Raw genomic sequence first — 57,671 nt, 5'->3', positions numbered from 1 at the left:
ATAAGGGTTGAATCTCAGCAGGTTTAAGATAAAACGCTCGACTTATATGCTTCGTGTGTATAGATCTGTGAGGTGACGAATGTGTTCATCTTCAAGTCTTCTACGCAGTAAAGATATGATTCACCTAACGCATAGACAGTGGCAAAAACGCATACATTTGATGCAATTTTGCGCAGCATCATCTTTCAAGAAAAGTTTAAAAGTATTGAAGAGTGTAAAGATTGAACTAAATAGGTCTGATTGAGGCGGAATACGGGCTTAAAGCAAAATTTGCTCTATAGTTGCCTCCTCTAAATTAACTTCTTGAGCTAATCTTTATATAATCATGCGATTCATCTCAAACAAGACTTTCTATGACACCTGCATGCAAACTATTAAAAGCCAATAAAATTGAATACAGCATTCATGAATATGAACATGATGCCAATGCCAAAAGTTTCGGGCTAGAAGCTGCTGAGAAATTGGGGCTTTCGGTGGAAGAAGTCTTTAAAACTTTATTAGTCACGGATGAAAAACAGTATTTTGTTGCCATCTTACCGGTACATCATCAACTCAATCTGAAAAAAGTAGCGCAGGCCGTAGGATGCAAAAAACTTCAGATGGCAGATCCTAAACATGCAGAACGCTTGACCGGTTATCTGGTCGGCGGAATCAGTCCCATTGGTCAAAAGAAACGATTAAAAACGGTGATTGATGCCAGCGCAGAACAGTTGAATACGATCTATGTCAGTGGCGGTAAAAGAGGCTTGGATATCGGAATAAAACCAGCTGATCTTGCCAATGTGCTCAATGCACAGTTTGTCGATGTACTGGATACATAAGATCGAAGTACGATGATCACCTAAATTCATAGAACCTGAAGTGATAGATTTAAAATGGCTGCATATTTTTTGGTCGGAAATAACAGTAAATCATTTTATACGTTTGTATATTAGATAAGTTAAAACACAGCCTGACTGTGTACACAACAAGGAATGAAAACAAAAATATAAATTATGATGCGGAGCATAATGGATGAAAATTCAAAATAAAAAATGGCCACGGTTCTGTCTGACATTATCTGCGATGGCGATGCTATCTGCGTTGCCAAGTGTACAGGCCGCTTCTGCGCCTTCAGCTGTACCTGCCAATTCACAGCAGGTTTTCTTTGTCGGAAATAATTGGGATGGCACGGTAACCGTGATTCGTCCATCGGGTGATTTTGGCAAAATTGGCGTCATTAACATGATTCCTGATCGTAAAGAGCGCCTTAAAGAAATTCACCTGAATCCAATCAAACTGATTGCTTATACTTATATTCAGGCCACAGCCGGTGAAGGCAATGACCAGCTGGTGGATGATATGTACTCGACACCAGATGGACAGTCAGTCGTTGCATCACGCCCAAGTTTCGCCGATGTGGTATCAATTAATATCAAAACCGGCAAGATTAACTGGCGGACGCCTGTAGAAGGCTTCCGTGCTGACCATATGGCGGTATCACCAGATGGGCAACGAGTCGCCGTATCTGCATCTTCAGGAAATGTGGTGCATGTACTGGATATCCATACCGGTAAGGAATTAGGCCGTTTCAGCACTGGCGATAAACCGCATGAAAACATTTACTTCGATGGCGGCAACAAGATCCTGAACTCTGCCATCGGCAATGTTGAAACCTCGATGGATGCACAGTGGCAAGACTTTACTAAAGGTAAGCGTTTTATCACTATCGCAGATGCCAATACGCATCAGGTGATAAGAAAAATCGATTTCAGGCCTGCATTGGATGCATTTGGTCGAAAAGATTTGTCCAACTCAGTACGACCAATGGTATTTAGTAAGGATGAAACCAAACTGTATGCCCAGGTTTCATTTTTTAATGGGCTGATTGAGTACGATCTGAATCAGAACAAGATTAGCCGGATCGGACAGCTGCCTGGCAGTGACAGTATTCCGAAAGACCGGACAAAATGGGTGAATGATTCGCGTCATCATGGCCTATCAATCAGTGCTGATGGTGAAAAGCTCTGTGTCGCCGGTACCATGGATAACTACGCTACGATTGTAGATCGCAAAACACTGACAGCCGGGAAACTGATTTCTGCAGGTAAACCTTATTGGGCAACGCGAAGCCCGGATGGTCGTAGCTGTGTAATTTCAGAAAGTGAAACAGATGTAGTCACAGTGATTGATTTTGCCACAGGCAATAAAGTGCTGAGTGTGCCGGTAGGAAATCATCCACAACGCGTCCGGATTGGATATGCACCAGCAGACTGGTCAACGCCGTAGTCAATCGTCGATGAGCGAAAAAGACAGCTTTTTGATAAAGGCTGTCTTCTTTAGCTGAGGACATAAAAATGAATGATAAAACAATTCTGTTCTATGTAATGCTCGGATTGCTATTGTTTGGGACTTTAGTCGGTATTGGCTATCAGGTACGACAAGAAATCTATCGGACGAATTTTACTGATCAGACCCATTCTGATCCGGTCCTGCCAGCTGAAAAATCGGCAAGCTATATATCTGTTAACTCTCCTGAGAATAGTCAAACTACGAATAAGGAACAGAATGATACGGTTGCAAAGCAAAGCGAATTATCAAAGCAACAAGAACAGTTATATCTGGACTTTACTCAGATCATTAACGCTTTAAGTGAGGGACAACGACCAGATCCTCACCAAGTCAGTTTGTTGATCACTCAGCAGCAAAAACTGGTAGAGGCCCAACTGGTGAGCAAGGCCGAAGCGAAAGCACAAATTGAGTTTCTGATTAAAGTTCTGCCTGAAATGGATCATGAATTGCATCGGGCGTTGCGAGTATTAGAACAAACTCGAACTTGACGAATTAGATCCAGCTGTATCTTTCATTATTCTCAGTCTGAAAATTGCTCTCATAAAAAAAAGCCCAAAAAATGATCTGGGCCTTTAAATACACACTATAGAAAGCTAAGTATCTTTATAAACAATTTGCAGGCTTGGGTACACCAGCCAAACGGCTTAAGTGACGGGCCACCAGACCAGTATTAAACTTTTCTTGAAGCATGGCATTATTGATATCGGCACTGACAGTTTTCATTAAAAATTTAATCAGTGGTCGTGTTGCTGGTGAATGACCAAACTGCTGATAGAACTGACGTACCGCTTGCAGAATTTCAAAATGCCAAGGAGTTAAGCTCAGTTCCAAACTATCGGCCAGCACTTGAGCGACTTCTTCATTCCAGATGGTATAGTCAACCAGATGGCCATCTTGATCCAATTCAAAATTCATATCTAACTCATTTATTATTTCATTGAAATGCAGCGATTAAACTCGAGGCAAAGATCTGCAAAATCCGCATAATTCAAAAGCTTTATCTGATCAGGCAAAGGCTGTACTAATAACTCCGCATCATTTTTCAGTATGTGAATTTTCGGCAAGCTTTGAAGAAATGAATGCTCTAGCAGCAAAACCGCTTCACCCATCAGCACGACCTGATCACCCATTGTATAAGTTTGAGCCAGTTGCTCTAGGATCTGCGCTGTTGCCGAATAGCTGGATTGGATCAGATAAAGTGTGTGATTTGACATTTTTATATCCTTGTTCCTTACCAATACATCACATGATCAAAGCTTTGAATAAATTCAGAATTAAGCTCAATAAATTCGATTTCTTGTTCGCTCTGTGCCACAAATGAGGAATGCTGGTTTTTTTTCTCAATCAGAATCGGAGTGAGATTATAAAACTCGAAACTGTCGACCATATTTGATGCCAGTTTGAATGCATGATGCACCTGGTCAAATTGCAGGTCTGAATGCAGCAAACTGAGGGCAGCACTTTGTAGCAGGACTTTAACTTCTGCGCCAAAAGTTGCCAGGACCATCGTAGCCGATAGGCTTTCATGCACCTGCAGACTGGTCAGATTGGCTTGGGTTAATATAACAAGTACAGATTTCACACAAGATTCCTTGGAAAAGCAACACATTCTAAAAAATGAAACATCTAGAATTGAATGAGACGTTGTGAGGATTGAACAGCATCGGCAAGTTCACCTAAACCGACCAATTCAAAGGCATCTGCCAGATTATGCTGCTGAATATTGTGACGTTGAGCATTGTCCGGATCTGTAATGCCACGCGCCAATGCTGCACTTACACAGACTGGAAGGCGAATCTGTAGCGCTTGCCATGCGTGTGTAAGATGACGTTGATCGTCGGGTACCCATTGCAGTGCATTTGCGACCGATACGCCGTCCTGATAGAAGAATACACGGAATGTTTCCTGTTTATCTTGCAAGGCCTGAGCCAAACCCAGGGCATGCCAGGCATAAATGGAAGTCGGTGCGGAGGTAACAAGAATTAAGGTGCTCATCGAAATTCACTACAGGCTTGATCAATAGCAACAGATTGATCTTGGCTTCATCAGAAAGTAGGTAGTATAAATGATTTTAGTGACGGGTGGATTAGGCTTTTTAGGCTCACATATTGCTTTAAGTCTGTTAGCACAAGGACTAGAGGTCATTGTGGTCGATAATTTGGCCAATGCTAACTTACAGACTCTGGAGCGCCTCGAATTTATTTCTGGTATGTATGTACCTTTTATCAAAATTGATATTCGCAATACGCCAGCATTGAACAAAGTCTTTGAGCAGCATTCGATTCAGGCTGTGGTACATACCGCAAGTTTTAAGTCACTGGAAGAATCAGTATTAAAACCACTTGAATATTATAATGATAATGTCAGCTGTATTATGAGTCTCATGCGTGCCATGCAACGTACCGGAGTGCGTCATCTGGTACATTTATCCAGTCTGGCGGTATATGGACAATCTGGCACAGATTTAAGCGAAGATCTGCCTTTTAACTATATCTATCCGAATCCCTATATCAAATCGCAACAGATGGTTGAGGAAATTATTCGCGATACTGCCAAAACTGACAATGAATGGCGGATTGCAATCCTACGTCTTTCCAATATCGCAGGTGCCTTTGAACACGGTGTACTGGGGGAAGCAGTGCCACCTTTGCCAAAAAATATTTTGCCTTTGGCGATGCAGGTCGCTGCACAGCAACGTGAATATCTGGAATTACGCCGTCAGGCCCATACTGCGGATGGCACAGTAGAACGCAGTTTTCTGCATGTCGCAGACTGTTGTGATGCCGTGATCAAGTCCTTGCAATGGCTGTCACAACAGCAGGAATTAAAATGTGAAGCCTTTAATATTGCTGGTGAATTGATTTCCATACAGGATTTGCTAGATCAACTGGCTGAAGTGACTCAATCTGCAATCAAAACCATGGATGCTTTACCATATCCCCATGCGGAAATGGATCAATTGGGGGCGAACATTGAAAAGGCGCGAAATATTCTACATTGGCAACCTCAGCGATCACTCAGAAAGATGCTTGAGGATGAATGGTTGTTTTATCAGAATATGCTCAGAGGGCAGTAATTAAAAGTATTTAGCTATATTTGATAATAATTATCATTTACATGATTGCTGTGATCGATTACTTTAAATCAATAGATTAAATCATTCATATTGAAATTCCTAAGATTAGTAACAGGCAAGAAGAATTGAGGTTGAACATGCAAACACGTATTGAACATGACACGATGGGAGAAGTGACTGTACCGAGCGAGGCTTTATGGGGCGCTCAGACTCAGCGTAGCTTGCAAAATTTCAAAATTGGAAATGAGCGTTTGCCACGGCCAATGATTCGTGCCATGGGACTCGTCAAAAAAGCTGCGGCCTTAACCAATGCCGAGCTGAACCAGATTTCCCAAGAACTGTCACGCTACATTGTAGATGCGGCAGATGAAGTCATCAGCGGGAAATGGGACAGTCAATTTCCACTGGTGGTCTGGCAAACCGGTTCAGGTACGCAAAGCAATATGAACTGTAATGAGGTGATTGCCAATATTGCCAACCAGAAACTGGGCAATCATTTAGGAGCACAAAAACCGGTTCATCCGAATGATCATGTCAATCGTGCCCAATCTACCAATGATTCATTTCCGACGGCGATTCATGTGGCTGCGAGCTTGCAGATCAATGAACTGTTAATTCCGGCAGTCACACGCTTGCGCAATACTTTATATGCCAAATCTCAGGATTTTGCCGATATTGTAAAAATTGGCCGGACACACCTACAAGATGCTACGCCTTTAACCTTGGGGCAGGAATTCAGCGGTTATGTCTCTCAACTTGATCATGGACTTCTTCGTCTAGAACAGGCCTTAGTTGGCTTATATGAATTGCCATTAGGCGGTACAGCGGTTGGTACCGGTCTAAATGCTCATCCTGATTATGCTGTTCAGTCTGCTAAAGTTCTGGGACAGTCAACTGGATTGCCATTTGTGACTGCGCCAAACAAATTTGAAGCGTTGGCAGGCCGTGATGCTGCGGTATTCGCGTCTGGTGCATTAAAGACTTTAGCGGTTAGTCTGAATAAGATTGCCAATGATATTCGTTGGCTGGCCAGCGGGCCACGTTGTGGTTTTGGTGAATTGCGTATACCTGAAAATGAACCGGGTTCTAGCATCATGCCGGGTAAGGTGAACCCGACGCAAAGTGAAGCGATGACCATGGTCGTGGCGCAAGTTCTCGGCAATGACACCACCATTAACGTGGCAGGTGCATCAGGGAATTTTGAGCTGAATGTGTTTATGCCGGTCATTGCCTATAACCTGCTGCAATCCATCCAGCTTTTAGGCGATGCGTGTAACAGTTTTAATGATCATTGCGCCGTAGGCATTGAGCCGAATCATGAGAAAATTGAACATTTCCTGCATGATTCTTTAATGCTGGTCACAGCATTGAATCCGGTGATTGGTTATGAGAATGCAGCCAAGGTTGCCAAAACAGCCTATAAGGAAGGAAAAACCTTAAAACAGGTGGCTGTTGAACTGGGTTTAGTCACTGCTGAACAGTTTGATGAAGTAGTGCGTCCTGAACAGATGGTCTCACCGAATGCCAAATAAGGGCTGCAGCGCTTTTATTTTCAATCTTTCCGCCTGTTTTATCATGGAATAGTCAGCAGTGGTTTTTATCTCAGGCAGAGTTGCGTACAATAGTGCTAGATGAGATTAACCACTGATGATTGTTTTATGCTTGATATTTATTTAACAGATGTTCAAAGAAAGGTGCAATTCAAGGATTATCCAGGTGAGCATCCTGTTAAATTTATTTTGAATTTCAAAAAGATTTTCCCGAGTGTGATGGAACTTCTTTTACCTGTACTCCCGGATAATGAAAATCTGGAAGAAATGTCTTGGGAATCGACCAGCGAAGATTTTGAGACCTTCCAGATGTTCTTAACCGGATGGGGTATTATCGAACTGCGTTTGAAAGCGATTACCCAGTTTAAAGATAAAGCATTTGCGGATCGTCTGGTTAAACAAGCCCAACAGAAACGCAAAGACTATCAAAAGCAGCAGACTAAACTGACTACAGTTGAACTGGATTATCTGTTTATGCATGAGATGCATGCTCTGATTGATGCAGAACTGGTGGAACTCGGTGAGAAATTCTATTTACCGATTTTACGTGAGCTCTGGAAGACTAAAGTATCTGCTCAGGTGCTGAACGCGAAGTTTTAAATCGGTTTTTTAGCTTTTAATTATAAAATTAATCCTCCAATTTTGGGGGATTAATTTTTATCTGCAAGATGAGGTTTATTTCATGATGTGCTCTCTCTTAGAATAGCCTAAGCAAGATTAAATTTGGTGATTGAAGGTCTTTATTCTTAAAATTTTGATCAATAATAGCGCATGTTGAACCATTGTTTAGCGTCAGGCACTCGCATAGGGCAGTAGTTTTAACGATTGTTCAAAAAATAGATGAAAATGATCATTTTTAGCTAAAAAATATATAAAAATATCAATTAAATAGCCTAGTAATTGAGTCCATTATTTTTTAAGGTATATAGGCTTTATCTCACGTTAAAGCAAAAGCTCCATTGATTAGCTATCCTTCATAAAAATAACTGAAGGTTCAAATTTTCCCGAAGATATATCCCAGGATTTTCAAAAATGTCGAATCAGTTTTTAGATTTAATTACTAAACGCCGTACTATTTATGCCATTGCCAAGAATGTTGAACAATCTCCTGAACATCTAACTGATTTGATTCAGACTGCAATTAAGCAGAGCCCATCTTCTTTCAATTCTCAGTCTTCACGCGCCGTCATTTTATTCAATTCGGAACATGAAAAGTTCTGGGGCTTCGTCGCAGATAAATTAAAAAGCTATGCCAAAGATGAAGAAAGCGCTGCAAGAACCACAGCAAAAATGGCAAGTTTTGCGGCAGGGTTAGGCACTGTTTTATTTTTTGAAGATCAAACAGTTATAGAAGGCTTACAGGAACAATTCCCATCTTATGCTGATAACTTTCCAATCTGGGCAGAGCATTCGACTGCGATCGCGCAATTTGCAACGTGGACAGCATTGCATACAGAAGGTCTGGGCGCATCATTGCAGCACTACAATCCGATCGTGGATGAACAGGTACATGCGGAATGGGACATTCCATCGAACTGGAAGTTGCGTGCACAGTTGGTCTTTGGTTCGATAGAAGGCGAGCCACGTGCCAAAGATTATCTGGCGGATGAAGAGCGCTTTAAAGTCTTCCAATAAGCTGAGATCCATATCTGCGCTTAACACGGTTTAAGGGCAGATATTTTTTAGATCTCGACGAAATCCCAATCAGCTTCATTAAAATTAAGTTAAAATAGCGCGCTAATGAATGATGAGTAAGACCGAATGTCGAAAAACACGCAAAACCTGTCACCGTTACAAGAACTGATCGCAGAGCAAAAGCTACTTTGTGAAGAAGTAGGCTCGGCTTATGTTGAAGTCACGGGGGATGATGTTGTTGCGGTGGCCGTACATACCTTAAAACAGGATCCGATTGTCGGCATCCGTAAAAAGCCTGAAACAGATGAAAATATCAGCTGGTACATTTATGGCGGAGAGCCTTCAAGTGAAGAGGCTTTTGAAACCATGACAGTACGTGAATTACAGGACATCGCACCAGAAGTTTTACCGTATCTGGCTCTGGAAACAGGTTTTCGTTTCATGATTGATGCCGATGATTATGAAGATGTCTGGAAAGAAGAAATCTAAATGCTAAAAAAATCATCTTTCATTTGTGCTGGATTATTATTTGGACTGAATAGCATGGTCTTCGCAGAGCCGCTTTCACAAAGTGCCTATGATGAGTTTATTTCAGCACAGACTAAAATAGTGAATGAAACCAAGCATATTTTAGATGAAGATGATCAAAAGGCAGATGTCCAAACTCAACGCCAGGCTTTCTGTAATCGATTGAAAGCCTATCAGGATATTCAAAAGGTGTCCGAAGAAAATAGTAGTCTGAAGATGGCGCCTACGATGGCCATGATCGCCAAAAGTTTTCTTGAGCGGCAGGATCAAAGTTTGACTCAATCTGGAATGACTACAAACGTATTTTGTAAAAATAGGGATGTAGAATAAATTATAAAATACTTTTCATTCTCGAACGTTTTTCGCAGTAGACTAAAAATAAATAAGTCTGTTTTACAATCAAATTTTATAGATATTAAAACCTGAAAGACCATCTCCCGAATATCATTTAATAAAGAAAATGTTAAGTTAATTTAAATTTATTTTGATGTGAATACCTCATATCCCGGGGATATATCAGCGGTAGTCAAATATATTGATAAGAATAAATGAATAATCTGGATTTTTATAATTTTCTGAAAATGTCTTATATACGTGATGTAATTTCTTGAACAGGATAATTTAAGTAGGATAGCGTGATTGCACGTTTATATTTAAGCTAATAACTTGAACATCCTAAGATATTAAAATAGCCTAAGCAATACATAATTTTAACAACTTTATCAAGAAAGGGAGAGAGGGGAAATTTATAATGTTGATGTTTACTACCTGTAACTCATTTGGACTTAAGACGTATTATTCTAAACAGAATCAAGTGGATTAATAAGCTACTTATGAATAGTCATTTTTTGATAAATAATAAGCAATGAATAATTAAAAACAATATTTTCAAAATTACCTCAGTCTATTTGGGTAATAACAGCGAGTTAGTTTAAGAAACACTCTGACCTAAAAGTGGTTTACATGTTATTAAATCCCAGTTTTAAGATTTTCATTAATTTTATTTAGTCTGCACCACAACTCAACCATCTTCTTTCATATTTATAGATAGCCAAATATCCATCCAGATCTAAAATCGTAATTTTAAATACTTACAAATCGATTATGAATTATTTAGCCTAAGCAAAATATATCCCCATAAAATAGCCTAAGTAAAATTTATATTTAAAAATTTCGCAATTGATTAATTCCCAATATAAATCCATTATAAACACTTAAATAAAGAAAGAAATCACGGAATTCTCAAATGATCCTAAATTATCAACTCCAACACCACGAAACGTCAGTACTATCTCCAATGATTTTTATTCATGGTTTATTCGGTAGTTTAAGTAATTTAGGAATACTAGCTCGATATTTTTCTGAGCAAAGAACCGTGCTTCAAATTGATGTACGCAATCATGGTCTTTCTGGTCATAGTTCAGACTTAAATTATCAGTTCATGGCGGAAGATGTCCTAGAAACTTTATCAAGTTTAAATATTCAAAAGTTTATAGTAATAGGGCATTCTATGGGCGGAAAAATTGCTATGAAATTGGCTGATTTAGCCCGAGTACAAACTGAAAAGTTGGTCGTTCTTGATATTACACCAATCCAATATCATGAGAGTCATCATACTGAGATTTTTAAAGCCTTATTTGCTGTGCAGCAAGCAAATGTTGCTTCACGACTTGAGGCAGCAAAAATTATGCGTGAATACATTCATGAAGAAATGGTAATTCAGTTTTTATTAAAATCCTTTAATAAAGGGCAATGGCTCTTTAATGTTCAAGCTTTATTTGATCATTATCCAGATATTATGGCTTGGGAAAAGGTCGAAAAAGTTAATCAGCCAGCTTTATTTCTTCGTGGCGGTAATTCTTTTTATATCTCAAAACCTGAACATTTTGCGGCAATCAATGAACAATTTTCTCAGGCGAAAATTGAATGCATTGAAAATACAGGACATTGGCTGCATGGTGAAAAGCCAGATGAAGTCATTAAACATATGCAGACTTTTCTAAATTAATTTACGATTTCGCACTCAAGGCTGAAATGTTTGAGTCTGTAATTGTCCTTCATGAATGAGTTGATGCGCCATTTCAGCTGTTTTCTTTAAACCGGGCATACGATATTCAGTATGTCCAAAATCTTTAATGGATTTCCAGCGACCGCCCCAGGTTAAACCCACCGATTCTGCAATCTGGCCAAACAGTTTATAACCACGCATGGCCCATGGATCACGTTCACTAATCACCACCTTGCCATTCCGCTTAAAGGCAATATCCGCGGCCAGACCAAACTGATGATAACTTTGAAAGCCTTTGGCCTTGGTAATATTACTGTTGGTCGCCAAAGAGTTTTGCCTTTCCGGACTTCGATAACCTTCGAGTAAAACCAGCTCATAACCATGCTGTTCGCGCATAATTTTAAAAACCATCAGTAAGCGCTGTTTAAATCGCGGATTCATCTTATGCCATTTACGGTCTGCTGTGCTGATATTTGGATTTATATGAATGTCTTCAATATTCAGATTAAGGCTTTGCGCTGAAATTATAGAATGATTTGCTAAAGATTCTTCTTGTAAGGCTTCGATAATAAGCTGTTCATCAACTTCAGTTGGAGCTGTTAATATTTGCCCATCTAATAATGCATAAATCTGTGGATCAACTTTCCTTAAATATTCAGCTTCAAACCTACTTGCAGTAAGTGGCTGAGTGAAAGCGAACATTAAAATACTGGCAAATAAGCTAAATCCTGAAATCAAAATCCACCATTGCTGCAAATACCATTCAGACTGAAGATGCTCAGGCGATGCCGCCTGATGAAATTTCTGAACAAACTGTTTTGCTTGAGAAAATTGTTGTTTGCTTTGTGAAATCAAATCAAGAAAAAAATCCTGTATTCTTAATCGAAACTCGTAAGACAGCAAGGCTAACATAGCTAAGCTTAATAGAATAAAGCTGCTCAATATAATCAAAATCATCAGTTGAATGATTGATCTAATAATAATTCAAAATTTTTTTTTTATTCATCGATATAAATTTTCCAACGGCGTCATTTTTTAAGTCTTTATTTTTATAAGTGTCGATCATATTTATTTGAAAATTGAGTTAGGGTAAATGAATCGTAATATAGGCTTGTTCAGCAGGCGCGCTAATCAAATTTTGATATTGAGAAAAAACAGCAGCTTGTTCTGTTGACAAGGCATATTTAAAAACCACAAAGCTGATCACGGCAAATAATAATAAAAATATCAGAATCCAGAAAAATGGTAATTCACGATGGATAATATGTCGGATTTGATCTGGAATTGCTGAAAAAGGAGAAAAAGCAACTTTTTTACCCTTGAGATAATCAATCTGATCTCCGATACGAGCAATCAGACTATTTAAATGCTCAATAGATTCAATTCGATATTTTCCATGGAAGCCCAATAAAAGGCAATAATGATATACCTCTAATACTGCCAGACGTTGCTTATCTTTATGGCGTATTTCTTCCAGATTTTCAAAGAAGTGAAAACCTGCAAGTTGTGAGCCAAACAGGATTAACTGTAAAGGACTGATCATCCAAGCATTTTGAAGATCAAAAAATCGCTCATCCTGTTGCGTGACAATTGTTTCATCTACTAAAGCGCAATAGGCATATTTTGCATCTTGAATATCTTCAGCTGAAAATTGCATCTGACGTGCCTGATGTTCAAAACTTTTCAACATCTCCAGAATTTTTTCACGAAAGGCTTCAATATCTGTAGGGAGATAATGATTTTTTAACAGGAAAACAATATAGAAGCCGTCATGCAGTAAATCTACCAGACTATTCGTATAGGTAGGGTAGCTTTCTACAGGTTGCATGGCTGTATAACCGGCCCCGATTTGATCATCATCAAAAAGTGAAGAAAAAAGTGAAGAAGGAGAATTAGCGATTGTATTCATTTTTATTTTATCCATTCATGACAGCAATCAGTTCAACCGTAATATCCTTAAAACCGTTCGGGATATAAACACAAATTGATTCTGAATCCAGCATGCGCTGATACAGTTCATTATTTGGTTCGATCTCGAAATAATGCACACCGGAACGTACTGGAATTGCAGTAGGAACCTGCATGAGGTGCTGGACGGGTACAGCAGGCAAAGCTGCAACCACACGTTGTTCTACATCTATGCTACTGCCGACTTTAAAACGGATCGGAACATAGGCAATCAGATCATGTGCAGGCATAATGCTACTCGATACAGCAAGATATAGCCGGGTATTGCGACTGATCTTGTCAGTCTCCAGACTACCGAGCCAATAGGACGGGCGCGTTTCTTTTAAGCTGATGCTGATATATCGATTCGAAATAATTGTATCGAGTAAATCTCTGAGAATAATATCCAGCTGATTGAAGCTGTCGTATAGATGATGATGCTGATACTGCGGCAATTGATCAATGTCATAGGCTGTTGAAAAGGTAAGTAGGGAACCACTGAGTCTTAAAAGTTCCGCATATAGCCGTTCCGGATGAATTTGTGGATACTGCAAAATATGATTTAAGGTTGCATAAGCAGTATTTAAGGCATTCACCAGCCAGAAAGAGACAATATCCCCAGAACGAAATTCAATCAGTTTCTGTTCGTTTTCACGGTTATTGGATTGAATCGTTTTAATCTTGGCCCGGATGATATTCAAAGTTCGCTTTAAATTGTCTAGCAGATATTCACAGGCCTGAATATGTAAAATTGGAGGAATGAATTTATGATCAAAAATAAAATTTCCAGAACTTTGTCGTTTGATTTGAGCAACCGGAAGATATAAATAACCATCCAGAGGCTGCTGAGGTTCTTGGCCAACTTCAAAAAGTTTAAATTCTGCCCGACGGCGTAACAGGGTGATCTCTGCAGTAGTGGCATCGGTGAATAAATCATGGGTCGAGATTAAATGTGAGTGATAACGACTAGATTGAGTGTTTTCGACATGACTTACATTTTGCTTGTTCGGCTGTAGCATTGGCAAAGCCAAATAAATTTGCATTTCACCACGCAGGTTTAAGGTATCCAGTTGTACAGGTTCTGGTAATAAATCCTGTGCAGGCGCCTGATAAATTTCACCATCTTGCCAGATCATTTCAATTTTACTTAATGCCAATATATGCATATTGAATTGAGCTTCATCAAATTGAATGGACTGGATCCCGTGAGCAAAAGGAAATGTCGCCCGAATCATATGACTCAAGCGTTGCTCATGATAGGCATCCTGTAATTGAAAATGTTGCGGTCTTAAAAATAGACCTTCGCCCCACAGTACTTTTTCTGCTTTAAACATTTTAATATTTACCACTCATTCTTGGATTCATCATTGGCATATATACCCAGTAATTCATGTACGTTTTCGATCGGATTCTCGTTCTTGATTACTTGAGCCAGCCATTCATGTAATGGCATCTGACTCCATTTAATCGTCTTTTGCAGCATGTAGCTCACTGGACTATGCGGTTCATGAGATTGAAAATATCGAGCGATGTCTTGTAATAACTGCATGGCCTGTTGACGGTTGGCCAGATGGTTTTGGGCTTGAGGTCGAAATTCTTGTATATTTTCAGGCGAGGTATTCATCACTATTATTTCAGGTATTTTGAGAGTGCCGAATTGCGGTGTATTTATTTGATCCTGAGATATTGAAGAAATATCAGTTTTATAAATGCGCTTAATACTGGAGAAGATCGATTCAAGTTGAGAATCTATGCTCGCGTAACTCGGTGCATTTAGACCCAGTAAATGATCCAGTGTATTTTTAAGATACAGCCATTGGGTCTGAATCTCGAGAAGAAAACCTTCATTCTGGCTTAAAACTGTTTGAGAAGTTTTCAGCAACGATTGCTCAAAATGCTCCAAATCCTGAACAGTATTATTTTCAGAGTAGTCATCTTGCTGTTGTTTGAGTTTAATATTGCGTTGATGTAAGAATGCCTCATAATCACCTAAATTATAAAAAGGCGCAGAGCTGACCAAAGGCACCTGTTTCATCAGCATTGGCAGTTGCGTAATCAAACCTTGTAATAATCCAAAACGTTGATCAAGATCATCCTCTTCGATTTGAGGATGTAACGTGAACCAGTATCGCTCAAGGCTTTGCTGGGTCAACTCTAATCCTCGAGCAATTCCTTCAAAACCATAGAGATGACTCCAAGCTTCTATAAGCCAGGTATATAGACGGATATCCTTGGTTTTTTCAGTTAATAATTCAATCGTTTTATCATGTACAAGTTGCCAATCGGCCTGTTTCGGTTCCGAGACCCAGTCACCTTGCTCCAATAAAGGATCATCACGAGTTCTGGCCTTGTTAATCACATGAAAATCATTTGAAAATGAATAGTCCACACCGCACGGCTGATCGACTGAAATGTCTTGCAATAAATATTCAAATTCCAGGCTCATCTTTATTCCAATTATTATATTTTATTTGTTTTTATTTTTAGGTTACTTCAACTAGGCAGCATCTGCTTTATTGCTTTTAGAACGTACTTTTTGCGCTATTTTAACTTTCGGATCTACGCTATAAAAAATTTCATCATTCTTGATCTCAATGTGAATCAGTTTAGGAATCTTTCCCTCACTCATGGTTCTCAATATTTCTGTAGCCAAAGCAGGCAATACTGAAGCATTTAAAATATGATCAATATTGCGCGCACCACTATCAACCTCGGTACATCGGCTGAGCAGAAGTTCGAGCAAGTCCCCACTATAAGTGACCTGGGTGACATATTGCTGCTGAATGCGTCGGGTAATTTTCCCCAGTTTATGCTGAATAATCTGGATCAATAGCTCATCGTGTAAAGGATAATAAGGCACAATCTGCATACGCCCTAAAAATGCCGGTTTAAATTGCTGATATAAACTTGGTTTGAGCAGTTCAATTAATCTATTTGCATCCGGCCAGTTTTCGACGGGTTGATTTAAACAGGCCTGCATAATGGCACTAGAACCGACATTTGAAGTTAATAAAATTGTCGTATTTTTAAAATCAATCAGCCGACCTTCGCTATCTTCCAGCATGCCTTTATCAAAGACCTGATAAAATAATTCCTGCACATCAGAATGAGCTTTTTCGATTTCATCCAGTAAAATCACACTATAAGGATTACGACGCACTGCTTCAGTCAACACACCACCTTGACCATAACCGACATAACCTGGAGGAGCACCTTTTAACGAAGACACGGTATGTGCTTCCTGATATTCCGATATATTGATCGTGATCAGATGCGACTCACCTCCATACAATTCTTGAGCCAAGGCCAGGGCAGTTTCAGTTTTTCCCACACCGCTTGGACCAAGCAATAAAAATACACCTTGTGGTTTGTTCGGATCATCCAGTTTTGCTTTAGATGTTTTAATACCTTGGACCAGTTGATGCAAAGCAAAGTCCTGACCCATCACACGCTGCGATAATTTATCTTGGAGTTTTAAGACCTGTCGGATTTCATCATTCATCATTTTACCGACTGGAATTCCGGTCCAGTCAGAAATGATCTGATGAATCATAGGGACTGTTACACGCTCGAACACAAGTGGGTGATCAGCCTGAATCTGGGTCAAACGCTGCTGTAATACTTTAATTTTATTTTTATTTTCAATTTTTTTGGATTGAACCTGTAATAATTTTATTTCCTGAACCAGTTGAAGTTCTTGCTGCCATTGCAGGCTTATCTGAGAAATTTCTTGTTCCAAATTTGAAATATTTTCTGATAATTCAATTAAACGTGTCTGATGACACGGAAAATTTTGATGCTCCTGATTTAAAATCTCATGTTCAAGCCGAAGATTATGCAGCTGTGCCTGTAACTGGTCTAACTTTGCAGGTTGTGCATTTTGGCTCAAAGCAACTCGTGCCGCGGCTGTATCTAATACACTAATGGCCTTATCCGGTAATTTCCGTCCACTGATATAACGATGCGAGTTACGTACCGCAGCAGCAATTGCTGCATCATCAATCTGCAACTGAAAATGCTGAGTCATGACCGGAATCATGGCACGCAACATATCGATGGCGACTTCCTCAGTAGGTTCTTCTACCTTCACTACCTGAAAACGGCGGCTAAGCGCAGCATCTTTTTCAAAGTATTGTTTGTACTCCGCCCAAGTAGTAGCGGCGATAGTACGCAGTTCTCCTCGTGCCAAAGCTGGTTTTAACAGATTGGCGGCATCATTCTGACCAGCCTGACCACCTGCACCAATCAGCGTATGGGCTTCATCAATAAACAGGATAATAGGATAACTGCAGGACTGAACTTCTTGAATGATTTGCTTCAGGCGATTCTCAAACTCGCCTTTTACACTGGCACCTGCTTGTAATAAGCCCAGATCCAATACATGAAGTTCTACATTTTTGAGTACATCAGGTACCTGATCATTCACAATTTTCAGGGCCAATCCTTCTACTACAGCAGTCTTACCGACTCCCGGATCGCCGGTAAGTATGGGATTGTTCTGATGACGGCGCATCAGAATATCCAGCATCAAACGGATTTCAAACTCACGACCGATCACCGGGTCGATTTGGCCTTGGCGTGCTTTTTCAGTCAGATTAATGGTGTATTGATCGAGTGCCAGTGTTTTATTTAATTTTAGCTGTGCGTTAGGTGAATCTTCTTTTACCTTAGTAAGCTGAGCATAGCTCGGGTTTTCAATACTCTGCTCGCAGAGCTCCAAAAAATGATGTTTGAGATGATCAATTGGAAATAGCTCAAATAAAGTAGAAGCACGAATCGTCATTTGATATAGATCAGGTGCAGTGAGCAGGGCAACCAGTAAATGTCCGCTGCGGATCATCGGATTCTGTTCTGCTGAAGCCAAAAGCCAGGCATGTTCTAATGCACGAATAATGGATTTGGCAAAGATAGGCGTACGAGAATTGCCTTTAGTCATTTGCTGAATGCTCTGATTCAGATCATGGGTGAGATCATCTTCGGAAATTTTATACTTTTTGAGCAATAATTTGAGATCGTTCAGGTCTGGCTGCTGTAGCAATTCTAAGAGAAAATGCTCAATTTCGATTTCATGATTTCGCTGTTTGATGCAGAAATTCGCTGATTTCTCAAGGCATAGGCGTGCATGCTCAGATAATTTTGTAATCAAAATTTTTAAATTACTCATATTTTTCTCTCTTAGAATATACAGCCTGATGTTTTTGGAATTTATAGCTATATATTTGTTATTATTAGGTTTATTTTTATTTATTTAAGTTTTTCTATGAGCAATCAAGATATATTGGCTCAAGATTTTTGGCATATTCTACTCAAGTCTATCCAAATGTCTGCATTCATTGGTCGGAATCTTACCATTTTAAAAATTACATAAAATAATTTAACAAAAACGCATTTATGTATTGACTTCCTGTGATAATTTTTTGTTAAATCCGCAACTAGATTTTTGAATTATAAAAATAGAAAAATAAATTTTGATTATAAAAATATAAAACAATAACCAAAAATTGAGGCTTATTTTGAAAAATAATCTAGGTTTTATTGTATTGCTCATCTCAGGGATGGCGCAGCTATGTTTTGCTCAAACCCATGCAGCAGAATTAAAAAAATCATGTATCAAGAGCTATCCACAAGCAAAAAATGATACTGATTCAACTATCATTGATTTATACCAGCAGTTATGCGACAAGACAGCAAGAAAAAATATGCATCTGCAGCAGCAATTGTCTACCCAAATTGCCAAACGCTATGTTGAAGTCGGTGATCATCTGAAAGCGCTCAATTTAATCGAGCAATTACATCAGCAAAATTACATTCATCAGAATTTAACTGATCTGAAATTCCTGGCAGGGATCGGGATCTCTTCCCAAAGCCTAGAACAGATGCGTAGTACAGAAGTCCGTGCCTTAAATGACTTTACCTACCCACAGGCCAAATCGCTGACTGAACATATTTATCTGGCACAGCCTGTAGCAAAATTTTCTGAATCTGCATCAACGACGGCGCGGAATTCAAAAGTAAAAAATACTAAAAATAAACCAAATAACCCAGTAAAACAAAGCCTAAGTCAAAACAAAAATAAAGTATCGAAAAGCAATCTAAAAAATAATACGGCTGCTATCAGTAATAAAAAAACAGAAAGTATCAGTACACGAACCCACACTCCTAGTACTAATCCATTTGGATCATTAAATAATAATTAATAAGGAAAATCATGATGGCTAAACGTGAAAGTGTACAAAAAAAATTACAGCGTATTCGACCACCACGGGTGCAATTGACCTACGATGTTGAGGTAGGTGATGGCCGTGAAGTCAAAGAGTTACCTTTTGTAGTGGGAGTTTTGGGAGATTTTTCAGCAGCGTCTGAACTTGAAAAAACCAAGCTCAAAGATAAAAAATTTATCAATGTAGACTTGGAAAATATTGATGAGGTGATGCAGTCTCTGGCGCCTCGTGCCAGTTTTCAGGTGGAAAATAGTTTGACTGAAGAGAGTGGTAAAATATCAGTAGATTTGGTTTTTAATGCAATGGATGATTTTCGGCCAGAACAGGTAGTCCAACAAGTCGAACCTTTGCGAAAACTGGTAGAAGCACGAGAACGTTTAACTGATTTACGCAATAAAATATCCAATAATGAACGTCTAGAAGATTTACTGGATGATATTTTAAAAAATACCGACCAAATCCGTAAAATGAGTATGGAGGCAGACAATGAATCACTCTAATGATGCAACTACCACGAATGTTGCTATTGAAGAATACTCAATTCTGGACTCTATTGTTGAACGTAGTCGAATTGCGCGTAATGAAGAAGAACATGATCGGGCCAAAAGTTTGATTGGTGAGTTGGCCAAGGAAGTCATGGCCGGTACCGTTATAGTTTCAGACAATATGACCTTGGCTTTAGATAAACGCATTGCAGAAATTGATGCGCTTATTTCTACCCAGCTGAGCAAGATCATGCATCACGAGCAGTTTCAAAAAGTTGAGTCCACCTGGCGAGGGCTGTATTACTTTTGTCAGGAAACGCCATCACACTCTTTAATTAAAATTCGTATGTTGAATACGACCAAAAAAGAATTGATTAAAGATTTTCAAAGTGCCAGCGACTTTGATCAAAGTACTCTATTTAAAAAAATCTATGAAGAAGAATATGGTTCATTTGGCGGTGCGCCTTATGCGACCCTCATTGGTGACTTTGAGTTTGATCGCACACCTTCAGACCTGTATTTGCTCGAGCAGATTTCACATGTAGCATCAGCGGCACATGCACCGTTTCTCTCAGCTGCAAGTCCTTCCATGTTCGGATTGGAAACTTTTACTGATATTGATCGCCCACGCGATGTTTCTAAAATTTTTGAAACAGCTGAATATGTGCAATGGCGTTCATTCCGGGAAAGTGATGATGCTCGTTATCTGGCATTGACTATTCCACGAGTATTAGGCCGTTTACCTTATCATCCTAAAGATGGCAATACGACAGCAGGCTTTAACTATGTAGAAGAAGTTTCAGGTGAAAATCATAATGAATACCTGTGGATGAATGCTGCTTATGCTTTGGGGACGCGTTTAACCAATGCCTTTGATATGCATGGCTGGTGTGCTGCGATTCGTGGGGTTGAGGGTGGCGGTTTGGTCGAAGGTCTGCCAGTGCATACCTTTAAAACCAATGATGGAGAAATCATATTTAAGTGCCCGACTGAAATTGCGATTACGGACCGTCGTGAAAAAGAACTCAGTGATCTTGGCTTTATTCCATTAGTACATTGTAAAAATACCGATTATGCCGCGTTCTTCGGTGCCCAATCTATCCAAAAACCAAAGAAATATGATAACGATATTGCCAATGCCAATTCCGCATTATCCAGTCAGATACAGTACATTATGGCAGTCTCGCGAATCGCTCATTATTTAAAAGCAATGATGCGAGATAAGGTGGGAAGTTTTACATCTGCAGGAAATGTCGAAGCATTTCTAAACGACTGGCTGTCTCAATATGTACTTTTGGATGATGGCGCTTCACAGGAAGCCAAAGCACAGTATCCACTGCGTGAAGCTTCGATAAAAGTTGTAGAAAATCCGGCTGAACCTGGACATTACAAATCTGTGGTCTTTTTGAGACCGCATTTTCAGTTAGACGAGTTGTCTGTATCTTTACGACTGGTCACTGAGTTACCGCAGTCGAGTCATTAAGACCGCTGCTAAAATTATAAGAATATTTATAACAACAGGAAAATTATTAAAATGAAAGACATTTACATCCAGTTTCGTGGCAAATATAAAGTTGATGGTGAATCTCGTGATTCAGAACATAAAAGCTGGCTAGAAGCAAATTCCTGGTCGCACAACATTCGTCAGCCAAAATCTGCCACATCTTCCAGTGTAGGCGGTCATACCGCAGAACGAGTTGAACATTCCGACATGATTTTTATGAAAGATCTGGATGCAACCAGCCCAAAACTTTGGGAAGCTTGTTCGGCAGGTTATACCTTCGATGAGGTACAAATCGATTTTTATCGTGCTAATGGTGATAAACGCGTTAAATACCTGCAAATTAAATTAAAACATGTGCTGGTTTCTCAGGTCACTCCGACAGTAAATCAAGAAGGCGTTCCAACAGAAGCTTTTGGTTTGAAATATGCAGCAGTTGAGTGGACGTATAATCAGCAAGATATTAATGGTACACAAAAGGGTGCCGTGACCAAGAAATGGTCATTATCAAATAATACTGCTTCTTATGCAGCGTAATTTGACCTTTTTTAGAGGCTGGTCTTGATCAGCCTCTCTGATATTTATAAAAATAAATAAAATTAGACTATAACAATATGAATTTGGATCAGCTTTACCCTTACGGATTTAGAACAACATTATTTGACCGTCTATTACCTCAGGACATTCAATGTTCTCAAGGGCTTTCATTGCAGGCTTTAAGAGAGTCTGTAGCAGATGATCTGGAAGATCTGTTGAATACTCGTTTAGTTAACTTGGATGTAGATGACAGTTATGACCAGGTCAAACGTTCAATTCTTCAATTTGGCATCATTGATTTTGTAAGTCTTTCAACGGCGAATCCAATGGACCGGGATAAAATCTGCCGCTCGATTGAACAGTCTATTCACGCGCACGAACCTCGTTTAAAGCAGGTTAAAGTCGAGATGCTGATGGATGAGCATAACAGGGGAAGTCTGTGTCTCAGTATTCATGCATTCTTAAATATTTATCCCCTATATGAACCGGTAATTTTTGACGCATTCCTCAAGCCTACTACGCAACAATACGTAATTTTGTCTAAAACATCAGCAGGTGTGCTGTGATCGAAGAATTATTACCTTATTACGAAAAGCAATTACAGGAATTTGGGCAACAATCACGAGAGTTTGCCAATAAATACCCAAAAATTGCCCAACGCCTTTCGTTGAATCAAGAGCAGATTGATGATCCGCATATCGAAAGACTGATTCAGGCATTTTCCCTGATTTCTGCCCGGATCGATAAGAAACTTCACGATAGTTATGAAGTATTTACACGTGCTATTTTTGAGGTGATGTTTCCACAGTACCTTAAACCTTTTCCAGCATGTTCAGTGGTCAGTTTTGACGATGCCATTAAAATCCGACAGCTTAAAAGTAGCCAGCAGATTCCCAAGCAAACTGTATTAAAATCAAAAAGTATCCGTGGGGTACAGTGTGAGTATCGTACGACAAACCAGGTTAATTTATTACCAATCGCCTTAAAATCTGTTAATTTTAAAACGCATGCTTCGACTCATGTTCATTTAAATCGAAATGCAACCTTGAGCTTTGGTATTGAAATTTTTAACCAGCAGCAGCGACTGTTGGAACAACAAAAATTACCTATTTATCTGGATGCAATTTCCAGCTTTCCATTGCAAGTACTAGATTGTATTTTTAAGCCAGAGACTGGTTTTTCTGTAATAGTACAGAATCAAGAGATTGATATTCAAAATCCATTTGAACTAATGGGATTTACTGAAGCGGAAAGTGCGCTCCCAGTTGATCAACATACTCATCATGCCTATCGTTTATTAATCGAGTATTTTTGCTTTCCAGAAAAATTTAATTTTCTTAACCTCAATCTGAGTTTTTTAAGAGAATTAAATATAGAAACCGCAGAATTTGAGCTACACATTCATTTTAAAATAAATCTGAATGATCAAGCTATGATCAGAAATTATTCAGAATTAAATAGCGCTAATTTCAAATTATTTGCGACACCAGTTATAAATTTATTCCCTAAACAGGCTGAGCCACAAAAAATTGATCATCTGCGCCTGGAATATTCATTAATAAGTGATGTACATCATCCTGAATATTTTCAGGTATATGCGATCACCGAAATGAAGTTATTGAGAGAGAAACGCGAGAACAGTCAAAAAACTTATCCCGTATTACCTTTTTTTGCCATGAGTCATTATCATCAGGCTGATGCTCAATTTTATTATCACCTGTTGCCCGAGCAAAGTAATACCAAGCATACAGAACTGAAATATTCGATTATTTCCAAATCTTTAGAACCACAAAAAATTTCATCAGACTTTATCAGTATGCAGTTGTTATGCAGCAATCGGGATTTACCTTATGAAAGTTATAACAAAGATCAGAATAACTTATCTCTCAATGACAATAGTTTGGCACGTAAAGCCATATTATTAAAAAGACCCAATTTACCTTATTGTTTTGATCAAAAGCAGCAAGAACAGTGGCGAATTATCTCGCATTTATCATTGAATAATCTTTCTTTAATGAAAGCAAATGCAGTCAGTCACATTAAGGAATTACTTGAACTGTATAACTTGCCGCAATCCAAAGACAACCGGCTAATTATTAATTCAATTCAATCGATCCAGTTTTCTCTGAGCCAGAAGTTGCGTGAGCATAAACCATTTCCACTTTTTGTACGGGGTGTCAAAGTTGAAATCCAGATCGATCCAGAAGTCTTTAGAGGAGCCAGTCTGTATATCTTTGTGCAACTTTTAAATCATATTTTTAATTTGAAAGTTCAAATGAATAGTTATGTGGATATGCACGTCATAGATTCAAAGTCAAAACAGGAGTTATACCAATGCATACAGAATGTTGGTGGCAAAAGGCTTCTGTAGTTGATCGGCTCTTTCAGCAGCCGACCAGCTTTGAATTTATTCAAGCCACGCGATTATTAAGACATGCACCTGCACGGAACAGACATCAAGGATGGAGTAAATCATTTGAATTTATTAGTTCACTCAATCTTAATTTTCCAACTTCTGAAATTGAATCATTGCAATGTCAAGATCATAAAGTTCAGATGACCAATTTAATCGTGGGGTTGACTGGCGTACAGGGCGTATTGCCTTATATCTATACACATAAAATTAAACAGAGTACCGGGGCACACCGAGAAGAAAGCTTACACTTTCTCGGACTGTTTAATCATAAATTGTCTGCACAATATGTCGATGCCTGTCTGAATTATCATTTACCACTGCGTTATGAAATTGAGCATGAAAATCATTATCTAAACATGCTTCATGCTTTGAGTGGCTATAGCGGTCAACAACATGAACAGCAACCTATAGATGACTATTTTGCTGAGTTTTCAGGCTTGATGCAGGGGCAAAATAATACCCATTATGCGTTAAGCAGCATATTGTCTTGTATTTTTAAATATCAATTTAAGATTAATGAGTTTATTCCGGAAAGCTTTCAACTGAATGATCAGCAAAAAAGCAGTTTAGGAGCTTCGCAACCAATTTTATTGGGAATCAACAGCTTCTGTGGAGAAACCATTCAGCAAGTTGATGAAAAAATTGAAATTGTTATTGGTCCATTAAAACGTGAAGACTATCTAAAATTTTTATCTGAAGGAATACATAGCGCCAAATTGAAAGAGTTACTTCAAACCTGGTGTAGCCCGACCATGTTAGTGGATCTTCGGTTGATTCTAGACAGAGATGAATTATATCCAGCCCAACTCAGAGAAGTACATTCGATGGGGCTGGCCAGAGGAGCCTTATTAATGCCGAATCAGGCAATCCACCATGCGGAAACCTGCTATAGCCTGATAGGAAAAATGTCATGATTAAGCATATTATTCGGACTGTTATAGTTTTATTCATTATAAACAGTTCTCTTATCATTTATTACTGGCGAGATACTCAATACGATCCATCAAATATCGATTTCCTATTATATTTTGGAATTTTACCTTTGTTAATTTGCTTGTTGTTATTAACACCTTATTTTATTTATAAAGCTTTAAAATCCTATAAACAAAGACAGCAAGAACAAAAGGATAGGGCTCATAAATCTCTTCAAGCACAGCAGCAAGAATTAGAGAATAAAGAAGAATTGTATCAAGCGATTGAGAATTACAAACTTAATATTTTTTCAGCTGCCGCCTGGCACAGTTTTGGCAAAAATGCAGAGATCTTGCAGCACATGAAGCAGTTCAAAAGTCCTGAGCTGGACTCAGAACTGCTAAATCGTTTTAGTCTACCTATATTGACATATCGTATTCATGCTGTGGACCGCTTACTCGAAGAAAACGGGACTAGCGAAGAAATGCTTCCAACATTACAGGAACAACGAATTCAACAGTTGATTCAACAACAACTCGAACAGCATGAAGAAAGTCTGAGCTTAATTTCAGAACAGTTAAAACGTTCAGCACTATTTTATGATCACGAACTGGCTTATGAATATCGAATGCATCCGGGATGGATACAGGAGAACTACTGTGAAGATGAAGGAAATATTGCCTCTAATCTAATAGCAGTAGGCCGATTAAATAGGTTGAATCTGCATATTTTATTGGCGGATCATATGACTGGGGAGTGGAGTGATCTCTATCAAGAGCAGCTTATAGGTCAAATTCAACAAAAATATGCATTGCTGCCTGCCCAAATTCATATCAATTTTCACTTTCTGCCTGCTGATCATGCTTATTCAGCTTTGCTGGAGCTATTACAGGAAATTTCAGGTCAATCACATGAGATCAGCTTGATCATTATGGCGGATTCTGAAATTGATCAGGATTGTCTGGATCAGCAATTTTGGCAAAATGAAGAGTATATTGCTGCAGAATATACTGCCAGCTGGTGTTTATCCGCACATGACTTAGAGGTTGAGGGGATGATGCCTTCACGAATATTGACTCTCAGCAAGTACGTCACTGACCTATATGCGTACTTGGGTCAGAATCAGGTTGATCTGTCCTATCAGCTGGAACAGGCACATCCTTTTTTAGTTTTCTTAGATGAAGCCACTCAGTCTAAAACAATGAAAATAATACAAGAAAAATTTACTAATATTGATTTTGAGCCGGAGCATACCATTTATCCTCAAAGCTATTTGGGGCATACCCAACAATTGGCAGCAGTTTTTGCAGCGATGATGTCATCATATCTATACGACAATGTCATTACAATAAGCTATAGCACACAACAAGAATCAAGCTATTTATGTTTTAAAAATAAAGAAAGTGATCAACTGAATGAAATCTCATTAGTAGCCTAACTATTTATAAAAATTAAAGAAAAAAGAGATAAAAGTGAATACATTATTTTATACAGTCCTGGGGTATGTCTGGCAGTACATTAGCAACCCTAAAACAATGATGGCCTTATCCTTTTTAGTGGTCATTATTTCTATAAAAAATACGGTTTCTGATCGCATTTTCTGGATATTGCTGACCGTCTATGTCGCCATATTAATAGGCTGGGGGATTTATACACTTATCCGGTGTTATCTGCATACTAAAAAGGGTGAAGAAATCGAGACTGCCTTATCTCAAGGTTTTGCAGCTGAAAGCAAATACAATAATAAAGAAGAACTTCAGCAGATCAGTCAGCAAGTCAAACAATCTATTCAGCTGATTCGTAAGTCAAAATTAGGCGATCGTAAGGGTCACGCGGCACTGTATGAACTTCCTTGGTATATGGTCATCGGTAACCCGGCGGCTGGGAAAAGCTCGGCGATTTATCATTCCGGTTTGCGGTTTCCTTTTGAAGCAACTCACCAGAAAATGGTCTCTGCTGGACTCAGCGGAACACAAAACTGTGACTGGTTTTTTTCAACTCAGGGTATTTTACTGGATACAGCCGGACGCTATTCAGTCTATCCGGAGGACCATTCTGAATGGTTAGGCTTTTTAAATATTCTCAAGAAAAATCGTTCTAAAGTGCCAGTGAATGGTCTTATTGTGATCGTAAGTATCGCTGAGCTGGTCAACCAGAGTCCGGAGAAATCTCTACAACTAGCCAAGAACCTGCGTGCCCGTATCCAAGACCTGACTAAACGTCTAGAAGTTTTTGCGCCAGTCTATCTGGTATTCTCCAAGATGGACCTGATTGCCGGCTTCACGGATTTTTTTGATTGTTATCATGGACAAGAATTGGATCAGGTTTGGGGCGCAACTTTGGCTTATCAACCAGACTCGAGTGCAAATGCTATTCAGCTATTTGAAAAGCATTATGGCATTTTATATGAGGGTCTGAAAAATGTAAGTATGACCCATTTAACCCGTCGGCATTCACAGCATATTTCACCCAGTGTAATGACCTTTCCACTGGAATTTAAGAGTCTCAAACCGGTATTAAGAACCTTTATTTCCACTTTATTTCAAGACAATCCTTATCAGTTTAAACCGGTTTTTCGTGGATTTTATTTTACCAGCGCCTTACAGGAAGGCTCCATTGAAAGTCCAATGACAGAACAGATTGCTGAGGACTTTCATCTGATCCGCAGCGATAATCATGATCTTGGCCTGTCTAAAGAGTCTGTATCACAGAATCATGGTTATTTTCTGAAAGGTTTATTTTCTGAAGTGATTCTTAAAGATAAAAATCTGGTGAAGCAGCATATTAATCCGGCACGAAAACGCCGACGCTTTATGGCTTTTACTGGTGCTTTACTTACTGTATCGATGGTGTTGAGTCTGTGGGTGTGGTCTTATCGAAATAATCAGCAATTAATGGAAGAAGTTCAGGCGGACCTGAATAAGGTCGTACAGATGCAGAAACAGTCAGGAACGGAGCTGGTCACACAAATCGATGCATTATTAATTTTGCAAGCTCATCTACAACAGTTAGATCAATTTGATCAGAAGCGTCCATTAAAATACAGTTTTGGTCTATATCAAGGACAACAGATCAGAGAGAAACTGCAAGCTGAATATCTTAAAGGAATTGAGCAATTAGTATTGCAGCCCAGCCAGCAAAATATTGCAGAATATCTACAACGGGTAAAAAGCAATGCAGCAGTTCTTAAAGAAAATCATATTCATGTGCAAATTAATCCGATTGCACAAGTTCAGCAACTCGCATTAGAACCATCTGACCAAAATCCGCAAGATGCTTATAATGCACTTAAAACATATCTGATGTTGAGTAACCGTAAATCTATAGATTCCAGTCATCTCAGCGATCAGTTGACACGTTTTTGGCGGACTTGGCTGGATCAGCATCGTGGTCAGCTGCCACGTGCTGAAATGCTGCAAAAGGCCGAGCAGTTACTTAGCTATGCCATGACACTGACAGATTCGAGTTCATTTCCCCAGCTGGATTCCGATACTGTTCTGGTTGAACAGACTCGCCAGGTTTTAACCGCGATGATGACCGGAGTGTCTGCACGAGATCGTGTATATAACAAAATTAAAATGCGGGCTTTGGTACGTTTTCCTGCATTAACGATCAAACAGATGGTCGGGGAGAATGCTCAGACAACCATGTTGGGAAGTTATGCCTTACCCGGTTTTTATAGCTATCAAGCCTGGAACGAATATGTACAACCTGCCATAGAAACCGCGGCGCAAAGCCCAACTGAAAGTAAAGATTGGGTACTTAATACATCACAGTCTGATGATTTGAGCTTTAGTGGCAGTCCTGAAAAAATTCGACGCCAACTGACTGAAATGTATAAAAAAGAATATATCAGTGAATGGCGTAAGTTCTTGGGTGCCATTTATTATGCCAAGGCCGCTGATTTTAACCAGCAGACGTATCAGATGGATGTTCTTGGTGAGCCAGAAAACTCACCGATTCGTAAAGTTATTCAACGGGTAGCGCAAGAAACCAGCTGGGATAATCCACTGGTACAAGCAGAGTTGGCGGGTCCACAAAAAGGTTTTATTGCCTGGTTTAAACGCAAGATATTGCAACGTGATGATGGCAAGTTGGCAGAGAATTCTGCATCGACTTTATCTCAGGGCATGATTGCCAAAGATTTTCAGATCTTCTACCAGATTATACGTACACGAGATGATTTGCAGAACCGGTCGCTGCTGGATGAGTATATGCAATCTCTCGCCAAGATACGGAGTCGCTTTAATGATCTCAAAAGTTCTGGAGATATTGGTCCGGCGAGCATGATGCTCCTTAAGCAAACCGTTGATGAGCAGAATTCTATCTTTAATATCACCCAAAAGTTTGTGGATGAGAAAATGTCGGTAGGAAGCCATGAGCTGGATCAACAGCTAATTAAAAAACTATTTAGTGTTCCACTCACACGTTCCTTTGAAAGCCTGATGCTTCCGGCACAGGCTGAAATGAACAAACTCTGGCTGATACAGGCCTATCAACCATTTAATGCAAATTTATCGCAAAAATATCCGTTTAACAGTCAAGGTAGCTTACAGGCAACCTCTCAAGAAATTAATCAGATTTTTGGTGAAAATGGCAGTATTTCCCGTTTTGTCAAAGAGCATCTTGATTCCTTAGTGATCCGTCGTGGCTATAGCTTAAGCTCGAAAACCTGGCAAGATTTAGGGCTTAATCTAAATCCTGTGTTTGTTGCAAACTTTCAAAATTATGTCGCGCCTGTGAATGGTATGGCAACTGGTGAGTTAAATAATACCAGTCGTCAGGCAGTGAGCCCCAATCAATCTAATTTCCAGTTTTACCCACTGGAACAGGCTCATTTATTGGCTTATACCATTGATATTGATGGACAAAGAATGCTATTTGAAAACGGAATTCAACAATGGGTGAATTTTATCTGGCCAAATTCCGGCGCAATTCCAGGCGCACGGATTACGGTGATTGATTTGGAAGGGAAGACCCATACCATTTTTGATGAGCCTGGGGAATATGGAATCAACCGTTTGATTGATAGTGCTCAGCGTACACAAAAAGGCAATATTTTTGAGATGGTCTGGCGCAGTAAAGAGAATCCTGAACTATTTGTGAAGACCAATTTTCGTTTGGTGAGTGGGAATAATGCAAGTTCTATCGGAAGTAATCCAAGTTATAGCAATTTGCAGTTGGTGGATCAGGTTGTTTCGAATAAAGTAGTGAGAGTTGTCGCAGCACAGAATACGATGATGTCAGGAAAAACAGCTCATACAACTAGGACGACTGCTGCAAACACAGGAACTTCAATGCCATGACCTTGATCAATCAATTATATTGTAAATGGATCACGTGGGTGAATTGATATGAATTAAAAACAACTAATTTTAATGTAGAAAATAACTCAAGGTTGGCGACACTAGAATAGTCTTTAACTGCAAATCAGATGAGCCTGACTCAAGGCATTAAATTGATTAAATAAACATTTATAGAAGCATAAAATGAAAATAAAAAATAAATACTTAAAGTTAAATAAAATCATCATTTTATCCTGTTTTTCAATTGGTTTTAATGTGCATGCACAACCTGTAATTGCTGAAGGTACTGTATCGAATAACAATAGCAAGCAAGCTATTTTGGCGAAATTGTATTCAACTTATGGTAAGGAAAATGTGGTGGATCGCATTCAGATCCGCCAAGTAGTGGCACCAACGAATTGGTCGAATATAGTCATTGATGTGATTAATGAAGACCTTAAAAAGGTTAAACAGGGAACCTTAACGGTTAAAGGTTCTGATATTCAGCTAACGGGTAAAGTATCAAATTCTTATGAAATTCAGGATACTACAGAGAAATTTAAGGGTTTAACACCCGAAAATTACCGCTTAAATGCACAGCTTTCAGTCAATCAGGCAGAACAGCAGATTATTGATGCTGCATTAAAGAACCGGACTATTGAATTTGAATCTGGCAGTGCAGTATTAGCAGCCTCAGGTATACAAATTCTGGATGAAATGGTCACTGCCTTAAATAAGGTTAGTGGAAAAAAGATACGTATTATTGGACATACGGATAGTTCAGGCGATCCTTATAAAAATCTTATGTTAAGTCAGCAACGTGCAGAAGCAGTGAAAGCTTATTTAATCGCAAAAAATGTTCCAGCGCATTTACTGAGTACTAAAGGTTCAGGTTCAAGTAAGCCTATGGCGGAGAATACAACAGCTGAGGGTCGCAAGAAAAATCGTCGGATTGAATTTGAAGTGCTTTAACGCTGAAGTTGCTTGAGCAGCAGCTATAAAAGTATATGGTGAATGACTTATATGAGTATATCAATCGTATTTCGTATAATGTATATTATGTTAAATTGAGTACATGATACTTTAAGTTCATATCTTCCTTGTCCATAAAAGTGAATTTTGAAATTTTTAGAAGAAAATTGAATTAAATGGAAATCTCATCTCTACTCATGTCTTTAGCTAGATTTAACAGCCATTCTGGTGCAGAGAAAGATTCATCCAGAATACAGAGCAGCTCGGTTCGGCTGTCGGAAAGCAGATGCCGTACCTGCGCTGCAGTAAAAAACAGAGGCACCGGAATCACGGTCATGCCGGCTTTTTGTGCGGCAAGATCGACTACAATCCAGTCTATACTATTTATGCCCCACAAGGCCAGATGGCGCAGATTAAGCTGCTTGAAACTGGCACTCAATAATTCTACCCGCTGCTGTAGCTCCGCATAGCTGAGTGTTGCCTGTGCGGTGACTACCGCTTCTCGTTGCGGATATTGTCGTGCTTGCAGGTTGATACGTTCAAATAAAGCAGTCATCATTTAAATTCTGTGCCTCGCTGATCAAGCAAAATGCTTTAATGACTAAATTGATAAAGTTGACGAGCGACTTGTAGGGCTTCTGCCACATCAATCGCCAGCACATAAGGTTTCTGCTGGTAATAACTGCCCCACAGGCGTTGTGCCTCTCCAAGGACTTGCGGATCAGCCTTTTCAAGCACATGAAAACGTAATCCCATCTGTTGCAACACATAACGTACTGCAGTTGTTCCGGTACATACTGCCCTTTCAATGCATTGCTGCGAGAGATGAAAGACCAGAAATGCCACTATCAGTTTGGCCTGATTCATGTCTACTGCAGCTAAGTTGCCAATTTCTACAATCTTGTTCCGACTAACCTCCGCCTGACTGAGCTTGCCAAGAATATTTTCAATTGGTTCATCGAGATACTGTTCCAGGAAGGCATTGGTTTGGTGTAAATGCTCCATGCCAATAACAACTTGCATTTTGGCTCCGTCATAACCGGCAAACAGGGTCGAAGAGAAGGTTGATATCGTGGCCTGATGGACTTGTTGATATTTTTCTTGAATAAAATTTTCCAGTGCTCGACGTTCACACGTCTCACCACGGTGTACAGTTTGTACTCTTAGTTGTAGAGCATTATCTTGTACCGAGATCACGGGATCAAAGTGATGGGCCTGTAGTGAAAATTTATTTAGACTGATTTGTTTTTTGTATTGAGACTGCTTGAAATATCCATCCAAATAATGAATCTGATCAGATGACTGAGGATCAAAACTAAACTTGATCATTCGGCTCATACCACGAAATTAACTTGGTACTCAAGATAGAAGTCCTACCTTAAAAAATTCTTAATTTTGTGCAAAAGAATGTAAAAGCTATGTGTATAAAAAATCCAGAGAACGGCCGGTTTTTTTAAGAGCATTTTAAGATTGAAAATTTAAGTTAATCCTATCTCTTGTTAACTGAAACTGTTCTATGTCTTCCTACCGCTCACCTTATAAAGGCACCTCAGGAACGCAGCGTATTTTTAATGCGACCCGTTATTCCCTGGCTGGTTTTAAAACCGCCTTTCAAAATGAGGCTGCCTTCCGGCAAATTCTGCTGATCAACCTTATTTTGATTCCTCTAAGTTTTTGGATGCCGGTTAGTCCAGCTGAGCAAGCGCTGATGGTCGCCGTATGCCTACTGGCGTTGATCATTGAACTGATTAACTCAGCGATAGAGGCAGTGGTAGATCGTATTTCCATGGAACGGCATGAACTGTCTAAAAATGCCAAGGATATGGGCAGTGCGGCTCAGTTTGTAGCACTTAGTTTAATTGCCCTGACTTGGGGCATCATTTTGGCTGGTCATTTGATTTGACCTCTGCTCTTGCTACTGCCTGAAATGGACAACTTAAAAATGATCACTGACCGTTCCCGGTTTTTACTGACCCAAACTTTACTTTTGATCTTCAGTTTTTTGATTCTTCTCAACTTCTTTGACATTGGAGGAGTGCTGGACTTACAACTCATCTATCCCTTTATCGATGATCATGGTCAATTTCCCCTTCGAAAACAATGGGCACTGGCAGAACTCAATCATCGCTATGTGAAAGACCTGCTGATTCTAGTGTATATCACATTATTACTGGGCTGGTTGGCATCACTGAAATGGCAGAACTGGTATATACGGCGCTGGGAATTTGGCTATTTTTTTAGCATGGTAGTGCTGACCACAGCCTCGATCGGAATTTTAAAATCCCAGTCAGCCCATGCCTGTCCCTGGGATATGACCATACCTACCCATAATGGGATTTTGTGGGATTTTAGTGCTACTGCAGGCCACTGTTTTCCTGGCGGGCATGCATCTAGTGGTTTTGCGTTAATGGCCGGCTATTTTGTTTATCGCATTTCTAACCGCAAGCGTGCTTATTTTCTTCTGATCGCTGCAGTAATTTTAGGGTTGGCCATGGGCTGGGCACAAATGATGCGCGGTGCACATTTCCTGAGTCATAACCTTTGGACTGGCTGGATTATCTGGTGCATGAATGTCATTGGCTATACGCTGTTTAGCCACAAACTCCCCCAATAGAAAAGACCACTCCTATACGCTCTAGTATCAGGCAACCTTAACTCCAAAAACTAGAAGCCTATTTGCTTAGGCTTTGGCCAAAGGAAACTTGACCTGTACACAAAGGCCACTCAGATTGACACTTCGCGAAAATTCTAGTGTTCCACCCAAGCGCTCGGTGGCTTTATCTACAATGGATAAACCCAAACCGCTGCCAATTTCTGCATGGTTATGTATCCGGTAGAAGCGTTGCCGGATCTGATTGAATTGAGCGGGATCTATCCCTGCACCACTGTCTTCAATCTGTAAAACTGCCTGATGGCCTTGCTGGAAAATCGACACATTAATCACGCCATCCTTCAGACTATATTTAATCGCATTATCAATTAAATTATAAATAATCGAGTGCAAGGCCGAAGCTTGGCCCTGAATCAATAGTTCCTGCTGCTGCTCTACCCCTAAATCAATGTCTTTCTGTAGTGCCAGTTGAATCAGCTCTTCGATACAGGTGACTGTCATTTGATTCAGTGATAGCAATTGAACAGGTTCGCTTAAACCTTCGGTCACATCCTGTTTGGCCAGACTTAACAACTGGTTGACCAGATGCTGCATACGCAAAATGCCTTGACTCAAATTATGGATAGATTCGCTCTGAGGGAACTGCTGTAGCAAAATTTGTAGCTGTAAATTCAAGGCCGTCAGTGGCGTGCGTAATTCATGTGCAGAATCCGCTACAAATTGACGTTGTTCCTGTTGGGCCAGAGAAATTCGGCCAAACAGATAATTCATTTCCTGAATGGTCGGTTCCAGCTCCAGGGGATAATCTTTCATTGCAATTGGCTTTAAGTCTTGTGCCTTGCGGCTGGCCAATTCAGTTTTAAAATCATTAAGGGGCTGAAAATTTTTCCGGATCATCCAGCCTAAGCCAAACACTGCAAAAGGTAAAAAAAGTACATAAGGAAGAAACATATTGGCTGCCAGTTCCAGAGCCAGTTCCTGCCGGACATTTTGCTGCTGGCTTACCTGAATCTGTAATTGCTTACCAGGAATAATATAAGTTAACCAGGTTCCATATGGCGTTTGATGCTTGTAGAAACCTGCTTTCTTGACCGGTGCCACCAGAACATCCTGCGGATGCAAGGAAGTGGCTGTATCTGTATAGGACCAGATATCTACAAATAAATCTTCTTCACTGTATTGTTTTGCCAGATCTATTTGGCTTTGCAGGGGTTGCGGATGATTTTCTGCAATGCGCTCTGCCAGACTTTGCATCTGTTTATCCAGTACTTCATTAATTTCTTCGAGCGCAATCCGGTATGCCGAAAAGATCAGCACACAGCCCAGTACTACGCTAAATAATGAAATATAAATAACCAGACGTTTTTGCAAGGAATAACGTTTCTGCATGGCGCTCATCCTAAGCGATACCCTAGCCCACGTATGGTACGTATGAAGTCTTTTCCTAATTTTGCCCGCAGATGATGGATATAGACTTCTACCGTATTACTACTGACATCACTGTCAAAGTCATAAAGCTTGTCTTCCAGATCATTCTTAGAAAAAATTTTATTCGGATGATTTAACATGACCATTAAGATTGACCATTCCCGGTTGGATAATTCTATAGCCTGTCCATTAAACAGAGCGATATGCTGCTCCAGATCTAGTTCCAAACCGCTGTGTGATAATTTCTTATTCGTATCTATCCCGGTATTTTTTAAACCACTACGGCGTATTAAGGCATGAATACGGGCCAGCAACTCGTCAAATTCATAAGGCTTGATTAAATAGTCATCTGCTCCCTGATTCAGCCCATCCACCCGGTTTTGTAACTGATCCCGGGCGGAGATAATCAGCACCGGTAAATTCGGAAACTTCTGCCGGATATTTTTTAGCACCAGCATGCCATCCATCATCGGCAAGCCTAAATCGAGCAGGACAATATCGTAGACCTGCTGCTGTAACTGTTTTAAACCCTCAATCCCATTATTGACCCAATGCACATCAAACTGATGCAGCTTGAGCAATGTTTCAGTCGACTCGGCAATCATAAAGTCGTCTTCAATAATTAGTATTTTATGCATTTCAAGCTCTGTTCTTTAATGATGGTGAGCATTGTGCAAGCATATCATTTTTAGCTTCAATCACTTGCGTTTTTATATCCAGCAAGCTTAATAAGCTGGGGAAAAGATGATCCTGACTACGGGCTTGGTTGGTCTGTCCTTTGAGACAGCTGATCTGCTGGATATTCTGCTGCTTCCAGGCATCGGAGAACCACATCAGCATCGGGACATGGGTTTGCTGAGTGGGCGCCATGCTATAAGGAGCACCATGCAGGTATAAACCATGCTCTCCGGTGGATTCTCCATGATCAGACAGGTACCAGAAACCGGTCTGATATTGAGTCTGCTGCTTTAAAGTTTCAATGATCTGGGCAAGAACATGGTCTGTATATACAATCGAATTATCATAGCTATTCTTTAATTCTTCTGTACTACAGCCCTGAATAGCATTGGTATTACAGGTCGGTTGAAATGGCTGATATGGCGCTTTGGAACGCTTGTAATATGCGGGGCCATGACTACCCATCTGATGCAGTACAATTAATTGTGGGGTCGGGTTGTTTTTATCCAGATGCGCCAGATAATCTTTCAGGCTATCTACCAGAATTTCATCAAAACATTCACCACCAGCATCACACCACTTCTGTTTCAGTTGTGCCGGAATCTGATACTTTTGTACCCGGTCACAGGCACCTTTACAGCCTGAGTTATTATCAATCCAGGTCACCTGATACCCGGCGCGCTGCGCAATATCCAGCAAACCTTCTCGGTGGCTGGCTAGCTGCTCATCATAGGTTTCCCGTGACATGCCCGAAAACATACAAGGGACTGAAACGGCTGTTGCAGTTCCACAGGAGCTGACCTGATTGAAATTAATCACCGCCAACTTGCTCAGTTCAGGATTGGTATTGCGCGCATAGCCATTTAAGGCAAAACTCTCGGCACGTGCAGTTTCTCCAACAACTAGCACCATTAATTTAGGATGCTCCTGCATTTGGGCCTGCTGTAACAGATGAGCATCTTCGCCAAAAGCCACCAAAGGTAAATTCGCTTTAGGTGCTTTCTTTTTATAATAGGATAAGGTGGACGCGATGCTATTTTGTGGAGAAAGCATTCCCTTCAGATCACGGTGCTCTCTGAAGATGGCTGCATAGTCGACATAGAAGCAGAACAATAAACCTAGAATCAGTCCGAGTGAGACTACACTGCTCAGGCTTTTATGCACCAGCTGATGCCCAGTCGATGTAGGCTGAATTTGAAGCATCCAGACGATGCCGAGTGGAAATATTACAAATCCCAGTGTCCAGATGATCAGTCGCATTGACCAAAGATCACGGACTTCACGGGCATCAGTTTGCAGCATATTCTGGATCTGGTCAGGCGTAATAACGACCCCCAGACTATTGACAAAATAAGCACTAAAACCACCCAGAATGATCAGGACACTGGCCAGTATTTTGGCGTTCCATTTCCAGTTCAGCCACTGTAATACCAAGTTGTAAAAGGCAATGATGATCAATGCCGTGGCGGCCAGTAACAGACCTGCTTTCAGATTGGCATAAGGCGTAAATTCATGAATTTTCTGATAGAAAGCAAAGTTTAGGATCAGTCCTAGCCAAATAGCCAGTAACATATTGAAGCCTGAAAGACTGATCGACTTTTTAGGTCGCTGACTAAAAGAAGACGAATGGGAAAACAGCTTCAGCATGATCCATGGCTCAAAGACTTTAAGATGCTTTAGCCTAGAATCTGAATCTTAAAAATGACTTAAAATGATTGGATCATTTCATAATATATGCAAACCAGCCCTTCTTTATTTCAAACTCAGGAAAATAAAGATAAGCCCTAACATATGTAGAATCTGGCTAGGCGCAAAATACAGGAAAAACTTCCCTCCCCCGGTCACAAAAGAATTGATACTTTTAGACACCGCATGTGCCGCAAGTCCAATCATGACCGCATAAATTAAAGTCAGGTTGTGAGGATTTCCCTGTATCACTACACCTGCTACAGCAGCATGCACTTCAAATAAAGAGGCTAAAAAAGTGCCTAAAATTAAGCCGCTATCCCCCAGTAGAAGATTCGCGCCGTAAATCCCAGCCTGGATTAAGGTCAAACTGACCGCAATAATTACCGCTTCTTTTATACTGAACATCCGGCTATCAATTTCTTGTATTTCATTAATGCTCATACTGTTATCCGCTTGGGGAGTTCGATAAATCAAGAATCCGGCAGCAATACATAAAATTCCGATGCCCACCAAACTCGGAATTAGCAGAAACTTGAACCATTCTACGCTCACTCCCAGAACAATCAGCAAGAGCTGTCATAAGGTGGCAATACAGGAGATTAATCCCGCACCTGCATTTAATTTAGCACTGGCCTGTCCGGATCGAACTTGCATGCCCAAACTGGCAATTGTGGCCGTACTGGAGACAAATCCCGAGGCTAAGGCAGATAAAATAAGCGCCTTATCATTGGACAGGATTCGTTTTGCCACATGTGCCATGGACTGCACAATCAAGATTAAAATTAGTAGTTTCAGGATGATATAGGGATTCAGTACGGCGCCCCACAAGGGCTTATTGGGCATGACCGGCAACGCAATCAATATCAAAGCCAATAAAAGTAGCCCATCTCTTAACTCATAGCTTTGGATCGTTTTTCCGGAAAATTGATGCAGTGTCTGTTTGCCCATCAGGATGATCGTAAGTAGAACCGCCATCCCTGCAGCAAGTGGGATATTCCAAACACAAATAGCGCCAATGATATAGGTCATCAAAAAAGCCAGTTCAGTGGTAGAGCCGATATCCTGCTTCTGTTGAAACAGGCTATACACACAAAACAGGCTGACGGCGACGGTTCCTATTACTCCAATATAGAGATGCAAAAGGAAACATGAAGCACCCAATAAAGCTGTAATCGTAAATGATCTTAATCCTGCAAAACTCTGCTCATTGTTATTGTTTTTATGACGTTCACGCTCAAGCCCAATTAAAAGCCCACAGCCTAATGCCGACAGCATGATGGTCAGTAATTCCTGAAAAGATAAACTTTGCAAAAGCATATTCAAGAGCATTCACCTTGTGTCATCCAGTGACTGTACGTATTTTTAGTATATAAACAGTTTTTTAAAGCAGCACATCAATTTAACTGCTGTATCTTTAAATTCTAGGCTATAGATAGCTGTAAATTATTGCATTAGTCCGCCATTCATCCTTGTTGATGGTCTACCTAATTCCTTATTCTTAGTAGACCAGTTTAATCAAAATTACGGAAGTTAATAAGCTTTTAAATCTAAAATATTTTAATCCTACATCAGCTCCAGGATTAGACAGACTCTGTTTCCCCGACCTGATGATAGGCACGATTAAAATAAACCAAAGCTTGATCTTCCTGATTCTGTTGAATGGCAACAATCGGACAAATCAAAATCGTATGTGTACCAACTTCCTGGATCTGCCCAATTTCACAATCAAAGCTCACCAGTGCATCTTTAAGTACAGGAGAACCTGTTTCTAATTCAGTCCACTCACCCTGTTCAAATCGTTGTTCAGAACTGAATTTTGAAGATGCAAAAACATTTGAAAGATGCGCTCGATCTGCACTGAGTACATTTACGCACAGCACTTTATTTTCAACAAAGTTGATATAAGAACGCGATGATTTATTCATACAAACCAACAATGTCGGTGGTGTATCGGTCACGCTACACACGGCAGACGCAGTAAAACCATGACGACCTGAATCGCCCATCGTGGTCACTACATTCACTGCACTTGTTAATAAAGACATTGCGTTTCTAAAGTCTGTCGCTTCAACCATCACCGTATTCCAATATTCAGCTTTTTATAAAGAGCGTTATATCACTCAAATGATACTTTCAATCTTTTAAAAGCATCATGGATTCACTTTAATTAGCGAGATAATTCCTGACGAATAATCTCAGCACCTGCACTGAGTGCATTGAGTTTGCCACGAGCCACTTGGCGACCAAGTGGTGCCATGCCACAGTTGGTTGATGGATAGAGTTTGTCTGCATCCACAAACTGAAGTGCTTTACGCAACGTATTTGCCACTTCTTCAGCTGTTTCAATTTGATTACTTGCGACATCAATCGCACCGACCATGACTTTTTTACCACGAATCAACTCAATCAAATCCATCGGAACACGTGAGTTATGGCATTCGAGCGACACAATATCAATTTTTGATTTTTGCAGTTTCGGAAATGCTTCTTCGTACTGACGCCATTCTGAGCCTAAGGTCTTTTTCCAATCGGTATTGGCTTTAATACCATAACCATAGCAAATGTGTACCGCAGTTTCACACTTCAAGCCTTCAAGTGCACGCTCTAAAGTTGCCACACCCCAGTCATTCACTTCATCGAAGAACACGTTAAATGCAGGTTCATCAAACTGGATGATATCCACGCCAGCCGCTTCAAGCTCGCGAGCTTCCTGATTCAGGATCTTGGCAAATTCCCAAGCCAGTTTTTCACGGCTCTTGTAGTGACCGTCATATAGCGTATCAATCATGGTCATTGGACCAGGCAGTGCCCATTTAATCGGTTGATCTGTGAGAGAACGTAAGAATTTGGCATCTTCAACAAAGCCAGGTTTTTGACGAGAAACTTCACCCACGACTGATGGCACGCTCGCTTCATAACGATCCCGGATTTTGACCGTTTCACGCTGATTGAAGTCAACGCCTTCAAGGTGCTCAATAAATGTGGTCACAAAATGCTGACGGGTTTGCTCACCATCGCTGACAATATCAATGCCTGCTTGCTGTTGTTCATGTAGGGACAAACGCAGTGCATCTTGTTTTGCATCGAGTAATTCCTGGCCTTCCAATTTCCAGGGTGACCAAAGTTTTTCAGGTTCTGCCAGCCAAGACGGTTTCGGTAAGCTGCCTGCAGTTGATGTTGGGAGTAGCTTTTTAGGTTGTAAAAGTGCCATGTCTAATCTTCTATCTCTATATTCGTAAAATAATGTGGTGTATTAAGCAGCGCGTTCTTGGTCAGCAGTAGTTTTGATTGTGAACTCTGCAGCCCATTGCTCCAGAATGTCTTTATAAGGTTTGATAAAGTGTTCTTCCGTCCACTTCGCTTGCTTCACTGCCAACTGACCACGCTCAATACGGTCATACACAATTTGAGTCAATGAATAATCTGGATACTCAAGGCTGGGTTGATACACCTGACCCGCAGCAGAATTCGCATTATAAATTTCAGGACGATAAATCTTTTGGAAGCTTTCCATGGTGCTGATCGCACTGATCAACTCCAGATCGGTATAATCACATAATAAGTCACCTGCGAAATAAAATGCTAAAGGTGCAGCACCATTTTCAGGTTTGAAATAACGGACGGTTAAGCCCATTTTTGCGAAGTATTCATCGGTTCGTGAATGCTCATCATTTTTATATTCTATACCCAATACAGGATGCACATTCGCGGTACGGTAATAGGTTTTCGAGGTTGAAACGCTCAAACAAATCACCGGCTGTTTTTTAAATTCTGCTTTAAATACTTCAGAATTGACGAGATATTGATAAAGCTTGCCATGTAAATCACCAAAATTTTCTGGCTTGGTCGATGTTGGATTTTTCTTGATATGTTCAGGAAGTACCACGCTAAAATCATAATCGCGGACATAAGACGAGAAACTGTTGCCAATCATGCCATCAATACGCTGATTGGTTTGATGATCAATAAACGTGATTTTTAAAGTTTCAATTGCAGGGAATGTTTTACCATTTCCTTCAACATCCAGGTCAACTGAAATAATGTCGATTTCAACTGAATAACGATCTGCTTTTGGATTATCCCAATGTGCCAATGCATTAAAACGGTTATTGATCATTTGTAGAGTGTTACGCAAATTCTGTTCGCGACTTTCGCCACGCGCCAAATTGGCAAAGTTCGTCGTCAGACGTGTGCTATCTGCAGGTTGATAGTTTTCGTCAAAACGAATGCGCTTAATTGAACATGCAAACTTTTTACTCATTGTGATTCACTACCCTAAGTTCTAATAACCAAATTTCTGAATAAGCCTAGTTATACGTGAACGTTAAGATGAATAAAACTGATTTAAACTCAATGAAAAGTGAATCTTATTCATTCTTGGTTGTTCTTAAGATATCAAGATCACTTAATAAAGAAAAATATGACAGATTTTTTCTATGTAATTTTAGGGTTTAATAGATGATAAAATAATGAATATTAATAACTTAAGATAAATTCTATCGAATATTAAGTGGATGAAATTGAGGGGTAAATTCAAAGAATGGTTTTATAGCTTATTAGATGCAATTTAGAAGTGAATGAATGAAACTCATCTAAAGATTAGAAAATATCAGTCTATTCACTGTGTGTGATTTCAAATCTAATTGTTAGATATCAAGGTTTAAACATTCTACTTATTCGTATCGGACAAATTTTAATCTTAAAATTGGCTACTTTAAAAGACATTGAATAATATCTTCTTTATTTCTAAATTAAACAAATTAAATTTTCTTAAATATAATATCGCATCTTTTTTACACAATTTCTTTACAATTCTTTATGTAATAATTTAATTGGAAACTAACACTTTTATATTATTAGACTCCTTAAAAAGTAATTTTAATGAAAAAAAACTGGCTGGTCAGAACAAATCAAACCATTACCTTTTTGCCCATGGTCATAGTTATATTTATAGGACTAATTGGCTATGAATGGGTACGTACAGAACTGGTCGGAAGCTGGATTCTTCTAATTGGCTTTATTCTGCTAGGCCGCTTTTTAAATGTAGTTCAGTCCGTTGTACTAAGTATTGTCATTTTTATTATTCTTTTTATTTATATTTTATTTAATGTCCAGGCTGACAGCATGGATATCAATACTCGCTTCTTGCAGCTTTTTATTCTACCTGTAGCGCCACTTCTACTTAGTATTTACTATGAAATGATGTCGACCAACATGCAAACCGACAATTTACTGGATACTTATCGTAAAAATCTGACCCATAAAACATTACCTATCAGTACTTATTTCTATACCCAAACTCAAGTTCAGGATATGTTAAATCTGAATCTGATTCCTCAATACGATGAAATTTATATAGAAATTACCAACCACAGTTTATTAAGAGATATGTTGCAGGTGGATGAACTAAAACTGTTGCAACAAAAAATTATCCATGTGCTGGAAAATAAGTTTGAAGTTCCTCACTTTTCCTTTACTGATAGCCGGCTCTCGGTCTTGCGCGTAATTACGATTGCCGATCGAGAATCTACTATTTCCAAACAACTGATTGAAAAAATCAAACAGATTGAACTGATTAAAACAGAGATTACTCATTTACCCCATCATCAGGGCCGACCCTCCTTGGAGGAACGCCTATGAGTCATTTTTTGCATGTCTGCGGTCTGATCGTTTCAGTCAATACACTGCCTGACCCGGTACTGAGTTCTTACTATCAACAATATTATCAATGTGAGCTTAAAACAGCCGATCCGGTTCAGCAGCAAGATTCCTCAGATATTAAGCAAATTCCAGCCTATTTCCCAGCTCCTAGGAAGTTATGGCCGATATTTAGCTTTGATCAAATACATTACGAAACTTATCAAAACATGAAAAATCAGGCTATTAAACCGGGTTTAATCATTCCTGAAAATTTCATGAAACCGTCAATCTACTTTCAGATCAAACAGGAGGTTTCGGAAGGTGCTATCCCGATTCTTGATCTAAGCAGTATTGAACCAAAGCGTTTTCGCGGACTTGCGACCCTCGCCACCAGTGCAGGTCTACGTCCCATGGCTGCCTATATACAGGATGGCTGGAATCCGAATCTCAAAACTTTACCTGCGGGACTTTACATTGTTCAGGCCAATCCAGGACAACTGCCTTTACCCGCCCGTTTAATTCAATCTGGTCAGCAACAATTTTACACCGCCTACCCACAAACTGCTTTCAATGGTACCGGAATTATCCTGAATCCTGAGGTGCCACTTGCCGAAAGTGAGATTGCTTATCCTGAATTGGGAATTTCCTGGACATTTTTAAATACACGCTTTGACAGCCAACTGAACCGGGTGCATACCAATCCACTCGGCTATATCTTGCTCTCAGCAGGAATCATCATCTTGCCATTACACCTGGTGCTCTCGACCCATTACCCTAATTTATTAAGCTTCTGGGGTACCTCAACTTCCTGGGCATCCGTTGTTGTGATCGTTATCTTAATGCTCATCCTCCTGATCACCATGTTATGGCGGAGGTTCAAAAAATCATGAGCATGATCGATATTCTGTTTATTACCGGCTTTATCGGGATCTGGATTCCACAGGCCTTTTGGGCCTGGCTCAGCTTTTCTGCCTGGCGTTATTCGATTCGAGCCAGTCAGGAACTGACCAATTTACCAATACCTGAACGTTGGCCCATGCTGAGTGTGCTGGTGCCGGCATATAACGAAGCACTGGTGATTGAAGATACCTTACGCTCTCTAGCTGCACAGGATTATCCGGCTGAAAGCTATGAAGTACTGCTGATTAATGATGCCTCCAAAGACAATACCCAGGAAATTGCCGATCGTATGGCAGCCGAATTTCCAGTCATTCGGGTCATCAATGTGCCTAAAGGTCAAGGCGGTAAAGGTAAATCCAGAACTTTGAATAACGGACTCAAACACGCCCGCGGAGAATTGATTGCGGTTTATGATGCGGACAGTACGCCAGAGCCGGATTGTGTACGGCTGATTGCCCAGACCTTGCTGGCAGATTCTAGTCTGGTCGCAGTGAATGGCAAAGTTCGTACCCGCAACTGGAAAGACAGCCCCCTTAGTACCTTTATCGCTATCGAGTTTATCTATTTCCAGTGGATTTTTCAGGGTGGACGCTGGCTGCGTTTCCGTCTTTCCACCCTAATGGGAACCAATTATGTGATCTGGCGAGATGCACTCGATATTCTAGGCGGATTTGACGAAAAATCCTTGGTCGATGACACCGAAATGAGTTACCGGATTTTTCTGGGACATAAACGGATTAAATGGGTGCCTTATGCCGTAGGCTGGCAACAGGATCCGGGTGACCTGAATATTTTTATCAAACAACGCTCACGTTGGACTCAAGGTAACTTTTATGTAACCCGTAAATATTTAAGAACAGCGCTCCGGCATCCTTTTCCAATCGGAATGGAAATCGGCAACAATATTATGTGTTACATCATTTTTGTGCCAGCCCTCTTCTTAAGTCATATGACGCTGGTGGTTGGTCTACTCGGTATTGATGGCACTACAATTCCCGGTCCTTTTACCTTGCTTTTCATCTTGGCCTTTATTCTTTATCTGGTCCAGATCTGGTTTACCCTCAGTCTGGAAAAAGAAGTGCCTAAACGATTTTACTTCTATGCCTTTATCGCTTATTTCTCCTATTCACAAGTATTTCTCCTGATTGTCTTTAAAGCCGCCTGGGACATGTTAAAAGGCAAAATCAAGGGTGAGGGAATTACTTGGTACAAGACAGAACGAAAGAAGGAAAAAAAATGATCATGCACATAAAAACAGCTCCTTTGAGATTAATGTCTTCACTTATCTTGGCATTGTCTAGTGCACCTCTCTATGCGGCCACCTGGAAGCTTGATGATGTAGTTGCACGGCATGTAGAGCAAACTGCACCTTACTTTTTTTATGTTGGAAAAGGTGAAAGCTGGCAGGATGTCCAGTTCAGCAGTCAGTTCGATGTACAGGGTAGCAGTACAGTGATTGTCCGGTATGACAATCAGCTGATTCATCAACAAAATTTGAGTGGTAAAGGCACATTAAATTTTAGCCTCCCCCCTGCCGACAGCGGTTTTCATCGGCTGGATATCAGTATTTTACAAAAACCAGGACCTGGACAAAGTACTGCCAATATTTGTCTTGAATCAAGCAATTTACTGACTACCTTGACTCAACCAAATCTGAGTTACCAATCGCAGCGTAACAGCATGCAGCTGAATCAACTCCCGGATGTCCTGTTCAATAGCCAATTGAACCGCTCAGAACCGGTACAGGCACTGCTAGGTTTTAATACGGCAAATTTCCTGGAAGCCACCATGATGAGTAGGCTGGCAACTGCCTGGAATTTTGCGACACCTGTGCAATGGCGGCTAAATACCACTCCTGAATCAGCACCTGATTTCATGATCAATATTCAGCGTTCGGCCGCAAAATTACCCGCAGCACGGATGAGTCTAAATCAGGTTAACCAGGTACCAAGCCTGACGATTGAATACTCTTCAGAATCCCAATTATTGATGGCCGTCAATGCCCTGCTCAATCAGCAATATCTGGCACAACTAAATACTGCAACAGCGAGTTTAAATGGCCCTGTCGCACGACCAAACTGGGCCAGTGTACGCCGTTTTGAAAGCTTGGCTGATCTGGGCATTTCCGATTTCAAACTAGACAATACTCCCAAAAATATTTCACTGGTCTTTCCTGCTGTTTGGGAAGCTACGGATATTTTAAAGGGTCAGCTTAATTTCCGTTCGCAAAGCGGACTCTTACAAGGCTCGACCTTACAGGTTTGGCTCAATGAAGTACTCGCAGGTAGTACCAGTCTGGCAAAACTGGATTCCAGCCCGGTTGAGCGGCAGTTTGAATTTGTAGGTGCAGATTATCCCTATACCAACAGCTTTAACATGACGGTGAGTAATAACCAGTTAAATAGCAATAATTGTCTACCTAATGCGGGTAATGCATTATGGATTGATGCTAAAAAATCCAGGCTTAGTCTGCCTTACCAGATGAAACAGGGAGTCATCAGCCTGTCTACAGTTTTTGACAAGACTCCTGAAATTGCCATGAATACGCCTATAGCCACCCCCATCGCGATCAGCCTGGCTCAAGTTGCCAAGAACATGCTGCTCAGTAATGATCCAATTGGTCTGAATATCACCCAGCTGAATCCAAGTACACCTAAAACCATTAATATCCTGCTGAATGCCCAGCGTTATCAATCTGAATTGCAAGAATACAGTCAGATTCTTTACTTACCTACTACGGCAAATGGTAGTTTGATCACCGTCAGAAACGGGAATTTCTGGATTTATAGCGACAACAACCTCGGGGTAGAAAATTTTGCCCGCTTCTGGCCGCAAATCCAGCAGAAAATCCCGAACAATACTGCGGCCTTGTTTATTTCTGCCCAAGGACAAATTACCGTACTTAGTCAAACCGCTATAGAAAAAGCAGAAACCCCGATAATTGAACAGATTTCCATGCGAACTATTGCTATTATTCTTGTGATTGTTGCTGCGCTTATTATAGGGCTGCTGTTCTGGCGCAGAACTCGTAAGGCACAAAAAACCAAAGAAGAATAATGATGAAAAAATACCTGATTTTAGGCTTACTGGTGTTACTGGCACTTCCTACCTTAGCTTTTACTGGCTCTGCGTTTTTTATGGCACGTGCAGATGCTAAAGCGGTAACAGCGCCTAAAATTGAGGGTATTTTCTGGCAGGTTGACCAGATGAGTCACGCCTCCGGTAACTGGCACTTATTAGGCATCGATACGCTGGTCACTCAATGGAGTATTGTAGACGGACGCTCCTTTTTTAAAGAAATCTCCGGAGCCCAATGGCAACATCAGCCGGACTGGAATACGATTGCCGAACAACCCTGGTCCAAGCAGGTTATCTTAGGTCTGGCAGGCATTTTTCAGGAACCTGTGGCACGTGAAAATATTGACCAGCTCTTTTTACAATCCCAACAGATTATTAAAACTTCTCTTCCAGTTCAGCCTGCTGCTTATTATTTTCCTGTAGAAGCTGACCCAAGCTGGCATGGAGTTGCCAATATGGCGCGTTATGTTGCCGAGTTCCAACGACCGGTCTGGATCAGTATTTATAGTGCAGACCGAAAATCACGGTTTTTACATTACTGGCTTGAAAGCTGGTTACCTGATAATGCCCAAGTCTTTTTTCAGGATGGCGTCGGTGTAGGCACGCGCAGCCCCGAAGAAGCGGCGGTGATTTATCAAAACCTTAAACATCAGGTTGGTGACAAAAGAGTTGTGATTATTCTCGAAGCTTTCCGGCCTAAACCGGGAGGCGGCTTTCGTGCAGCTTATCCTTGGGAAATTGCAAAACAGTTGAAAGCTTATGCTGGCGAGCGTGTCTATATTTTTGATGGTCCACATTATTTAAATAAAGCCAGTGTGCTCTGGCTTTATTTGTGGATGAAAATCAATTACTAAGCTCTGACTGTTAAATCTTGCAGCATCTGTTCTAAAATACGTTCCGAAGCATGACCATCACCAAATGGATTTTCGACTTCTGCATGTTGTCGATAATAGGCTGAATCATCCATTAGACGAGAAAACTCTTGTACGATTTTGGCTTGGTCGGTACCGACCAGTATTCCACAACCTGCTTCAACCACTTCCGGGCGTTCAGTTACATCCCGCAGTATGAGCACCGGTTTTTGATAGGTGGGGCTTTCTTCCTGAATACCGCCTGAATCAGTCATAATAAAATAGGCTGCACCTAAAACAGCCAGTAAGTCCGGATAATCCAGAGGTTTTAACAAATGTACCTGCGGATGATCCAGAAACTCGCGATAGGCAATTTTATATACCTGTGGATTGAGATGCACAGGCCAGGCAAAATGCAGCTCTGGATAACGGCGACATAGTGTATGGATGGCGGCACAGATATTTTGAATACCTTCACCAAAATTTTCCCGTCGATGCGCGGTCAGCAAGACCAGTTTATCTTGTTCACTTAATTTCAGCCCCATTCGCTCTAACCTTTGCTGAGACTGCTGAGAAGAAGATTGCATTAAATCACGGGCATGATAAATAGCATCAACCACGGTATTACCGGTAATAAAAATCTGCTGGTCTCGAATATTTTCCTGACGCAAATTTTCTGCAGAACGTCGGGTCGGTGCAAAATGCCACTGGGCCAAGCGGGAAACCAGTTGTCGGTTACCTTCTTCCGGAAATGGATGCATCAGATCAAAAGAGCGTAATCCGGCTTCAACATGCGCCAGATGAATATTCAGGTTAAAGGCCACCAGAGCACCTGCAAGTACAGTGGTGGTATCCCCTTGCACTATAATTACATCACATTTCGGCATGTCACGATATACTTGATCGAGTTCGGTCAATGCCTTGCTTAATAGAATATTTAGACTTTTGCCAGGTTGCATGATTTGCAGATGATGATCAATCTTGATTTGGAAAAACTCGATCGCATCCTGTACCAATTCCAGATGCTGACCGGTAAATACCACACTGACTCTAAATCGTGAATCCTGCTGGGCTTTTAAGATGACTGGTGCTAATTTAATCAGTTCAGGGCGAGTACCAAAAATAAAAGAAAGATCAATCGGCATGGTTAAAAGCTCCAGTAATAAGTCAGTTCCACTCGGGTATTATCAAAAGTTCTTTTTCCAGACTCAGGTGCCCCATTTACATATTTGCCATACATCTGTTCAATACGTAGCTTGACCGGGAAGTCTACAGGTTGCCAGGCTATACCCGGTCCCAGCTCTGCCAGGTTGTTATAAAACTCGTTATTGGAGTCATTAATCGTATGTAGCTTCAGATAAGTCTGGATATTGCCTAGATGATCCCGGTTAAAGTTCCAACCGGTACGCAAGCGCAGGTCGCCAATTACATTATAATCTTCACGTGAATAGCTCGCTGCATTGCCATACAGTTCGGCAAAATACTGAGTCTTCTGGGTAACCGGACTATGACTGGTTTCGGAATCATGCCAATACCATTCCTGATAACTGGTCAAACCAAAATTAATACTTTCCCTGAATTTGTCTCGGTTTAAATCGATTAGATCATAACTTCCGCCGAGTTCCAGATATAGATAGAGCGGCCATTCCCAAGGACGGTAATTTGTTCCAACACCGACAATGGCTGCATTCTGGTCAATAATCTCAGGTCGTGCACCGCCGGTAGATTGGGTATCCCTGTTAATGCTGGCAAAGCCATAAATCTGGCCACGGTTTTTTTCTCCCCAATAACGTCCATAACGGAGCTTCAAGGGTAAGATGGCCGTGTCATAACGTCCTTCAAAAGAAGGAGAAAAATAGATATCGGCAAAGGTATTTCTAGTCTGACCACTTGTTGTTCCACTTAAATTGAGTACTGCCTGTTGGGCTTTTGCTGCAGTTTCAGGATTTGAGGAACTTTGTAGTTTTTTAAATATTTCTAAAGCTTCGGGATTACGCTGAGCAGCATTCAACAGATAGGCTTTTTGCAACAACAATTGTTCATCATCTGGCGTTAATTCAAGAGTTCGATCAATATAAATTAAAGCTTCGGTATTATTATTTTTGCGCATTTCCAGATATGTCCAAGTTTTCCAGACCTTTGGATCTCGCGGTGATTTTTGACTAATCTGCTGTAAAAGTTGGGTTGCCTGTTCGAGATCCTTTTGTTCAACTTGGTAATATTGTTCCCATAATATATAAGTTTCAGGAAGGGTCTCTGCTTGAATGGGAATACTCAAGAGAAATAGGCAAGTACTTGACAATACGTTTAATTTTTTCATTTTAATGAGATATATTGAATATTCTATATCACTATAGCATTTATTTATTTTTCCATTTCTCGTCAGTTAAGCTCGGTTACTAAAATCTATATATTCTTTATAAAAAGTAACTTAATTAAAAATTTAGCCTTATTTTTTTTTAAATATTCCTTTAATAAATGGCTATCTTAGCTTTAACGTAGCTAATCACGATAAAAGTCGTCCCATTATCAATAGATAACCTCAACTGTCACTGAGACCTCAAGATTCTTCCCGCTGTAATTCATTCACCGTTTGCCCCTGCTTGGCAAACCACTGATTACGACGCTCAAATAAGCGTGGTGTCGCTTGATTGACCTGATCGATCAAAGCCTGTAAATCGGCATTGATCAAACGGCCATTTTTAACCACAGTCTGTCCCGCCACCATCGTCATGACCACATCTTGGCCTTGAACTGCATGGACTAAATTGGTATGCAAATTAAATAATTTTCCATGATCAATCAACGGCGTCATCCGCGGTGTATCCAATCTAACTGCAATCAGGTCTGCTTGTTTGCCGACTTCCAATGAACCAATTTCATCTTGCATACCCAAAGCTTTAGCTCCTGTAATCGTAGCCATTTGACAGACTGACCAGGCATCCAGAGCAGCCGCATCTAAATTCGAGAACTTCGCCAATAATGATGCTGTTTTCATTTCTTCAAATAGATCCAGATTATTGTTTTCTTTTTCGCCGTCCGTACCCAGACCCACCGCAACGCCTTGACGTAGCATTTCAACCACAGGCGCTGCACCGGAGGCCAATTTCATATTGGAAATCGGATTATGGGCGACACCGACCGCATGTCGCCTTAAAATCTGAATTTCATTTGCATCTGCCCAGACGCAATGTGCCAACAGGGTTTTAGGCAGATCTAGCAAGCCCAGTTTTTGCAGACTTTCAATCGGGCGAATGCCTGAGCGGCGCAGGTTTTCCTGTACATCAAATTGGCTTTCATTACTGTGGGTATGAAAACCGGTTTGATAGTCCTGACAAAGTTTCTCAATGAGGCTTAATGCTGAAGCTTCCGCATAAAACAGGTGCTCTAAACCCACCCAAACCTGAATACGTCCATTCGCCTGCTGATGCCAACGGTTGATTAAAGCCTCATTACTTTTTAAGGTTTCAAAATAATTGTGATCCGGATGTTCCGCGACATAAGGTACTAGAACGGCACGAATTCCTAAGGCTTTTGCTGCCTCCGCACTACCCTCCATATAACGCCACATATCGACAATAGTGGTGGTTCCCGACAAAAGTGCCTCGGCATAACACAAATAAGAGGCAATTTTCGCATCCTCTGGTGTCAACACCCGGTGCATCGGGTCAATATACTGCTGTAACCAATCCCAAACCGGTAACCCTTCTGCCGTGCCACGCAATAAACCGGAATGACAATGGGTATTGATCAAGCCCGGCATCAGGATCTTTTGTGGGTAATCTTCAATGAGCACCTCTGGATAGCATTGAGTTAACTGTGCCAATGTACCCACTGCTTTTATTTGGTCGCCCTCAATCAGTATCGCGCCATTTTTAATACATTCATTCTGCGCATTCATGGTCAGGACATAAGAAGCTGTTAAAATTTTCATGATTTATACTCAAATCTATTCTATTTATGATGAATGGCTGCGGTTATGGCACGAAGGTTTTGCCTAAAGAAGATGGCAAATTCATTTTGAGTACTTTTTTATTCCGTGAAATCATGACCAGTACCACAATGGTGGCTATATAGGGCAATGCGGCAAGCAGCTCGTTCGGCACCTTGATTCCAAGCGCCTGGGCGTGAAATTGCAAAATGGTTACGCCCCCAAACAGGTAAGCGCCGAGCATTAAACGTGTTGGTTTCCACACCGCAAATACTACCAGTGCAATGGCAATCCAGCCGCGGCCTGCCACCATATTTTCAATCCACATCGGGGTATATACGGTCGATAAAAATGCTCCGCCAACCCCTGCCATCAAACCGCCAAATAGCACTGCGCCATAACGAATCGCCAACACGTGATAACCCATGGCATGCGCACTTTCCGGTGATTCTCCGACTGCTTTAAGCAATAAGCCCAAACGGGTTTTGGCCAAGACAAACCACACCAGAAAGAAGACCAAGATTGACAGATAAACCACATAGTTTTGCTGGAACAAAATCGGACCCAATACTGGAATATCCGCTAATAGTGGAATATTAAAATTAGCCAGACCCGGTAAAGCCATACTGACGTAGTTCTGTCCCAAAAATGCAGAGATACCGAGTCCAAAAATGGTTAAAGCCAAACCGCACGCGGATTGATTGGTACTTAAAGACAAGGTAAAAAAGGCAAAAATCAGGGCCATCAGCATGCCTGCCAGACCACCCATCAATAAGGCACTTAATACACTGGCATCATATTGCGCAGCAAAAGCAAAACCTGCAATTGCACCGACCAGCATCATCCCTTCTACTCCAAGATTAATCACACCTGTCCGCTGTGTGACCAATTCCCCCAGACCTGCGAAAATCAGTGGTGTTGCTGCTGCAACAGTACCTGCAAGAATTGCAGTTATTTCTAAAGCCATATCATGCTTCCTTTTGCTGTAGACAACATTGGGTTAGAGGGTGGTTGCTGTGGACTGAGGGACCGGTGGCACCATTTTTTTGCTAAACCGGTAACGGTTTTCAATTAATGCATCGGAAGCCAACAGGAAAAATAACAGCAGGCCCTGGAAAATACCGGTAATCGCGACCGGAAGCTGCAACTGCATTTGTGCCATTTCGCCGCCCAGATAAATCAGCGCCATAAAACAGCCTGACAGCACAATACCGATGGGGTTTAAACGCCCTAGATAGGCCACGATAATCGCCGCATAGCCATAACCTGAGGACAGGTTCGGATTCAGCTGACCAATAGGTCCAGCCACTTCACAGATTCCGGCAATACCTGCCATCATTCCGGAAATCACCAGACTCATCCAGATCGCTTTGGAGGAAGAAAAACCTGCGTATTTGGCAGCTAAAGGTGCCTGACCGCTGACTTCCAGTTTATAGGCCGTCAGACTTTTACGCATAAAAACCCAAAACAGAAGGACTGCAAAAAAAGTGATAAAAATAGAGGCATTAATGCGTGTGCCTTCTACAATGAATGGCAGCGTCGCACTCTCACTAAAAACCACCGATTGTGGGAAGTTCATCCCTTCCGGATCACGCCAAGGACCATTGACCAGGTATAGCAACACACATACTGCGACATAATTCATCATCAGGGTGGTCAGGGTTTCTTCGGCATTAAAATGGGTTTTCAGTAAGGCAGGAATTGCGCCCCAGAGTGCCCCACCAAGTGCGCCCATGACAATCATTAACGGGAGAATCCACCAGCCAATTTGGTCGTGAAATAAAATCGCAATACCACCGCCAAAAATCGCGCCCATGGTGAGCTGACCTTCAGCACCGATATTGAATAATTTGGCTCGAAATCCCACCGCCAGCCCCAAGGCAATCAGAATCAGAGGCCCGGCTTTCACTGCCAGTTCACTCCAGCCATAAGAAGATGTCAGCGGTTCAATAAAGAAGATGTACATGGCTTGCGCGGGATTAATCCCCAGCATTAAAAACAGAATACTCCCGACAATCAGCATGGCCAGCAGCGCAATGAGTGGTGAAAGCCACTTCATGATTTGAGATGGATGTTCACGCGGTTCCAGTAAATGCATGTCGCTTTCCTCTCAACCCGTATATTTGTTTTTGGCTATATTAAGCATGAGCTTGCTGCTCCTCTACGATGATCGCAGTGTCATGGCCTGGAATGCCTGACATCAAGATTCCAACATTTTCAGTATTGGTTTCATGAGTAGGTATCGCTGGAGATAGTTCACCATTGGCCAAAACGCAGAGACGATCACTGATTTCAAACAGCTCCTCTAACTCTTCTGAAATCACCAAAATAGCAACACCTTGTCGAGAGAGGTCGATCAGGGTCTGCCGAATAAACATGGACGCGCCGACATCTACGCCCCAGGTCGGTTGAGCCACAATCAGAAATTTGGGGTTTTGCAGAATTTCCCGGCCTACAATAAATTTTTGTAGATTTCCACCGGACAAGGAACGTGCTTCTGCCTCTGGGCCACTGGCTTTCACCCCGAATTTTTCAATACAGTGCTCGGCAAAAAGCTTACATTGTGCAAACTTGATTAATCCCCATTGCGTCAGGTTCTGCCGAAATGCGGTCAGCAAGGCATTCTGGGACAGTGTCATGTTCGGGACTGCTCCTCGGCCCAGACGTTCTTCAGGGACAAAGCCCAGGCCCAAATCACGCCGTTGTCCAGAACTGAATCGGGAAATATCGATTTGATCCAGAACCATCTGGCCATGTTTCAGGCTGTTTTCACCCGACAGCAAAGACAGCAGTTCTGCTTGACCATTGCCAGAAATCCCGGCAATACCGACAATTTCTCCGGCTTGAATATCTAAATTGATATTTTTCAGCGACACGCCAAATGGGTCATCGGACTGGTAATCCAGATTCTCGACCTGGAATAGCACCTGTTTTTCACCGGTATATTCTGGGCGTACATAAGTCGGTAAATCACGGCCAATCATTAAGCGTGCTAAATCACTGGTGCTGTTGTCTTTGGGATCAACATTTCCGGTCACACGGCCATTGCGTAAGATGGTCGCTTCATCACAGAGTTCTTTAATCTCATGTAATTTATGACTGATATATAAAATTGAAACGCCTTGGGAGGCCAATAACCGTAAAGTTTTAAACAGTTGCCGTACCGCTTGTGGTGTCAATACTGAAGTCGGTTCATCTAAAATGATTAAAGCGGGATTTTGCAAAAGGCAGCGAATAATTTCGACGCGTTGCCGTTCACCTACCGATAAAGAATGTACTTCGCGGCGTGGATCAATGGGTAAGCCGTATTGCTCTGAGACTTCAATAATTTTTTGACTGAGGACTTTTAAATGAATCTTTTCATCCAGTCCCAGCAAAATATTTTCCACCACGGTCAAGGTTTCAAATAAAGAGAAATGCTGATAGACCATGCCAATCCCGAGTTTTCTTGCCATCGACGGGTTATCAATATGAACTTCTTTACCGTTCCAGAGGATTTGTCCCTGATTGGCCTTGGTTGCCCCATAAATGATTTTCATCAGGGTACTTTTGCCGGCGCCATTTTCACCCAAGATGGCGTGAATCTGTCCGAGTTGAACGGTTAAATGTATCTGGTCATTCGCTTTCAATGAATTGTAACTTTTACAGATATTGATGAGCTGTAAACGCGGTACACCTGAAGAAGAACGTGCATTCAACTCTTGCGCATGAGCAGATCTATCGTGTTGAGAGGTCATCATCAGTGCCCTATTCCATGCCGTAGCAATTCAGCATCCATCGATGGTTGTCAGGCATGCAAATGGATGCAGAAAAGTACATCAAAGTGTTTAAAGATTTTTAATTGCAAAATGGCAAAGCTTTATTTCGGTAATGAACCCTCTACGCCCTTCACGTAGTAATTCATTTTACTTAGTGCCGCATCATCTAGGCGCTTGCCTTTTGCCAAGACCAATGTACCATCCTGTTTATGAATCGGGCCGGTAAATGGATGCAGTGTGCCTTTTAAAATGCCATCACGTACGCTGAGCGCTTTTGCTTTAGAGGCTGCCGACACTGAAGGACCAAAGCTTTCGATATCGACGGCTTTTTGTTTTACGCCATACCACATTGCACTTGGTTTCCAGGTTTTCTTGCTGACTTGCGTCATTACTGGAGTGTAGATTTTTTCCCAATGTAAAACCGATGCAGCAAGATGCGCTTTAGGGCCAAATTTGCTCATGTCAGAATCCCAGCCAAAAGCAAAGACACCTTTTTGTTCAGCCGCCTGTACCACTGCTGGAGAATCGGTATTTTGCATCAGCACATCTGCGCCTTGAGCAATCAAGGCCAAGGCTGCATCACGTTCTTTGCCCGGGTTAAACCATGAATTCACCCAAATGACTTTGGTTTTAATTTTTGGATTTACACTTTGTGCACCGAGGGTATAGGCATTGATATTACGGATGACTTCAGGAATCGGAAAAGACGCAACTACACCCAAAACATTATTTTTGGTTTTTTGCCCTGCGACCACACCCAGCATATAAGCGCCTTCATAGGTGCGGACATCATATACCCCTAAATTTTTGCCCTGCTTATAACCGGTTGCATGCATAAATACGGTATTTGGAAATTGCTTGGATACTTTCTCCATCGCATTCATATAACCGAATGAAGTCGCAAAAATGACTTTATTGCCTTGTTGTGCCAGGTTGCGGATCACACGTTCGGCATCTGCTGTTTCAGGGACATTTTCAATATAAGAGGTTTTATATTTTCCTGCGAGGGTTTTTTCAGCCTTAATCCTGCCTTGATCATGAGAATAGGTCCAGCCATGGTCACTGGTTGGGCCAATATAAACAAATGCGGCTTTATCTTGGGCCTGAACATTGGCGACAGCGGCCATGCTCATTACACCGCTTGCCATTAACACCCCTACCAATTTTTTCAATCCGGTTTTCAAATTATTTTTTTCTTTCATTCTATTCTGCTCTTGGTTGTTCTGTGTCATGCAACACATGCTTTAAAAATGACTTCACTCAAATGCGCTCAGTCTGTTCAAGATATAATTAGCAATAAGTATTCCAGTTTTTATCAAAAATAATAAAAACAGGCTTTTAAAATAAAATGTTTTTGTTTTTATGATTTAATTAAAAAGTAATGGGATTAAAGTAATAAATACTAAGCTTGTAGTTGATATAAAATTTAATTTAATAAAATGATTTATTTTTATTATTGCTTATTAGTAGTGCGATAAAATAAAACGCTTTAAATTTGTGCACTCTTTTTTTAATCGAAGCTTCATATTTTTCATGAGCAAAGATAGATGTAGATGATAGAACCATGTATTAAGGTTTATTGAGGGAATAGGATTATTTTGATATAAGCTATTAGGGTGTGTCCTCATTTGGCTTTGCACCAAATAAATATACAGGCTATACGAATCATAGATTTATAATTGCGTGCCAGTTTATCAAATCGA

The 57,671-nt window shown here is 40.7% G+C and carries 51 protein-coding genes and 1 pseudogene; 27 read left to right on the top strand and 25 right to left on the bottom strand.

The annotated features are described in order from the left end of the window. The first annotated feature begins 353 nt into the window (after positions 1–353). The 3 genes from ybaK (at position 354) to NI468_RS08530 (ending at position 2,819) form a co-directional block, all read left to right on the top strand. Positions 354–821: a Cys-tRNA(Pro) deacylase gene (gene ybaK, locus NI468_RS08540; RefSeq protein ID WP_004280203.1), complete on the top strand. Its 468-nt coding sequence runs from the start codon at positions 354–356 to the stop codon at positions 819–821. Positions 822–1,014: 193 nt separating this feature from the next. Next, positions 1,015–2,268: a YncE family protein gene (locus NI468_RS08535; RefSeq protein ID WP_253101352.1), complete on the top strand. Its 1,254-nt coding sequence runs from the start codon at positions 1,015–1,017 to the stop codon at positions 2,266–2,268. A gap of 68 nt (positions 2,269–2,336) precedes the next feature. Continuing rightward, complete coding sequence (locus tag NI468_RS08530) at positions 2,337–2,819, top strand: hypothetical protein (RefSeq protein ID WP_253101350.1); 483 nt, start codon at positions 2,337–2,339, stop codon at positions 2,817–2,819. Positions 2,820–2,934: 115 nt separating this feature from the next. On the opposite strand, the gene NI468_RS08525 is transcribed toward NI468_RS08530, so the two are convergent. From NI468_RS08525 to tusD, 4 genes are read right to left on the bottom strand one after another with little or no spacing between them, the layout of a single operon-like run. After that, complete coding sequence (locus tag NI468_RS08525) at positions 2,935–3,246, bottom strand: TusE/DsrC/DsvC family sulfur relay protein (RefSeq protein ID WP_253101347.1); 312 nt, start codon at positions 3,244–3,246, stop codon at positions 2,935–2,937. Positions 3,247–3,260: 14 nt separating this feature from the next. Continuing rightward, positions 3,261–3,545 carry a DsrH/TusB family sulfur metabolism protein gene (locus NI468_RS08520; protein WP_004646886.1) on the bottom strand — a complete coding sequence of 95 codons (285 nt, stop codon included), beginning with the start codon at positions 3,543–3,545 and terminating at the stop codon, positions 3,261–3,263. Positions 3,546–3,562: 17 nt separating this feature from the next. Beyond that, positions 3,563–3,913, bottom strand: a complete 351-nt coding sequence (locus NI468_RS08515; protein ID WP_253101344.1) for a hypothetical protein — start codon at positions 3,911–3,913, stop codon at positions 3,563–3,565. Positions 3,914–3,957: 44 nt separating this feature from the next. Then, positions 3,958–4,326 carry a sulfurtransferase complex subunit TusD gene (gene tusD / locus NI468_RS08510; protein ID WP_253101341.1) on the bottom strand — a complete coding sequence of 123 codons (369 nt, stop codon included), beginning with the start codon at positions 4,324–4,326 and terminating at the stop codon, positions 3,958–3,960. 70 nt (positions 4,327–4,396) lie between these two features. Between tusD and NI468_RS08505 the strand changes: the two genes are divergently transcribed. The 7 genes from NI468_RS08505 to NI468_RS08475 all read left to right on the top strand — a co-directional run bounded on the left by NI468_RS08505 (position 4,397) and on the right by NI468_RS08475 (position 11,128). Continuing rightward, positions 4,397–5,407 (top strand): NAD-dependent epimerase/dehydratase family protein, encoded by a 1,011-nt coding sequence (locus NI468_RS08505; RefSeq protein WP_005246486.1) that lies wholly within the window; start codon positions 4,397–4,399, stop codon positions 5,405–5,407. Between the two features lie 137 nt (positions 5,408–5,544). After that, entirely contained in the window at positions 5,545–6,939 is a 1,395-nt protein-coding gene (fumC, locus tag NI468_RS08500) for a class II fumarate hydratase (RefSeq protein ID WP_253101338.1), read from the top strand. A gap of 126 nt (positions 6,940–7,065) precedes the next feature. Continuing rightward, on the top strand, positions 7,066–7,557 hold the full coding sequence (locus NI468_RS08495; RefSeq protein WP_253101335.1) for a hypothetical protein: 492 nt from the start codon (positions 7,066–7,068) through the stop codon (positions 7,555–7,557). 432 nt (positions 7,558–7,989) lie between these two features. Beyond that, positions 7,990–8,592 (top strand): nitroreductase family protein, encoded by a 603-nt coding sequence (locus NI468_RS08490; protein ID WP_005107029.1) that lies wholly within the window; start codon positions 7,990–7,992, stop codon positions 8,590–8,592. A gap of 126 nt (positions 8,593–8,718) precedes the next feature. After that, positions 8,719–9,081 carry an immunity protein Imm33 domain-containing protein gene (locus NI468_RS08485; protein WP_005107027.1) on the top strand — a complete coding sequence of 121 codons (363 nt, stop codon included), beginning with the start codon at positions 8,719–8,721 and terminating at the stop codon, positions 9,079–9,081. Then, on the top strand, positions 9,082–9,450 hold the full coding sequence (locus NI468_RS08480) for a hypothetical protein (protein WP_071851340.1): 369 nt from the start codon (positions 9,082–9,084) through the stop codon (positions 9,448–9,450). Between the two features lie 916 nt (positions 9,451–10,366). Continuing rightward, positions 10,367–11,128 (top strand): alpha/beta fold hydrolase, encoded by a 762-nt coding sequence (locus NI468_RS08475; protein ID WP_004280222.1) that lies wholly within the window; start codon positions 10,367–10,369, stop codon positions 11,126–11,128. A gap of 15 nt (positions 11,129–11,143) precedes the next feature. Here NI468_RS08475 and NI468_RS08470 read toward each other — a convergent pair whose 3' ends face one another. The 5 genes from NI468_RS08470 to tssH all read right to left on the bottom strand — a co-directional run bounded on the left by NI468_RS08470 (position 11,144) and on the right by tssH (position 18,239). Next, positions 11,144–12,085, bottom strand: coding sequence for a M15 family metallopeptidase (locus NI468_RS08470; protein WP_253101332.1), 942 nt, complete (start codon positions 12,083–12,085; stop codon positions 11,144–11,146). Positions 12,086–12,212: 127 nt separating this feature from the next. Next, positions 12,213–13,037 carry a type IVB secretion system protein IcmH/DotU gene (gene icmH / locus NI468_RS08465; protein WP_253101329.1) on the bottom strand — a complete coding sequence of 275 codons (825 nt, stop codon included), beginning with the start codon at positions 13,035–13,037 and terminating at the stop codon, positions 12,213–12,215. A 7-nt stretch (positions 13,038–13,044) separates the two neighbouring features. Next, positions 13,045–14,409: a type VI secretion system baseplate subunit TssK gene (gene tssK, locus NI468_RS08460; RefSeq protein WP_253101326.1), complete on the bottom strand. Its 1,365-nt coding sequence runs from the start codon at positions 14,407–14,409 to the stop codon at positions 13,045–13,047. A gap of 8 nt (positions 14,410–14,417) precedes the next feature. Continuing rightward, positions 14,418–15,521, bottom strand: a complete 1,104-nt coding sequence (gene tssA / locus NI468_RS08455) for a type VI secretion system protein TssA (protein ID WP_253101323.1) — start codon at positions 15,519–15,521, stop codon at positions 14,418–14,420. 51 nt (positions 15,522–15,572) lie between these two features. After that, the gene (tssH, locus tag NI468_RS08450; protein ID WP_253101321.1) at positions 15,573–18,239 is read right to left on the bottom strand and encodes a type VI secretion system ATPase TssH; all 2,667 of its coding nucleotides are present in this window, start codon (positions 18,237–18,239) and stop codon (positions 15,573–15,575) included. Positions 18,240–18,588: 349 nt separating this feature from the next. On the opposite strand from tssH, the gene NI468_RS08445 reads away from it, so the two are divergent. The 10 genes from NI468_RS08445 (at position 18,589) to NI468_RS08400 (ending at position 31,404) form a co-directional block, all read left to right on the top strand. Further along, positions 18,589–19,272 (top strand): hypothetical protein, encoded by a 684-nt coding sequence (locus tag NI468_RS08445; protein ID WP_005107019.1) that lies wholly within the window; start codon positions 18,589–18,591, stop codon positions 19,270–19,272. Positions 19,273–19,286: 14 nt separating this feature from the next. Next, positions 19,287–19,796, top strand: a complete 510-nt coding sequence (gene tssB, locus NI468_RS08440; protein ID WP_180087331.1) for a type VI secretion system contractile sheath small subunit — start codon at positions 19,287–19,289, stop codon at positions 19,794–19,796. Further along, complete coding sequence (tssC, locus tag NI468_RS08435) at positions 19,783–21,264, top strand: type VI secretion system contractile sheath large subunit (RefSeq protein ID WP_253101318.1); 1,482 nt, start codon at positions 19,783–19,785, stop codon at positions 21,262–21,264. The genes tssB and tssC overlap by 14 nt, the downstream gene beginning before the upstream one ends. Before the next feature lie 51 nt (positions 21,265–21,315). After that, on the top strand, positions 21,316–21,819 hold the full coding sequence (locus tag NI468_RS08430) for an Hcp family type VI secretion system effector (protein ID WP_005107016.1): 504 nt from the start codon (positions 21,316–21,318) through the stop codon (positions 21,817–21,819). A gap of 77 nt (positions 21,820–21,896) precedes the next feature. Continuing rightward, positions 21,897–22,385: a type VI secretion system baseplate subunit TssE gene (tssE, locus tag NI468_RS08425; protein ID WP_253101316.1), complete on the top strand. Its 489-nt coding sequence runs from the start codon at positions 21,897–21,899 to the stop codon at positions 22,383–22,385. After that, positions 22,382–24,190, top strand: a complete 1,809-nt coding sequence (gene tssF, locus NI468_RS08420; protein WP_253101315.1) for a type VI secretion system baseplate subunit TssF — start codon at positions 22,382–22,384, stop codon at positions 24,188–24,190. The genes tssE and tssF overlap by 4 nt, the downstream gene beginning before the upstream one ends. Then, positions 24,154–25,149, top strand: coding sequence for a type VI secretion system baseplate subunit TssG (gene tssG, locus NI468_RS08415; RefSeq protein ID WP_253101313.1), 996 nt, complete (start codon positions 24,154–24,156; stop codon positions 25,147–25,149). Before tssF ends, tssG begins: the two co-directional genes overlap by 37 nt. Then, entirely contained in the window at positions 25,146–26,585 is a 1,440-nt protein-coding gene (locus NI468_RS08410; protein ID WP_253101311.1) for a hypothetical protein, read from the top strand. The genes tssG and NI468_RS08410 overlap by 4 nt, the downstream gene beginning before the upstream one ends. A 34-nt stretch (positions 26,586–26,619) precedes the next feature. Continuing rightward, positions 26,620–30,453 (top strand): type VI secretion system membrane subunit TssM, encoded by a 3,834-nt coding sequence (gene tssM / locus NI468_RS08405; protein WP_253101308.1) that lies wholly within the window; start codon positions 26,620–26,622, stop codon positions 30,451–30,453. 189 nt (positions 30,454–30,642) lie between these two features. Beyond that, positions 30,643–31,404: an OmpA family protein gene (locus tag NI468_RS08400; protein ID WP_373886122.1), complete on the top strand. Its 762-nt coding sequence runs from the start codon at positions 30,643–30,645 to the stop codon at positions 31,402–31,404. A 172-nt stretch (positions 31,405–31,576) separates the two neighbouring features. On the opposite strand, the gene NI468_RS08395 is transcribed toward NI468_RS08400, so the two are convergent. Both NI468_RS08395 and NI468_RS08390 read right to left on the bottom strand, forming a co-directional pair. Continuing rightward, positions 31,577–31,963 (bottom strand): AMP-binding protein, encoded by a 387-nt coding sequence (locus NI468_RS08395; RefSeq protein ID WP_085064835.1) that lies wholly within the window; start codon positions 31,961–31,963, stop codon positions 31,577–31,579. A gap of 35 nt (positions 31,964–31,998) precedes the next feature. Then, positions 31,999–32,733: a thermostable hemolysin gene (locus NI468_RS08390; protein WP_253101305.1), complete on the bottom strand. Its 735-nt coding sequence runs from the start codon at positions 32,731–32,733 to the stop codon at positions 31,999–32,001. 187 nt (positions 32,734–32,920) lie between these two features. On the opposite strand from NI468_RS08390, the gene NI468_RS08385 reads away from it, so the two are divergent. Then, complete coding sequence (locus tag NI468_RS08385; RefSeq protein WP_004729795.1) at positions 32,921–33,307, top strand: diacylglycerol kinase; 387 nt, start codon at positions 32,921–32,923, stop codon at positions 33,305–33,307. A gap of 39 nt (positions 33,308–33,346) precedes the next feature. Continuing rightward, positions 33,347–34,018: a phosphatase PAP2 family protein gene (locus NI468_RS08380; RefSeq protein ID WP_077067984.1), complete on the top strand. Its 672-nt coding sequence runs from the start codon at positions 33,347–33,349 to the stop codon at positions 34,016–34,018. A 66-nt stretch (positions 34,019–34,084) separates the two neighbouring features. Here the strand turns inward: NI468_RS08380 and NI468_RS08375 are convergent, their stop codons facing one another. From NI468_RS08375 to NI468_RS08345, 7 genes and pseudogenes are all read right to left on the bottom strand, one after another. Beyond that, positions 34,085–35,404 carry a sensor histidine kinase gene (locus NI468_RS08375; RefSeq protein ID WP_253101302.1) on the bottom strand — a complete coding sequence of 440 codons (1,320 nt, stop codon included), beginning with the start codon at positions 35,402–35,404 and terminating at the stop codon, positions 34,085–34,087. Between the two features lie 5 nt (positions 35,405–35,409). Continuing rightward, positions 35,410–36,081 (bottom strand): response regulator transcription factor, encoded by a 672-nt coding sequence (locus NI468_RS08370; protein ID WP_253101299.1) that lies wholly within the window; start codon positions 36,079–36,081, stop codon positions 35,410–35,412. A 1-nt stretch (position 36,082) separates the two neighbouring features. Beyond that, the gene (locus tag NI468_RS08365; RefSeq protein ID WP_253101297.1) at positions 36,083–37,768 is read right to left on the bottom strand and encodes a phosphoethanolamine transferase; all 1,686 of its coding nucleotides are present in this window, start codon (positions 37,766–37,768) and stop codon (positions 36,083–36,085) included. A gap of 105 nt (positions 37,769–37,873) precedes the next feature. Further along, positions 37,874–39,139: pseudogene (locus tag NI468_RS08360) on the bottom strand (MgtC/SapB family protein). Positions 39,140–39,390: 251 nt separating this feature from the next. Continuing rightward, a complete protein-coding gene (locus NI468_RS08355; protein WP_253101294.1) occupies positions 39,391–39,885 on the bottom strand; it encodes a flavin reductase in 495 nt (164 codons plus the stop codon). A gap of 92 nt (positions 39,886–39,977) precedes the next feature. After that, entirely contained in the window at positions 39,978–41,021 is a 1,044-nt protein-coding gene (locus tag NI468_RS08350) for a methionine synthase (RefSeq protein ID WP_253101291.1), read from the bottom strand. Positions 41,022–41,063: 42 nt separating this feature from the next. Next, the gene (locus NI468_RS08345; RefSeq protein ID WP_253101288.1) at positions 41,064–42,071 is read right to left on the bottom strand and encodes a DUF1852 domain-containing protein; all 1,008 of its coding nucleotides are present in this window, start codon (positions 42,069–42,071) and stop codon (positions 41,064–41,066) included. Positions 42,072–42,691: 620 nt separating this feature from the next. On the opposite strand from NI468_RS08345, the gene NI468_RS08340 reads away from it, so the two are divergent. The 5 genes from NI468_RS08340 to NI468_RS08320 are packed head-to-tail and all read left to right on the top strand — an operon-like array spanning position 42,692 to position 48,282. After that, positions 42,692–43,450 carry a hypothetical protein gene (locus NI468_RS08340; RefSeq protein ID WP_253101285.1) on the top strand — a complete coding sequence of 253 codons (759 nt, stop codon included), beginning with the start codon at positions 42,692–42,694 and terminating at the stop codon, positions 43,448–43,450. Then, positions 43,447–44,340 carry a hypothetical protein gene (locus tag NI468_RS08335; RefSeq protein ID WP_253101282.1) on the top strand — a complete coding sequence of 298 codons (894 nt, stop codon included), beginning with the start codon at positions 43,447–43,449 and terminating at the stop codon, positions 44,338–44,340. The genes NI468_RS08340 and NI468_RS08335 overlap by 4 nt, the downstream gene beginning before the upstream one ends. Beyond that, complete coding sequence (locus tag NI468_RS08330) at positions 44,337–45,590, top strand: glycosyltransferase family 2 protein (RefSeq protein ID WP_253101279.1); 1,254 nt, start codon at positions 44,337–44,339, stop codon at positions 45,588–45,590. Before NI468_RS08335 ends, NI468_RS08330 begins: the two co-directional genes overlap by 4 nt. Beyond that, on the top strand, positions 45,587–47,407 hold the full coding sequence (locus NI468_RS08325; RefSeq protein ID WP_338149774.1) for a hypothetical protein: 1,821 nt from the start codon (positions 45,587–45,589) through the stop codon (positions 47,405–47,407). The genes NI468_RS08330 and NI468_RS08325 overlap by 4 nt, the downstream gene beginning before the upstream one ends. After that, the gene (locus NI468_RS08320) at positions 47,407–48,282 is read left to right on the top strand and encodes an alpha-amylase family protein (protein ID WP_253101274.1); all 876 of its coding nucleotides are present in this window, start codon (positions 47,407–47,409) and stop codon (positions 48,280–48,282) included. The genes NI468_RS08325 and NI468_RS08320 overlap by 1 nt, the downstream gene beginning before the upstream one ends. Here the strand turns inward: NI468_RS08320 and wecB are convergent. The 7 genes from wecB to NI468_RS08285 form a co-directional block, all read right to left on the bottom strand. Continuing rightward, complete coding sequence (gene wecB, locus NI468_RS08315) at positions 48,279–49,424, bottom strand: non-hydrolyzing UDP-N-acetylglucosamine 2-epimerase (protein WP_253101270.1); 1,146 nt, start codon at positions 49,422–49,424, stop codon at positions 48,279–48,281. The genes NI468_RS08320 and wecB overlap by 4 nt on opposite strands. A 2-nt stretch (positions 49,425–49,426) precedes the next feature. After that, on the bottom strand, positions 49,427–50,599 hold the full coding sequence (locus NI468_RS08310; protein ID WP_253101268.1) for a tetratricopeptide repeat protein: 1,173 nt from the start codon (positions 50,597–50,599) through the stop codon (positions 49,427–49,429). Between the two features lie 240 nt (positions 50,600–50,839). After that, positions 50,840–52,213, bottom strand: coding sequence for an amidohydrolase family protein (locus NI468_RS08305; RefSeq protein WP_253101265.1), 1,374 nt, complete (start codon positions 52,211–52,213; stop codon positions 50,840–50,842). 43 nt (positions 52,214–52,256) lie between these two features. Then, positions 52,257–53,177 (bottom strand): ABC transporter permease, encoded by a 921-nt coding sequence (locus tag NI468_RS08300; protein WP_004729775.1) that lies wholly within the window; start codon positions 53,175–53,177, stop codon positions 52,257–52,259. A 33-nt stretch (positions 53,178–53,210) separates the two neighbouring features. Further along, entirely contained in the window at positions 53,211–54,308 is a 1,098-nt protein-coding gene (locus NI468_RS08295) for an ABC transporter permease (protein WP_253101262.1), read from the bottom strand. A 40-nt stretch (positions 54,309–54,348) separates the two neighbouring features. Continuing rightward, complete coding sequence (locus tag NI468_RS08290) at positions 54,349–55,950, bottom strand: ABC transporter ATP-binding protein (protein WP_253101259.1); 1,602 nt, start codon at positions 55,948–55,950, stop codon at positions 54,349–54,351. Between the two features lie 119 nt (positions 55,951–56,069). Next, positions 56,070–57,170 carry a BMP family ABC transporter substrate-binding protein gene (locus NI468_RS08285; RefSeq protein ID WP_253101257.1) on the bottom strand — a complete coding sequence of 367 codons (1,101 nt, stop codon included), beginning with the start codon at positions 57,168–57,170 and terminating at the stop codon, positions 56,070–56,072. Positions 57,171–57,671: the final 501 nt, after the last annotated feature.

The sequence above is a fragment of the Acinetobacter lwoffii genome (assembly GCF_024129355.1).
Taxonomy (GTDB): Bacteria; Pseudomonadota; Gammaproteobacteria; order Pseudomonadales; family Moraxellaceae; genus Acinetobacter; species Acinetobacter lwoffii_I.
This window is presented reverse-complemented; position numbering and strand designations above follow the sequence as displayed.

Coding starts and splice junctions, on each gene's coding strand:
- ybaK (WP_004280203.1), top strand. CDS start 354: ATGACACCTGCATGCAAACTATTAAAAGCCAATAAAATTGAATACAGC.
- NI468_RS08535 (WP_253101352.1), top strand. CDS start 1,015: ATGAAAATTCAAAATAAAAAATGGCCACGGTTCTGTCTGACATTATCT.
- NI468_RS08530 (WP_253101350.1), top strand. CDS start 2,337: ATGAATGATAAAACAATTCTGTTCTATGTAATGCTCGGATTGCTATTG.
- NI468_RS08525 (WP_253101347.1), bottom strand. CDS start 3,246: ATGAATTTTGAATTGGATCAAGATGGCCATCTGGTTGACTATACCATC.
- NI468_RS08520 (WP_004646886.1), bottom strand. CDS start 3,545: ATGTCAAATCACACACTTTATCTGATCCAATCCAGCTATTCGGCAACA.
- tusD (WP_253101341.1), bottom strand. CDS start 4,326: ATGAGCACCTTAATTCTTGTTACCTCCGCACCGACTTCCATTTATGCC.
- NI468_RS08505 (WP_005246486.1), top strand. CDS start 4,397: ATGATTTTAGTGACGGGTGGATTAGGCTTTTTAGGCTCACATATTGCT.
- fumC (WP_253101338.1), top strand. CDS start 5,545: ATGCAAACACGTATTGAACATGACACGATGGGAGAAGTGACTGTACCG.
- NI468_RS08495 (WP_253101335.1), top strand. CDS start 7,066: ATGCTTGATATTTATTTAACAGATGTTCAAAGAAAGGTGCAATTCAAG.
- NI468_RS08490 (WP_005107029.1), top strand. CDS start 7,990: ATGTCGAATCAGTTTTTAGATTTAATTACTAAACGCCGTACTATTTAT.
- NI468_RS08485 (WP_005107027.1), top strand. CDS start 8,719: ATGTCGAAAAACACGCAAAACCTGTCACCGTTACAAGAACTGATCGCA.
- NI468_RS08480 (WP_071851340.1), top strand. CDS start 9,082: ATGCTAAAAAAATCATCTTTCATTTGTGCTGGATTATTATTTGGACTG.
- NI468_RS08475 (WP_004280222.1), top strand. CDS start 10,367: ATGATCCTAAATTATCAACTCCAACACCACGAAACGTCAGTACTATCT.
- NI468_RS08470 (WP_253101332.1), bottom strand. CDS start 12,085: ATGATTTTGATTATATTGAGCAGCTTTATTCTATTAAGCTTAGCTATG.
- icmH (WP_253101329.1), bottom strand. CDS start 13,037: ATGAATACAATCGCTAATTCTCCTTCTTCACTTTTTTCTTCACTTTTT.
- tssK (WP_253101326.1), bottom strand. CDS start 14,409: ATGTTTAAAGCAGAAAAAGTACTGTGGGGCGAAGGTCTATTTTTAAGA.
- tssA (WP_253101323.1), bottom strand. CDS start 15,521: ATGAGCCTGGAATTTGAATATTTATTGCAAGACATTTCAGTCGATCAG.
- tssH (WP_253101321.1), bottom strand. CDS start 18,239: ATGAGTAATTTAAAAATTTTGATTACAAAATTATCTGAGCATGCACGC.
- tssB (WP_180087331.1), top strand. CDS start 19,287: ATGGCTAAACGTGAAAGTGTACAAAAAAAATTACAGCGTATTCGACCA.
- tssC (WP_253101318.1), top strand. CDS start 19,783: ATGAATCACTCTAATGATGCAACTACCACGAATGTTGCTATTGAAGAA.
- NI468_RS08430 (WP_005107016.1), top strand. CDS start 21,316: ATGAAAGACATTTACATCCAGTTTCGTGGCAAATATAAAGTTGATGGT.
- tssE (WP_253101316.1), top strand. CDS start 21,897: ATGAATTTGGATCAGCTTTACCCTTACGGATTTAGAACAACATTATTT.
- tssG (WP_253101313.1), top strand. CDS start 24,154: ATGCATACAGAATGTTGGTGGCAAAAGGCTTCTGTAGTTGATCGGCTC.
- NI468_RS08410 (WP_253101311.1), top strand. CDS start 25,146: ATGATTAAGCATATTATTCGGACTGTTATAGTTTTATTCATTATAAAC.
- NI468_RS08395 (WP_085064835.1), bottom strand. CDS start 31,963: ATGATGACTGCTTTATTTGAACGTATCAACCTGCAAGCACGACAATAT.
- NI468_RS08390 (WP_253101305.1), bottom strand. CDS start 32,733: ATGATCAAGTTTAGTTTTGATCCTCAGTCATCTGATCAGATTCATTAT.
- NI468_RS08385 (WP_004729795.1), top strand. CDS start 32,921: ATGTCTTCCTACCGCTCACCTTATAAAGGCACCTCAGGAACGCAGCGT.
- NI468_RS08380 (WP_077067984.1), top strand. CDS start 33,347: ATGATCACTGACCGTTCCCGGTTTTTACTGACCCAAACTTTACTTTTG.
- NI468_RS08375 (WP_253101302.1), bottom strand. CDS start 35,404: ATGCAGAAACGTTATTCCTTGCAAAAACGTCTGGTTATTTATATTTCA.
- NI468_RS08370 (WP_253101299.1), bottom strand. CDS start 36,081: ATGCATAAAATACTAATTATTGAAGACGACTTTATGATTGCCGAGTCG.
- NI468_RS08365 (WP_253101297.1), bottom strand. CDS start 37,768: ATGCTGAAGCTGTTTTCCCATTCGTCTTCTTTTAGTCAGCGACCTAAA.
- NI468_RS08355 (WP_253101294.1), bottom strand. CDS start 39,885: ATGGTTGAAGCGACAGACTTTAGAAACGCAATGTCTTTATTAACAAGT.
- NI468_RS08350 (WP_253101291.1), bottom strand. CDS start 41,021: ATGGCACTTTTACAACCTAAAAAGCTACTCCCAACATCAACTGCAGGC.
- NI468_RS08345 (WP_253101288.1), bottom strand. CDS start 42,071: ATGAGTAAAAAGTTTGCATGTTCAATTAAGCGCATTCGTTTTGACGAA.
- NI468_RS08340 (WP_253101285.1), top strand. CDS start 42,692: ATGAAAAAAAACTGGCTGGTCAGAACAAATCAAACCATTACCTTTTTG.
- NI468_RS08335 (WP_253101282.1), top strand. CDS start 43,447: ATGAGTCATTTTTTGCATGTCTGCGGTCTGATCGTTTCAGTCAATACA.
- NI468_RS08330 (WP_253101279.1), top strand. CDS start 44,337: ATGAGCATGATCGATATTCTGTTTATTACCGGCTTTATCGGGATCTGG.
- NI468_RS08325 (WP_338149774.1), top strand. CDS start 45,587: ATGATCATGCACATAAAAACAGCTCCTTTGAGATTAATGTCTTCACTT.
- NI468_RS08320 (WP_253101274.1), top strand. CDS start 47,407: ATGATGAAAAAATACCTGATTTTAGGCTTACTGGTGTTACTGGCACTT.
- wecB (WP_253101270.1), bottom strand. CDS start 49,424: ATGCCGATTGATCTTTCTTTTATTTTTGGTACTCGCCCTGAACTGATT.
- NI468_RS08310 (WP_253101268.1), bottom strand. CDS start 50,599: ATGAAAAAATTAAACGTATTGTCAAGTACTTGCCTATTTCTCTTGAGT.
- NI468_RS08305 (WP_253101265.1), bottom strand. CDS start 52,213: ATGAAAATTTTAACAGCTTCTTATGTCCTGACCATGAATGCGCAGAAT.
- NI468_RS08300 (WP_004729775.1), bottom strand. CDS start 53,177: ATGGCTTTAGAAATAACTGCAATTCTTGCAGGTACTGTTGCAGCAGCA.
- NI468_RS08295 (WP_253101262.1), bottom strand. CDS start 54,308: ATGCATTTACTGGAACCGCGTGAACATCCATCTCAAATCATGAAGTGG.
- NI468_RS08290 (WP_253101259.1), bottom strand. CDS start 55,950: ATGATGACCTCTCAACACGATAGATCTGCTCATGCGCAAGAGTTGAAT.
- NI468_RS08285 (WP_253101257.1), bottom strand. CDS start 57,170: ATGAAAGAAAAAAATAATTTGAAAACCGGATTGAAAAAATTGGTAGGG.